The 57,671-nt window shown below is 67.9% G+C and carries 47 protein-coding genes (1 of these 47 running past the window's edge); 24 read left to right on the top strand and 23 right to left on the bottom strand.

What is annotated here, in order from left to right:
- Window positions 1-15: the final stretch of an SPOR domain-containing protein gene (locus tag VHB92_RS04915; RefSeq protein ID WP_325451980.1), read on the top strand. Its footprint begins 174 nt before the window's first position; the window shows 15 of its 189 coding nt (coding positions 175-189); its start codon lies beyond the left edge, outside the window; its stop codon occupies window positions 13-15.
- Between the two features lie 87 nt (window positions 16-102).
- On the opposite strand, the gene panB is transcribed toward VHB92_RS04915, so the two are convergent.
- Window positions 103-975 (bottom strand): 3-methyl-2-oxobutanoate hydroxymethyltransferase, encoded by an 873-nt coding sequence (gene panB, locus VHB92_RS04910; RefSeq protein WP_325451978.1) that lies wholly within the window; start codon window positions 973-975, stop codon window positions 103-105.
- A 121-nt stretch (window positions 976-1,096) separates the two neighbouring features.
- Between panB and glnA (VHB92_RS04905) the strand changes: the two genes are divergently transcribed.
- Entirely contained in the window at window positions 1,097-2,434 is a 1,338-nt protein-coding gene (gene glnA / locus VHB92_RS04905) for a type I glutamate--ammonia ligase (protein WP_325451976.1), read from the top strand.
- 15 nt (window positions 2,435-2,449) lie between these two features.
- On the top strand, window positions 2,450-5,422 hold the full coding sequence (locus VHB92_RS04900; protein WP_325451974.1) for a bifunctional [glutamine synthetase] adenylyltransferase/[glutamine synthetase]-adenylyl-L-tyrosine phosphorylase: 2,973 nt from the start codon (window positions 2,450-2,452) through the stop codon (window positions 5,420-5,422).
- Between the two features lie 66 nt (window positions 5,423-5,488).
- On the opposite strand, the gene glnA (VHB92_RS04895) is transcribed toward VHB92_RS04900, so the two are convergent.
- Window positions 5,489-6,913 (bottom strand): type I glutamate--ammonia ligase, encoded by a 1,425-nt coding sequence (glnA, locus tag VHB92_RS04895; protein WP_325451972.1) that lies wholly within the window; start codon window positions 6,911-6,913, stop codon window positions 5,489-5,491.
- Window positions 6,914-7,049: 136 nt separating this feature from the next.
- Between glnA (VHB92_RS04895) and VHB92_RS04890 the strand changes: the two genes are divergently transcribed.
- On the top strand, window positions 7,050-7,475 hold the full coding sequence (locus VHB92_RS04890) for an RDD family protein (protein ID WP_325451970.1): 426 nt from the start codon (window positions 7,050-7,052) through the stop codon (window positions 7,473-7,475).
- Between the two features lie 180 nt (window positions 7,476-7,655).
- On the opposite strand, the gene VHB92_RS04885 is transcribed toward VHB92_RS04890, so the two are convergent.
- The 3 genes from VHB92_RS04885 to lipB all read right to left on the bottom strand — a co-directional run bounded on the left by VHB92_RS04885 (window position 7,656) and on the right by lipB (window position 10,041).
- Window positions 7,656-8,357, bottom strand: coding sequence for a DUF4191 domain-containing protein (locus VHB92_RS04885; RefSeq protein ID WP_325451968.1), 702 nt, complete (start codon window positions 8,355-8,357; stop codon window positions 7,656-7,658).
- Between the two features lie 62 nt (window positions 8,358-8,419).
- Window positions 8,420-9,409, bottom strand: a complete 990-nt coding sequence (gene lipA, locus VHB92_RS04880; RefSeq protein ID WP_325451966.1) for a lipoyl synthase — start codon at window positions 9,407-9,409, stop codon at window positions 8,420-8,422.
- Window positions 9,406-10,041, bottom strand: a complete 636-nt coding sequence (gene lipB, locus VHB92_RS04875) for a lipoyl(octanoyl) transferase LipB (protein WP_325451964.1) — start codon at window positions 10,039-10,041, stop codon at window positions 9,406-9,408. Before lipB ends, lipA begins: the two co-directional genes overlap by 4 nt.
- A gap of 110 nt (window positions 10,042-10,151) precedes the next feature.
- On the opposite strand from lipB, the gene VHB92_RS04870 reads away from it, so the two are divergent.
- A complete protein-coding gene (locus VHB92_RS04870) occupies window positions 10,152-11,663 on the top strand; it encodes a protein kinase domain-containing protein (RefSeq protein ID WP_325451962.1) in 1,512 nt (503 codons plus the stop codon).
- Between the two features lie 19 nt (window positions 11,664-11,682).
- Here the strand turns inward: VHB92_RS04870 and VHB92_RS04865 are convergent, their stop codons facing one another.
- The 3 genes from VHB92_RS04865 to VHB92_RS04855 form a co-directional block, all read right to left on the bottom strand.
- A complete protein-coding gene (locus tag VHB92_RS04865) occupies window positions 11,683-13,299 on the bottom strand; it encodes a 2-oxo acid dehydrogenase subunit E2 (protein WP_325451960.1) in 1,617 nt (538 codons plus the stop codon).
- Window positions 13,300-13,368: 69 nt separating this feature from the next.
- Window positions 13,369-14,742, bottom strand: coding sequence for a dihydrolipoyl dehydrogenase (gene lpdA / locus VHB92_RS04860; RefSeq protein ID WP_325451958.1), 1,374 nt, complete (start codon window positions 14,740-14,742; stop codon window positions 13,369-13,371).
- A gap of 106 nt (window positions 14,743-14,848) precedes the next feature.
- Window positions 14,849-16,363: a leucyl aminopeptidase gene (locus VHB92_RS04855; protein WP_325451956.1), complete on the bottom strand. Its 1,515-nt coding sequence runs from the start codon at window positions 16,361-16,363 to the stop codon at window positions 14,849-14,851.
- Between the two features lie 93 nt (window positions 16,364-16,456).
- Between VHB92_RS04855 and VHB92_RS04850 the strand changes: the two genes are divergently transcribed.
- The 7 genes from VHB92_RS04850 to VHB92_RS04820 all read left to right on the top strand — a co-directional run bounded on the left by VHB92_RS04850 (window position 16,457) and on the right by VHB92_RS04820 (window position 24,646).
- Entirely contained in the window at window positions 16,457-17,383 is a 927-nt protein-coding gene (locus VHB92_RS04850; RefSeq protein ID WP_325451954.1) for a PAC2 family protein, read from the top strand.
- 110 nt (window positions 17,384-17,493) lie between these two features.
- On the top strand, window positions 17,494-18,807 hold the full coding sequence (locus VHB92_RS04845; protein ID WP_325451952.1) for an MFS transporter: 1,314 nt from the start codon (window positions 17,494-17,496) through the stop codon (window positions 18,805-18,807).
- Between the two features lie 188 nt (window positions 18,808-18,995).
- Window positions 18,996-20,444 carry an RNA polymerase sigma factor gene (locus VHB92_RS04840; RefSeq protein ID WP_325452011.1) on the top strand — a complete coding sequence of 483 codons (1,449 nt, stop codon included), beginning with the start codon at window positions 18,996-18,998 and terminating at the stop codon, window positions 20,442-20,444.
- A gap of 7 nt (window positions 20,445-20,451) precedes the next feature.
- Complete coding sequence (locus VHB92_RS04835) at window positions 20,452-21,726, top strand: MurT ligase domain-containing protein (RefSeq protein ID WP_325451950.1); 1,275 nt, start codon at window positions 20,452-20,454, stop codon at window positions 21,724-21,726.
- Window positions 21,723-22,484 (top strand): hypothetical protein, encoded by a 762-nt coding sequence (locus VHB92_RS04830; protein ID WP_325451948.1) that lies wholly within the window; start codon window positions 21,723-21,725, stop codon window positions 22,482-22,484. Before VHB92_RS04835 ends, VHB92_RS04830 begins: the two co-directional genes overlap by 4 nt.
- A gap of 36 nt (window positions 22,485-22,520) precedes the next feature.
- The gene (locus VHB92_RS04825; RefSeq protein ID WP_325451946.1) at window positions 22,521-23,552 is read left to right on the top strand and encodes an alanine racemase; all 1,032 of its coding nucleotides are present in this window, start codon (window positions 22,521-22,523) and stop codon (window positions 23,550-23,552) included.
- The gene (locus VHB92_RS04820; RefSeq protein WP_325451945.1) at window positions 23,549-24,646 is read left to right on the top strand and encodes an alanine racemase; all 1,098 of its coding nucleotides are present in this window, start codon (window positions 23,549-23,551) and stop codon (window positions 24,644-24,646) included. Before VHB92_RS04825 ends, VHB92_RS04820 begins: the two co-directional genes overlap by 4 nt.
- 132 nt (window positions 24,647-24,778) lie before the next feature.
- Here VHB92_RS04820 and VHB92_RS04815 read toward each other — a convergent pair whose 3' ends face one another.
- A complete protein-coding gene (locus tag VHB92_RS04815; RefSeq protein WP_325451943.1) occupies window positions 24,779-25,021 on the bottom strand; it encodes a DUF7455 domain-containing protein in 243 nt (80 codons plus the stop codon).
- 280 nt (window positions 25,022-25,301) lie between these two features.
- On the opposite strand from VHB92_RS04815, the gene VHB92_RS04810 reads away from it, so the two are divergent.
- The gene (locus VHB92_RS04810) at window positions 25,302-27,386 is read left to right on the top strand and encodes a DNA topoisomerase IV subunit B (protein ID WP_325451941.1); all 2,085 of its coding nucleotides are present in this window, start codon (window positions 25,302-25,304) and stop codon (window positions 27,384-27,386) included.
- A gap of 6 nt (window positions 27,387-27,392) precedes the next feature.
- On the opposite strand, the gene VHB92_RS04805 is transcribed toward VHB92_RS04810, so the two are convergent.
- Window positions 27,393-29,882: a DNA topoisomerase IV subunit A gene (locus VHB92_RS04805; RefSeq protein WP_325451939.1), complete on the bottom strand. Its 2,490-nt coding sequence runs from the start codon at window positions 29,880-29,882 to the stop codon at window positions 27,393-27,395.
- 97 nt (window positions 29,883-29,979) lie between these two features.
- Here VHB92_RS04805 and VHB92_RS04800 point away from each other — a divergent pair, with 97 nt between their 5' ends.
- Window positions 29,980-31,116 carry an alkaline phosphatase family protein gene (locus VHB92_RS04800; protein WP_325452009.1) on the top strand — a complete coding sequence of 379 codons (1,137 nt, stop codon included), beginning with the start codon at window positions 29,980-29,982 and terminating at the stop codon, window positions 31,114-31,116.
- A gap of 73 nt (window positions 31,117-31,189) precedes the next feature.
- Here VHB92_RS04800 and sepH read toward each other — a convergent pair whose 3' ends face one another.
- A complete protein-coding gene (gene sepH, locus VHB92_RS04795) occupies window positions 31,190-32,239 on the bottom strand; it encodes a septation protein SepH (protein ID WP_325451937.1) in 1,050 nt (349 codons plus the stop codon).
- Window positions 32,240-32,450: 211 nt separating this feature from the next.
- Between sepH and VHB92_RS04790 the strand changes: the two genes are divergently transcribed.
- Window positions 32,451-32,744 carry a DUF4193 domain-containing protein gene (locus VHB92_RS04790; protein WP_325452007.1) on the top strand — a complete coding sequence of 98 codons (294 nt, stop codon included), beginning with the start codon at window positions 32,451-32,453 and terminating at the stop codon, window positions 32,742-32,744.
- A gap of 7 nt (window positions 32,745-32,751) precedes the next feature.
- Here the strand turns inward: VHB92_RS04790 and VHB92_RS04785 are convergent, their stop codons facing one another.
- A complete protein-coding gene (locus VHB92_RS04785; protein WP_325451935.1) occupies window positions 32,752-33,219 on the bottom strand; it encodes a DUF3093 domain-containing protein in 468 nt (155 codons plus the stop codon).
- Between the two features lie 38 nt (window positions 33,220-33,257).
- Between VHB92_RS04785 and dut the strand changes: the two genes are divergently transcribed.
- From dut to dxs, 5 genes are all read left to right on the top strand, one after another.
- Window positions 33,258-33,716 (top strand): dUTP diphosphatase, encoded by a 459-nt coding sequence (dut, locus tag VHB92_RS04780; protein WP_325451933.1) that lies wholly within the window; start codon window positions 33,258-33,260, stop codon window positions 33,714-33,716.
- Window positions 33,713-34,315 carry a DUF3710 domain-containing protein gene (locus VHB92_RS04775; RefSeq protein WP_325451931.1) on the top strand — a complete coding sequence of 201 codons (603 nt, stop codon included), beginning with the start codon at window positions 33,713-33,715 and terminating at the stop codon, window positions 34,313-34,315. Before dut ends, VHB92_RS04775 begins: the two co-directional genes overlap by 4 nt.
- A complete protein-coding gene (locus tag VHB92_RS04770; protein ID WP_325451929.1) occupies window positions 34,312-35,112 on the top strand; it encodes a DUF3159 domain-containing protein in 801 nt (266 codons plus the stop codon). Before VHB92_RS04775 ends, VHB92_RS04770 begins: the two co-directional genes overlap by 4 nt.
- 248 nt (window positions 35,113-35,360) lie before the next feature.
- Window positions 35,361-38,270 (top strand): aconitate hydratase, encoded by a 2,910-nt coding sequence (locus tag VHB92_RS04765; protein ID WP_325451927.1) that lies wholly within the window; start codon window positions 35,361-35,363, stop codon window positions 38,268-38,270.
- A 190-nt stretch (window positions 38,271-38,460) separates the two neighbouring features.
- Window positions 38,461-40,407 (top strand): 1-deoxy-D-xylulose-5-phosphate synthase, encoded by a 1,947-nt coding sequence (gene dxs / locus VHB92_RS04760; protein ID WP_325451925.1) that lies wholly within the window; start codon window positions 38,461-38,463, stop codon window positions 40,405-40,407.
- A gap of 127 nt (window positions 40,408-40,534) precedes the next feature.
- Here dxs and VHB92_RS04755 read toward each other — a convergent pair whose 3' ends face one another.
- The 5 genes from VHB92_RS04755 to VHB92_RS04735 form a co-directional block, all read right to left on the bottom strand.
- Window positions 40,535-41,068: a dihydrofolate reductase family protein gene (locus VHB92_RS04755; RefSeq protein ID WP_325451923.1), complete on the bottom strand. Its 534-nt coding sequence runs from the start codon at window positions 41,066-41,068 to the stop codon at window positions 40,535-40,537.
- A 60-nt stretch (window positions 41,069-41,128) separates the two neighbouring features.
- Window positions 41,129-43,270 (bottom strand): 3-hydroxyacyl-CoA dehydrogenase NAD-binding domain-containing protein, encoded by a 2,142-nt coding sequence (locus VHB92_RS04750; RefSeq protein ID WP_325451922.1) that lies wholly within the window; start codon window positions 43,268-43,270, stop codon window positions 41,129-41,131.
- Between the two features lie 8 nt (window positions 43,271-43,278).
- Window positions 43,279-44,478, bottom strand: coding sequence for an acetyl-CoA C-acyltransferase (locus VHB92_RS04745; RefSeq protein ID WP_325451920.1), 1,200 nt, complete (start codon window positions 44,476-44,478; stop codon window positions 43,279-43,281).
- Between the two features lie 74 nt (window positions 44,479-44,552).
- Entirely contained in the window at window positions 44,553-45,749 is a 1,197-nt protein-coding gene (locus VHB92_RS04740; RefSeq protein ID WP_325451918.1) for an HRDC domain-containing protein, read from the bottom strand.
- Window positions 45,742-46,338, bottom strand: coding sequence for a DUF3000 domain-containing protein (locus VHB92_RS04735; protein WP_325451916.1), 597 nt, complete (start codon window positions 46,336-46,338; stop codon window positions 45,742-45,744). The genes VHB92_RS04740 and VHB92_RS04735 overlap by 8 nt, the downstream gene beginning before the upstream one ends.
- An 83-nt stretch (window positions 46,339-46,421) precedes the next feature.
- Between VHB92_RS04735 and VHB92_RS04730 the strand changes: the two genes are divergently transcribed.
- The gene (locus VHB92_RS04730) at window positions 46,422-47,594 is read left to right on the top strand and encodes an alpha/beta hydrolase family protein (protein WP_325451915.1); all 1,173 of its coding nucleotides are present in this window, start codon (window positions 46,422-46,424) and stop codon (window positions 47,592-47,594) included.
- Between the two features lie 59 nt (window positions 47,595-47,653).
- Here VHB92_RS04730 and VHB92_RS04725 read toward each other — a convergent pair whose 3' ends face one another.
- A complete protein-coding gene (locus VHB92_RS04725; RefSeq protein ID WP_325451914.1) occupies window positions 47,654-48,094 on the bottom strand; it encodes a SufE family protein in 441 nt (146 codons plus the stop codon).
- Between the two features lie 102 nt (window positions 48,095-48,196).
- Window positions 48,197-49,096, bottom strand: coding sequence for a sulfurtransferase (locus VHB92_RS04720; RefSeq protein WP_325451912.1), 900 nt, complete (start codon window positions 49,094-49,096; stop codon window positions 48,197-48,199).
- Window positions 49,097-49,239: 143 nt separating this feature from the next.
- On the opposite strand from VHB92_RS04720, the gene zapE reads away from it, so the two are divergent.
- The 3 genes from zapE (at window position 49,240) to VHB92_RS04705 (ending at window position 52,814) form a co-directional block, all read left to right on the top strand.
- On the top strand, window positions 49,240-50,292 hold the full coding sequence (gene zapE / locus VHB92_RS04715; RefSeq protein ID WP_325451910.1) for a cell division protein ZapE: 1,053 nt from the start codon (window positions 49,240-49,242) through the stop codon (window positions 50,290-50,292).
- A gap of 218 nt (window positions 50,293-50,510) precedes the next feature.
- Entirely contained in the window at window positions 50,511-51,785 is a 1,275-nt protein-coding gene (locus VHB92_RS04710; RefSeq protein ID WP_325451908.1) for an ammonium transporter, read from the top strand.
- Window positions 51,786-52,001: 216 nt separating this feature from the next.
- Complete coding sequence (locus VHB92_RS04705) at window positions 52,002-52,814, top strand: LLM class flavin-dependent oxidoreductase (protein ID WP_325451906.1); 813 nt, start codon at window positions 52,002-52,004, stop codon at window positions 52,812-52,814.
- A 10-nt stretch (window positions 52,815-52,824) separates the two neighbouring features.
- Here VHB92_RS04705 and VHB92_RS04700 read toward each other — a convergent pair whose 3' ends face one another.
- From VHB92_RS04700 to VHB92_RS04685, 4 genes are all read right to left on the bottom strand, one after another.
- Window positions 52,825-53,064, bottom strand: a complete 240-nt coding sequence (locus tag VHB92_RS04700; protein ID WP_325451904.1) for a hypothetical protein — start codon at window positions 53,062-53,064, stop codon at window positions 52,825-52,827.
- Window positions 53,065-53,390: 326 nt separating this feature from the next.
- Window positions 53,391-54,455, bottom strand: coding sequence for a DUF3644 domain-containing protein (locus tag VHB92_RS04695; protein WP_325451902.1), 1,065 nt, complete (start codon window positions 54,453-54,455; stop codon window positions 53,391-53,393).
- Window positions 54,456-54,460: 5 nt separating this feature from the next.
- Window positions 54,461-55,852, bottom strand: coding sequence for a Shedu immune nuclease family protein (locus tag VHB92_RS04690; protein WP_325451900.1), 1,392 nt, complete (start codon window positions 55,850-55,852; stop codon window positions 54,461-54,463).
- An 8-nt stretch (window positions 55,853-55,860) separates the two neighbouring features.
- Window positions 55,861-57,671: DUF499 domain-containing protein (locus tag VHB92_RS04685; RefSeq protein WP_325451898.1), on the bottom strand; the 1,811-nt coding region annotated here is incomplete at its 5' end.

The raw sequence follows: 57,671 nt of genomic DNA, 5'->3' as shown, positions 1-57,671 counted from the left end.
GCAGAAGACGACTGAGCCCCGCAGCGTCCGTCAGCAGCGAGCGTCCGTCAGCAGCGAGACTCGGTAGTTGCGCCTCGGTAGCTTTGCCTCAGTAGCTGCGCCTCAGTAGCTGTGTTCCGGCCCCGGGTACTCGCCTTGTTCGACGTCCGCCTTGTAACGCGCGGCGGCGTCGCTCAGCACGCCCTTCAGATCGGCGTACTGGCGCACGAAGCGGGGAACCCGTCCGGTGGTGAACCCGGCCCAGTCGGTCCACACCAGGAGCTGACCGTCGACGTGCGGACCCGCCCCGACTCCGATCGTCGGAATCGAGAGCTCCTTCGTCACCTGTGCGGCGGCATCCGCAGGGACCATCTCCAGCACCACCGCGAATGCGCCCGCCTCCTCGACGGCGTGCGCATCGGCGACGAGGGCCTCGACACCGGTCTCGCCCCTGCCCTGGATGATGTGGCCGCCGAGCTGATGCTCGCTCTGCGGTGTATAGCCGATGTGCGCCATGACCGGGATGCCCGCATCGACGATCCTGCGGATCTGCTTCGCACTGCGCCGCCCGCCTTCGAGCTTCACCGCGTGCGCCCCGGTCTCCTTCATGAATCGCACCGCGGTGTGCAGCGCGTCCTGCACGTCGGTCTCGTAGGAGCCGAAAGGCATGTCGGCCACCACGAAGGCGCGCCTCACCGCATGCGCGACGGCCCTGGTAAGGGGGATGAGGTCGTCGACGCTCACGGGCAGAGTGGTGTCGTACCCGAAGACGTTGTTGCCCGCCGAGTCGCCGACGAGGAGGAAGTCGATGCCTGCCTCGTCGAAGATCTGGGCGCTGAGCATGTCGTAGCTCGTGAGACCCGTGATCTTGATGCCGTTCGCCTTCGCGTTCTGGAAGTGCCTCGTGCGCACGCGCTTGGGGCCGCCGCCGGCAGACCCTCCGTAGGGGCGCTCCTCGCCAGAGGTGGAGGACGGGTCGCTCGCCTGGTCAGCCATGCGCGTCAGTCTATCGACGGGCATCCCCAGCGATCCGCTCAGGAGCCCGGCCAGGGCGGCCCGGCGCGGCATCCGACCCAGTAGCCTTAGTGCCGAGGCGAACCGAGGCGAAAGGGAGCAGATGGACAAGCAGCGCGACTTCGTGCTTCGCACCATCGAGGAACGCGGTGTCAAGTTCATACGTCTGTGGTTCACGGACGTGGTCGGCACCCTGAAGTCCGTGGCGATCGCGCCGGCCGAGGTCGAGGGCGCGTTCACCGAGGGTCTCGGGTTCGACGGGTCGGCCATCGAGGGCCTGACCCGCACGTTCGAGTCCGATCTGCTCGCGCATCCGGATCCCACGACGTTCCAGATCCTTCCCTGGCGGGGCGAGATCGACCCGACGGCACGCATGTTCTGCGACATCACGACGCCGGACGGTGAGCCTGCCGTCGCCGATCCGCGCAACGTGCTCAAGCGCACGCTCGAGAAGGCGGCGGACCGAGGCTTCACGTTCTACACGCATCCCGAGATCGAGTTCTACCTGCTCAAGTCGTCGAAGTTCGGCGAGAACGGGCCGGAACCCGTGGACTCCGCCGGCTACTTCGACAATGTGCCAGGGGGCACGGCCCACGACTTCCGGCGGCGTTCGGTGCGCATGCTGGAGGATCTGGGGATCTCGGTCGAGTTCAGTCACCACGAGGCGGGCCCCGGGCAGAACGAGATCGATCTTCGGTACGCCGACGCACTCACCACGGCGGACAACATCATGACCTTCCGTACGGTCGTGAAGGAGGTCGCGATCGAGCAGGGCGTGTACGCGACGTTCATGCCGAAGCCGCTCACGGGACATCCGGGGAGCGGCATGCATACGCACGTCTCGCTGTTCGAGGGGGACACGAACGCGTTCTTCGAGCCGGGAGCGCAGTACCAGCTCTCCAAGGTGGCCAGGCACTTCATCGCGGGCGTGCTGCAGCACGCGCCGGAGATCACGGCCGTGACCAACCAGTTCGTGAACTCCTACAAGCGACTGTGGGGCGGCGATGAGGCGCCGAGCTACGTGTGCTGGGGCCACAACAACCGGTCGGCGCTGGTCAGGGTGCCGCTGTACAAGCCGAGCAAGGGCCAGAGCGCCAGGGTGGAGTATCGCGGCATCGACTCAGCCGCCAACCCCTATCTGGCCTTCTCGCTGCTGCTCGCCGCCGGTCTGAAGGGCATCGAGCAGGAGTACGAACTGCCCCCTGAGGCCGAGGACGACGTGTGGGCGCTGAGCGATGCCGAGCGTCGGGCGCTCGGCTACAGCCCGCTCCCTGCGAGCCTGGAGCAGGCGGTGCAGCGCATGGAGGAGTCCGAGCTCGTAGCGGAGACCCTGGGGGAGCAGGTCTTCAACTACGCCCTCGCGAACAAGCAGCGCGAATACCGCGAGTACCGCGCTCAGGTGACGCCGTACGAGCTGCGGGCGAACCTCGAGATCCTGTAGCTCACGGCGGAACGCATGGCGCCCATCACGCTGACCGCTCTGGCGCGCGCCGGTTTCGTCGGTCTCTCGGATGCGCGCGCCCGCCTGGACGAACTGGCCGGTCTCGGTGGACCGTCCCCCGAGACGGCGCTGGAGCTCATCGTCGACGTCGCTGACCCGGACGCCGCTCTGGAGCGGATGCTCGAGCTGTTGCGACGGCGGCCGGACGAGACGGCGGCGCTGTTCTCCGACGCCGACGCCGTGCACCGCCTGCTGCTCGTGCTCGGCGCATCGAGCGGGCTCGCGGAATTCCTGGCGCGTCGGCCGGAGGCCCTGGCCCTGTTCACGGTGCCGCAGCTCGCGCTTCCCGACGAGGCCGAGCTGCGATCGGACCTGCTGGATGCCGTGGGCGCCCGCGACGGCGTCGCGTCGGTCGCCGGCGAGGACGCCTGGATCGCCCTTCGCGTCAGGTACCGCACGCGGTTGACGCAGATCGCCGCATTCGACCTCCAGCAGCAGGACCCCGTCGGAGGCCTGCACGCGGTGGCGGCATCGCTCGCGGCCCTGGCCGGGGCGGCGCTGGACGCATCGCTCACTGTCGCCAGGGCCACGGCATCCGGAACCGGACCGGGAACCTTTCCTGTTGGCGATATCGCCGGAACGAAGCTGGCCGTGATCGGCATGGGCAAGACCGGAGCCGAGGAGCTGAACTACCTGAGCGACGTCGACGTGATCTTCGTCGTCGAGGGCGACGAGGATGCCGGCGTCTCGGCGGGAAGGGCCGTCGACGTCGGAACGAGGCTCGCCACGCTGACCATGCGAGGCATCGACGCGTTCGCCGTCGAGCCCCCGCTCTGGGAGGTGGATGCCAATCTGCGGCCCGAGGGCAAGGACGGCGCGCTCGTGCGCACGCTCGACTCCCACCTCGCCTACTACGATCGCTGGGCGCAGGGCTGGGAGTTCCAGGCGCTTCTGAAGGCGAGGCCGATCGCGGGCGACGTCGGCCTCGGCCGGCGGTACGCGCAGGCGATCGCCCCCTACGTGTGGGCCAGCGCAGGCAGGGCGAACTTCGTCGAGTCCGTGCAGCGGATGCGCGAGCGGGTGACGGAGAACATCCCCACCGACGAGGTGGACCGCCAGCTCAAGCTCGGGCCCGGTGGTCTGCGCGACATCGAGTTCACGGTGCAGCTCCTGCAGCTCGTGCACGGCCACAACGACGAGGCGGTGCGCGTCGCGGGAACGCTTCCCGCGCTGGCGGCGCTGGCGGCCGCGGGATACATCGGACGTCCGGAGGCGGCGGAGTTCGCGCGCGACTACCGCGTCCTGCGCCTGCTCGAGCACCGCATCCAGTTGTCGGAGCTTCGGCGCACGCACCTGATGCCGCGCGACGAGCAGCAGCTTCGGGTGCTCGCCAGGGCGACCGGCCTCGCGAACAGCGCGAAGGAACTGACGGATGCCTGGGCGCAGGTCAAACGCCGTGTGCGCGGCCTGCACGAACGCCTCTTCTACCGGCCGCTGCTGGCCGCGGTCGCCGCACTGCCGGGCGACGGGGGCGCCCTGACCGGCGAGCAGGCAGAGGCCCGCCTGGCCGCGATCGGCTTCGTCGACCCGCACGGAGCGCTTCAGCACATCGCTGCCCTCACCTCAGGAGTCTCACGCCGTGCGGCCATCCAGCGCACTCTGCTGCCCGTCATGCTGCAGTGGTTCGCCGACGGCGCCGACCCGGACTACGGCCTTCTCACGTTCCGGCGGCTCAGTGAGGATCTGGGCAGCACGCACTGGTTCCTGCGCATGCTGCGCGATTCCTCAGGGGCGGCCGAGCGTCTCACCCGGGTGCTGTCCGGTTCGCGATTCGCCGGGGAGCTGCTCGGACTCATCCCGGAGAGCGTCGCGTGGCTCGACGACGACGCGGAGTTGCATGCGCGACCGCGTGTCGCCCTCGACGACGAGGTGAACGCCATCCTGGACAGGCACGAGAGCCCGGAGGCGGCTGCGCGCGCCATCCGCGCCGTCCGGCGGCGCGAGGTGCTCAGGCTGGCGTTTGCCGGCATCCTCGGCGTAGCGGGGGTCGCCGAGCTCGCGGTCGGCCTGACCGACATCACCGAAGCCACGATCGCCGGCATCCTGTCCGCTGTTCGCGCCCAGAGGCCAGCACCTTTCGAGTTCGCGGTGATCGGGATGGGCCGGTTCGGGGGTCGCGAGCTCGGATTCGGCTCTGATGCCGACGTCGTCTACGTGTTCCGGCCGCATCCCGGCGTCGAGGCCGAGTCCGTCCATCGTGCGGCGCTGTCGATCGTCGCCGACCTGAACCGGCTCACGGACGATGCGAGGCTGCCGCTCGACCTCGACATGGATCTGCGGCCAGAGGGCAAGAACGGAACGCCGGCCCGGTCGCTCGACTCGTACCGAGCGTATTACGAGCGATGGTCGCTGACGTGGGAGGCGCAGGCGTTGCTGCGTGCTCGCGGCGTGGCGGGGGATGCCTCCCTGATCGAGGACTTCGAGCGCCTCGCCGATTCCGTGCGGTACCCAGCTTCGATCTCCGACCGCGACGTGCGGGAGGTGAAGCGCATCAAGGCGCGCGTCGAGAACGAGCGTCTTCCCCAGGGTGCTGAGCCGGCGCGTCATCTGAAGCTCGGCCGGGGATCCCTCAGCGACGTGGAATGGCTCGTCCAGCTGCAGCAGCTGCGGCACGCCGCGCAGTCCCCGGCGTTGCGCACCACCTCCACGCTTGAGGCCCTCGCGGCGTGCGTCGAGCTGGGTCTGCTGGATGCCACGGACGGCGAACGGCTGCGCGAGGCGTGGATCCTGGCGTCACGAGCGCGAAGCGCCGTCACGCTCTGGCTGAACAAGACGTCGGATCTCCTCCCGTCAGAGCGCAAGGCGCTGGACGGCGTTGCCAGGCTGCTCGGCTACCCGCGAGGATCGGCCAGCCAGCTCGAGGAGGAGTACCTGGCCGTGACGCGGCGCGCCCGGGCCGTGTTCGAGCGCAACTTCTACGACTCCTGATGCTCCCAGCACGAGAAAGCGGGCCGCCCGTGAAGGGCGACCCGCTTCGCTGTGCGCTGCCGGCGATCAGACGCCGTAATACAGCTCGAACTCGAACGGGTGCGGACGCTGCGCGAGCGGCTTGATCTCCTTCTCGCGCTTGTAGTCGATCCACGTCTCGATGAGCTCGGGCGTGAAGACGTTGCCTGCGGTGAGGAAGTCGTGGTCGGCCTCGAGGGCGTCGAGCACGGCATCCAGCGTCCCGGGCACCTGCGGAATGGACTTCGCCTCCTCCGGGGGAAGCTCGTAGAGGTCCTTGTCGACGGGCTCGTGCGGCTCGATGCGGTTGCGGATGCCGTCGATGCCGGCCATCAGCTGCGCGGCGAACGCGAGGTACGGGTTGCCCGAGGCATCCGGCGCGCGGAACTCGATGCGCTTGGCCTTCGGGTTCGTCCCGGTGATCGGGATGCGGATCGCGGCGGAACGGTTGCCGGCCGAGTACACCAGGTTGACGGGCGCTTCGAAGCCGGGCACGAGACGGTGGTACGAGTTCACGGTGGGGTTCGTGAACGCCAGCACACTCGCCGCGTGCTTGAGCAGACCGCCGATGTACCAGCGGGCGATGTCGGAGAGGCCGCCGTAGCCCGCCTCGTCGTAGAACAGCGGCTTGCCGTCGTTCCACAGCGACTGGTGCGTGTGCATGCCCGAGCCGTTGTCGCCGAACAGGGGCTTCGGCATGAACGTGGCCGTCTTGCCCCACTGCTCGGCCGTGTTCTTCACGATGTACTTGAACTTCAGGATGTCATCGGCCGCGTGCACCATGGTGTCGAAGCGGTAGTTGATCTCCGCCTGACCGCCGGTGCCCACCTCGTGGTGAGCGCGCTCGAGGATCAGACCCGCGTCGATGAGCTTCAGCGAGATGTCGTCGCGAAGGTCCGCCTGCTTGTCGACGGGGGAGACCGGGAAGTAGCCGCCCTTGTAGGGCGTCTTGTTCGCCAGGTTGCCGCCGTCCTCGGCGCGGCCGGAGTTCCATGCCGCCTCTTCGGAGTCGACGAAGTGGTACGCCGTGTTCTGCTTCACCTCGTAACGCACGTCGTCGAAGATGTAGAACTCGGCCTCGGGAGCAAAGAACGCCGTGTCGGCGATGCCCGTCGACGCCAGGTACTTCTCGGCCTTCTTGGCGACCTGCCGCGGGTCCTTGCCGTACACCTCCCCGTTGCGCGGGTTGAAGATGTCGAACACCATCACCAGCGTGCGCTCCGCCCGGAACGGGTCGATGTACGCGGTGGACACGTCGGGGATGAGCTGCATGTCCGACTCGTGGATCGACGCGAAGCCGCGGATCGAGGAGCCGTCGAACAGCTGACCGACGGAGAAGAACTCCTCGTCGACCGTGGAGGCGGGGATGTTGAAGTGCTGCTGCACACCGGGAAGATCGGTGAACCGGATGTCCAGGAACTTGACATCGGTGTCCTTGATGAACGCGAGCACCTCGGAAGAATCACTGAACATGTGGTTTCTCCAAGCGAGTGACGGGGGTCGATGGGACTGCGCGGGCAGCCGGTGAAAGGCTAGGGGTCCGCGGTTTCCCTACCGTATCGTCATTGTTTCGGGGATGTTACGCAGATGGCGTCGATAGACTCGGGCGGTGTCCAGCCCCACCGCCCCCCGCCGCTTCGGAGACCTCGCACCCAGTCGGTACCCAGGGGAGCGGCTCGGCGCACCGGAGAGCGGACCGGGTTCCGTCGGGAGGCCGGGGCGGCGCATCCTCGCCCTGCTCATCGACTGGGCGATCGCCAGCCTGCTCTCGTTCGCGTTCTTCCGGTACGACAGCTGGGCCACCCTGGGCATCTTCGCGGTGCTGCAGTACCTCTTCATCCCCACGATCGGCGGCAGCATCGGACACCGCATCGTCGGTCTCCGGCTCGTCGCGCTGAACGGGGCCTGGGTCGGTCTGTGGCGACCGCTGGTTCGCACCGCGCTGCTGTGCATCGTCATCCCCGCCATCGTGTGGGATTCGGATCAGCGGGGCTTTCACGACAAGGTGGCCGGAACGGTGCTTCTCCGCTCATGATGACCTCCCGCGCGGGCGTAGCCCGCGTGGTCCGCTGGCGTCGCGGTGACGGTCCACTGGACCGTCACTTCAGCTCCAGCGCGCACGACAAGGTGGCCGGAACGGTGCTTCTCCGCTCATGATGACCTCCCGCGCGGGCGTAGCCCGCCTGGTCCGCTGGCGTCGCGGTGAACCGACGGGTCAGCGAGCGCGCTGAGGCCGTACCTTCATCGGGTCGACGCCCTTCGGGATCGGCACCTGAGTGCCGAGCGAGCCGAGCCGGTTGTCGACGGCGAGCACCTCGGGCTTCGTCAGCGCGACCTTGATCTTCGCCATGCGTCCGGCGAGCTTGTGGAGCGGAACGGCGTCGGGATCCGGCCCGACATGGAAGACGTTGATCGGCACGTTCGGCACGATGCGAGCGATCTTGCGTCGCTCGTCCTCGACCATCTTGCGCGTGCGGGACTCGGGCCCTTCCCCGATGAGGACGACGCCACCGCGGCCGACGGCGCGGTAGACGGCATCCCGCGTGCGTCCGTTCACGGCTATGGGCATCTCGCTGCCTCGCCAGGAGCGCTTGAGCGAGCTGCGCAGCACGGCGCCGACGGCGCCCGGCTGGCCCTCGATCTGCGAGTACGCCGCCCGTTCGGCACGCCTGCCGAGCACGATGATGGCGCCCAGCGCGCCGGCGAGCACGCCCGCCACGATCCAGAGCACCATCGAGAAGACGTTGCCGCCGGTGATCGTGAGGGCGAGCACGACGCCGATGACGGCACCGAGCAAGAGCGTGCCGAGCATGTACCAGGACGCCCTGGAGTCGTAGCGGCGGGTCATCTGGAACACCTGCCACATCTGCTTGATGCGGCCGGGTTCCTTCGTCGCTGCGGGGTCCTTGCGTGCCATGGTCACCAGGATACCGGCTCAGCGCACCCCTGACCGCGGCGCACGGCCGCAGGGTTGGCGCGTCAGCCTACGGCCTGCGCGAAGCCGAGCGAGGCATCCGCGAGAGCACTGAGGTGCTCGGGAATCGGACGCCCCTTGGCGGTCATCGACTGAGCCCACAGCCGCCCGGCACGGTACGAGGAGCGCACCAGTGGTCCGGAGAGCACGCCGAGGAATCCGACCGCTTCGGCTTCTGCCTTCAGCTTGACGAACTCCTCAGGCTTCACCCACCTCTCCACCGGGAGGTGACGCGGGCTCGGCCTCAGATACTGCGTGATGGTGAGGATGTCGGTGCCTGCATCGTGCAGGTCGCGGAGCGCTTCGCTCACCTCCTGCCGCTGCTCGCCCATGCCCAGGATGAGGTTGGACTTCGTGATCATTCCGGCGTCGCGCGCCTGGGTGAGCACATCCAGCGACCGCTCGTATTTGAACGCAGGGCGGATGCGCTTGAACAGCCGCGGAACCGTCTCCACGTTGTGCGCGAACACCTCGGGTCGGGCGTCGAACACGCGGCGCAGGTGTTCGGGGCGACCCGAGAAGTCGGGGACGAGGATCTCGACGCCCGTTCCCGGAGACTGCCGGTGGATCTCGCGGATGGTCTCCGCATACAGCCACGATCCCTCGTCGTCGAGATCGTCCCTGGCCACACCGGTGACGGTCGCGTAGCGCAGTCCCATCCTCGCGACGGTCTCGCCCACCCTGCGCGGCTCATCCGCGTCGAAATCCGCCGGCTTTCCCGTGTCGATCTGACAGAAGTCGCACCGTCGGGTGCACTGGCTGCCGCCGATGAGGAACGTCGCCTCCCTGTCCTCCCAGCATTCGTAGATGTTGGGGCAGCCGGCCTCCTGGCACACCGTGTGCAGGCCCTCGGACTTCACGAGGCTCTGGAGTTGTGTGTACTCGGGCCCCATGCGCGCGCGGGTCTTGATCCATTCCGGCTTGCGTTCGATGGGCGTCTGGGCGTTGCGGGCTTCCAGGCGCAGCATCTTGCGGCCCTCGGGCGCGGCGGTCATGCCGGCATCCCCATGACCGCGCCGAAGTGGGCGGACACGAGCGGCGCCACGTCGTGCGGTGTGACGGTGCGACCGAGCTCGTTCGAGATGGTGGTGACTCCCGCGTCTCGGATGCCGCACGCGACGATCCGGTCGTACGGTGCGAGATCGTTGCTGCAATTCAGGGCGAAGCCGTGCATCGTCACTCCGGAAGCGACCCGGATGCCGATGGCCGCGATCTTCACATCGGGCCCGGATGTCGACACCCAGACCCCGCTGCGTCCCTCGACCCGATGACCTTCGACGCCGACCTCCGCCAGCACATCGATGAGCATGGATTCGAGCCGTCGCACGTAGCCCACCACGTCGATCGGCTCAGGCAACCGGAGTATGGGATACCCGACAAGCTGACCCGGTCCATGCCAGGTGATCTTGCCTCCACGGTCGACGTCGATCACCGGCGCGCCGTCGGTGGGCCGTTCGTCGGGTTCTGTGCGTTTGCCGGCGGTGTACACCGGTTCGTGCTCGAGGAGGATGACGGTGTCTGGCGCCCGCCCTGCGACCACGGCGGCGTGCGTGGCACGCTGCTGCTCCAGGGCGTCGAGATACGGCACGGAGTTGGCGCTTAGCCCCGTGACGACGTAGTCGATCACCCGGCAAGCCTACCCAGTTCTGCCCCTCCACAAGGCGGCCCGGCAGCCGGCGCCGCACATCCGGGAAGAGTCCGACATAGGGATGCCCGTGCACCCGGCACGCTGAATCCATGGCGGGCAGAAGGCACAGAGGCAAGCGCGGGCAGGCAGAGGGAGAGGCGGAGCGGGATGCCGCCGCTGTGCCGGTCTGGAACGCGCTGGGCGGGTACCGGCTGCTGCGCACGATAGGACGAGGGAGCGACGGCGTGGCTTACCTGGCGACGGGCGACGGTGCCCAGGCCGTCGTCAAGGCATACGACGACGGCGTCGAGCGTGACCGGATCGCGAACGAGATCGGGGCGCTCTGCGCCGTCGACTCTCCTCATGTCGTCGCGGTCATCGATGTATCGACGACACAGCGTGAGCCCGTCGCGCTCGTTCTGGAGCGTCTGTCCAGTCGCACGCTTGCCGACTGGCTCCGAGAGCGCACCGTCCTCGACACCGGTGAGGTGGTCACCGCGGCGGTCTCCGTCGTGCGTGCGGTGCGCGGCGTGCACGAGTGCGGGTTCGTGCACGGCAGGGTCTCCGGTGCACGCATCCGTTTCGACGACTCGGGCTGTCCTGTGCTCCTCGGCTTCGGAGGCGCGAGACCAGCCACGCCTGCGGGTCTGGTGGACGACTGGGAGAGATGCGTGGCGCTTGTCGAAAGCATCCTCGCCCGAGCGGAGGTCATCGAACCCGACGAGGCGAGCCGCGTCCTGGCTGTCGTGCGCGGGCTGAGCGAGCCGGTCGACAGCGGAGAGGCGGCTCTCGTCGACGCCGTCGAAAGCGCACTGTTCGATCTCGGACCCCCTGCGCCGCTTCTGATGACCATCGAGCGGGGCGGCGCTTCGGTCGGCCCGACATCGACGGCTCCGGCACTGGAGCGGGCGTTCGCCGGAACCGAAACGGGGGAGACGACAACGGCGCAGACGACAACGGCGCAGGGCCCATCCCGCGCAAGCCGCCGCCGCGGCGGGCTTCTCGCAGGGTTCGCCGCTGTCGCCGCGGGAGCGATGGAACACGGCGTCGGCCCCGTCATCGCCGGGCGCGTGCGGGGCTTGGTCTCAGGCCGCAGACGGACCATCGTGGTGGGAGCGTCGATCGCCGCCGGTCTGACGCTGGTCGCGCTGCTCACCATGCCGAGCCCTCCGGCAGGCCATGCGGAAAGTCCCTCTCCGAGCGCGACGCCCCGTGCCACCGCCGAACGCGACGCAGGCGGCGCGGCGACGTCGACGCCGTCGCCCGCCTCGATCTCTGCCACAGCGCGTCCCGCCGCGACGGAGACGCCCGATGCGGAGGATCCGGTTCACGCCGCGTTCCGTCTGCTGCACGACAGACGCTCGTGCCTCGAGCATGGCGACGAAGGATGTCTTGCGGCCATCGACCAGGCGGACTCGCCGCTGTTCGCGGCAGACAGCGCTCTGCTGAGCGCAGGCCAGGGCACGAAGGTCTCGCCTGAGTTGTCGCAGCTCTCGCTGACCGAGACGGTCGGCGACGCCGTCGTCATCTCGATCGGGGCGTCGGAGACGACGAAACCGGCCTCCGTCCTGGTGATCAAGACCGAGGCCGGCTGGCGTCTGCGCGCCCTCTTCGAGAACTAGGAAGCGCTGTGCTGCGGAATCAGATGCCGAGATCGGAGTCGAACGCGCCCTCTTCGAGACGGTTCTTGACGGCCACGAGGAATCGAGCCGCGTCCGCGCCGTCGACGATGCGGTGGTCGTACGACAGAGCGAGGTACACCGTGGAGCGGATCGCGATCGAGTCGCCGCCGTCGGCCTGCACCACGACCAGCTTCTTGGACACGATGCCGGTGCCGAGGATGGCGACCTGCGGCAGGAACACGAGAGGCGTGTCGAAGAGAGCCCCTCGCGAACCCGTGTTGGTAACCGTGAACGTGCCGCCGGCGAGCTCGTCGGGCTTCAGCTTGTTGTCGCGCGTGCGCTGCGCGAGGTCGGCGATCTGCTGCGACAGCTGGGCGATGTTCAGTTCGCTCGCCGAACGCACCACCGGGGTGAGCAGGCCGCGCTCCGTGTCCACCGCGATGGAGATGTTCTCGTGGTCCGGGTAGACGATGTTCTCACCGTCGACGGTCGCGTTGATGACCGGATAGGCCTTCAGCGCTTCGGCGGCAGCGAGCGTGAAGAACGGCAGGAACGACAGTTTCGTTCCCGTCGCCTTCTCGAAGTCCGCCTTCACGCGGTTGCGCAGAGCCGCCACCTTCGTGACGTCCACCTCGACCACGGTCGTCAGCTGGGCCGAGTTCTGCATCGACACGACCGCGCGGTCGGCGACGACCTTGCGGAGGCGCGACATGGGCTGCACGGTGCCCCGAAGCGGAGAGGTCTCGAGCTTGGTGCTGGCCGCGGCAGCGGGAGCCGCCGACGTTCCGGCGCCCGCGCTGAGCACGTCCTCCTTGCGGATGCGGCCGCCGACGCCCGTGCCCCTGACGGTCGAGAGGTCGACACCCTGCTCGTTCGCGAGCTTGCGGACGATGGGTGTCACATATCCCGATCCCGCGTGCGACCCGGTCGTCTGCGGGGCCGCGGGCGCCGCCGGCGTGGTGCCGCCCTGCGTGCTTGCGGGCGCCGATGCTGCCGGGACGGGTGCGGGTGCAGGCGCGGCCTGTGCCGACGCGACCTGGGCGGGTGCTGCTTGCGCGGGTGCTGCTTGCGCAGGTGCGGCCTGGGCAGGTGCCTGAGCGGGCGCGGGAGCCTGCTCGGGCGCCGGCTGCTGCGGCTGTTGCGCCGCGGGCGGCTGGTCGACCGGGGCGGCAGGCGCGGGAGCTTCGGCAGGAGTCTCGGCGGCGTTGGAGGGGACCTCGGCCTGTGCGGATGCCTGCGGCTGCTGAGCAGGCTCCGGTGCCGGCTGCTGCTGTGCCGGCTGCTCGGCGTGTGCCTGCTGAGCGTGCTGCTGCTCGGCGGGGGCGGGCTGCTCGGTCGGCGCGGGCTCGGCCGTCTCCTGCGGTGCGGCAGGAGCGTCGCTGCCGGCCCCTGCGCCCGACCCGTCTCCGATGGTCACGAGCGCGGTGCCGACCTCGACCGTTTCATCCTCCTGCACGAGGATCTGCTCCACGACGCCGGCCACCGGCGACGGGATCTCCGTGTCGACCTTGTCGGTCGATACTTCGAGCAGAGGCTCGTCGACCTCGACGCGGTCGCCCACCTGCTTCAGCCAGCGGGTTACCGTGCCTTCCGTGACACTCTCGCCGAGTGCCGGGAGGCTGACGGATTCGCTCATGACTCTGTCTCCTTCAAGAATGCGATTCGTTACGAAAGCTTATTGCAGTGCCTCGGCGGTGCCGGGGTATCACAACGTGTGCAGCGGCTTGCCCGCGAGGTAGAGGAACGCTTCGCCGAGCGCCTCGTTCTGCGTCGGGTGAGCGTGGATGAACGGCGCGATGTCCTCGGGGTAGGCCTCCCAGTTCACGGCGAGCTGTGCCTCTCCGATCAGCTCTCCCACCCGATCGCCGATCATGTGCACCCCGACGACGGGGCCGTCCTTGACCCGCACGACCTTCACGGAGCCGGTCGTGCCGATGATCTCGCTCTTGCCGTTGCCCGCCAGGCTGTAGTCGTACGACGAGACGTTCTCCTTGCCGTACTGGGCTTCTGCCTTGGCCTGGCTGAGCCCGATCGAAGCGACCTCCGGCTCGCAGTACGTCACCTTCGGGATGTTCACGTCTTCGACGACGATGGGGTTCAGACCCGCGATCTCCTCCGCGACGAAGATCCCCTGCTGGAATCCGCGGTGCGCGAGCTGCAGCCCGGGAACGATGTCGCCGACGGCGTACACGCCGTCCACGCTGGTGCGGAGCCGCTCGTCGGTGATCACGAAGCCGCGATCCACCGTCACACCGGCCTCCTCGTAGCCGAGACCGGCCGTCGCGGGGCCGCGGCCGACGGCGACCAGCAGCAGCTCGGCATCCACCGTGTCACCGTTCTCGAGCGTGATGGCCACGCCCTCGTCGTTCTGCGTGACGCCCTGGAACCGCACGCCGAGCCGGAAGTCGATGCCGCGCCTGCGGAACGCACGTTCCAGCGACTTGCTGATGGACTCGTCTTCATTGGGAACGAGGTGGGGGAGCGCCTCGATGATCGTGACCTCGGCGCCGAACGACTTCCACACGCTCGCGAACTCGACGCCGATGACTCCGCCGCCGAGCACAGCGACCTTGCGGGGCACGAAATCCAGCTGGAGCGCCTCCTCGCTCGTGATCACGCGGCCGCCGATCTCGAGTCCCGGAAGCGAGCGCGCGTACGAGCCCGTGGCCAGCACCACGTTCTTGCCGACGTAGTCGACGTCACCGACGCGCACGGTCTTGGCCGCGACCAGGCGGCCCTCTCCCTCGACGGTCGTGATCCCGCGAGCCTTGACCAGCCCTTGGAGTCCCTTGTACTTCTTGGCGACGACGCCCTCGCGGTATGCCGTCACGGCCTCGATGTCGACGCCTTCGAACACGGCGGAGATGCCGTACTTGGCGGCCTCGCGTGCGGAGTCGGCGACCTCGGCGGAGTGCAGGAGCGCCTTCGTGGGGATGCATCCCCTGTGCAGGCAGGTCCCTCCGACCTTGTCCTTTTCGATCAGGGCGACGGAGAAGCCGAGTTCGCTCGCGCGCAAAGCCGCCGCGTAGCCTCCGCTCCCGCCTCCCAGAACAACGATGTCGAAGTTCTGCTCAGACACCCATTCACTCCTCGGGTCGGGATGGTGGGACGTCACCGCCTGCGAGTGTGTGTGTGCGATTGCAGGTGGCCGTCGTTGGGCAGGCGTTCCTGCCCATACGACCCTACTACTGCGCTCCGAAGTCCTCCGTCACGGCCACGAGCGTGCGCACGAGCACGCCCGTCGCACCCTTTGCCGTGTACCCGTAGGCGCCCCCGTCGTTCTGCGCGGAGCCGGCGATGTCGAGGTGCGCCCACGGCACGGCCGGGGCGTCCGCCTCCTCGGATGCCTTCCCGACGAACTCCCGGAGGAAGACACCGGCGAGCAGCATGCCGGCCGCCGTGTTCCCCGGGGTGGCGTTCGTGAGATCGGCGACCTCCGATCGCAGCCGCGCGCGAAGCTCCGACGGCAAAGGCATCGGCCACACCAGCTCACCCGAACGCTCGGCGGCATCCTTCACGCGCCGCACCAGCGCATCGTCGCCCATCGCGGCGGAGTAGCGCGTGCCGAGCGCCACCACCTCCGCGCCGGTGAGCGTCGCGATGTCGATGACGGCATCCGGATGCTCCTCTGTCGCCGCCCGCAGACCGTCCGCGAGGACGAGTCGTCCTTCCGCGTCGGTGTTGAGCACCTCGACGCGGGTTCCGCCTCTGATCGTTAGAACGTCGTTCGGACGCATGGCCGAGCCGGACGGCAGATTCTCCGCGATGCACATCCAGCCCGTCACCCGAACCGGAACTCCGAGCCGCGCGGCGGCGACGACGACCGCGAGCACGGATGCCGCTCCGGCCATGTCGTACTTCATGCCCACCATCCCGGCCGGCGGCTTCAGCGACAGTCCTCCGGAGTCGAACGTGATGCCCTTGCCGACGAACGCGAGATGCACGCCTGCGCCTTCCGGTGCGTAGTCGAGTCGCACGAGGCGTGGCGGCCGGGTCGAGCCCTTCCCGACGCCGAGGATGCCGCCGAACCCGTCCTCGGCGAGCGCGGCCTCGTTCCACACGCGCACCTCGATCGGCAGGCCGGACGCACACTCCACTGCGGCGTCCGCCAGCTCGGCCGGGCTCTGCTCCGACGGCGGTGTGTTCACGAGGTCTCGCGTGAGCAGCACGGCCTCGGCGAGCACGGTCGCCCTGTGCTCCAGGCCGGCGGCGGTGTCGGACGACGCGAGAACGACGATCTCCGGGACCGGGGATCGGTCGGAGTCGCTACGCGGCTTTCCCGCGTAGACGTAGCCGCCCAGAGCCGCGCCCTCCAGCAGCGCGGACACCTGTGAGTCGGACGACGGGGAAGCGTCCATGATGAGCCTGCCGTCCCCGGCCGCGGCACGCGCGGCGACGCCTGCCGCTGCGCGAAGCGCGGATTCCGTCACGTCCGAGCCGACGCCGACGAGCATCGTGGGCAGCTCGTCGAGCACCCCGGCCGGCACCCGCGACACCTCGTCTGCACCGCCCGTCGCTCTGAGCTGGGCCAGCAGCTCGGATGCGGCCTCGCGGCCGAGCACGACGGGCGATCCCTTGCTGGTGCGCACGAAGAGCGCGAGCACGTCGCCGGGGCGGACGTCGGGCCGTGCCCCTGTGACGACGAGGCGCGGGGCGGAGGTGCGCCGAGGTGCGGGGGAGACGGGGCTGGAGGCAGACATGAAAGGAATCGTACGGGCCAGGCGCCGCGGTGTTCGCTGAGGGCTTGCACGACGGGCGGGGTGGCGCGGGGGCGGCTGGCTAGCATGGATTCCATGCAGGATCCGCGCGAGCTCTACGACGTCCGAACGGCGTTCGACACCGTGCCGACCGGGCTCTATCTGGTCGCCGCGCTCACCGGGTTCGCCGATGCCGGAAGCGCCGTCTCTCAGCTGAACTCGTATCTGCTGAGCACGCTCGAGGCGCAGGAGATCGCGCGTTTCGACTCGGATGCGCTGCTGGACTATCGCGCCAGGCGGCCGATCATCACGTTCGATCAGGACCACATCACCGACTATCGTCCGGCGCAGCTCAGCCTCTACCTGATGCGCGACGAACTGGGGCAGCAGTTCCTGCTGCTCACCGGGTACGAGCCGGACTTCCAGTGGGAGCGTTTCAGCAGCGCGGTGCTCGACCTCGTGTCCCTGCTGCGCGTGCGCTCGACGATCTGGGTGCACTCCATCCCGATGCCGGTACCGCACACCCGGCCGATCGGCGTCACGGTGAGCGGCAACAGGGAGGGCCTGGCGGATGCCATGTCCGTCTGGCGACCCACCACCCAGGCGCCGGCCACGGCCATGCACCTCATCGAGTACCGCTTGCAGGAGGTCGGGGCATCCACGATCGGTTTCGTGCTGCTCGTTCCGCACTACCTGGGCGACACCGAGTATCCGGCGGCGGCCATCGCGGGTTTGGAGAGCATCAGCTCCGCCACGGGCCTCATCTTCCCGACGGACAAGCTGAGAGAAGAGGACCGCGAGTTCGTCGCCAACATCGACGAGCAGGTCGCGGGCAACGCCGAGCTGGAACGCCTCGTCGGCGCCCTGGAGCAGCGGCACGACGCCTACATGCAGGACAGCCCGCTCAAGTCGCCTCTGACGCATCTGGATGGCGCCCTTCCGTCCGCGGACGAGATCGCGACGGAGCTGGAGAACTTCCTCGCCTACCGCCGACGGGGCGACGAGGACACGCCCGGTCGCTGACGGCGAGTCCGCTGCGCGACCCGCTCCGCCGTGCGACGCCATCGCGCGTTCCGCCGCGTGAGCGTCGCCGCCCGATGGGAGGCGGCCGTGATGCCGCGTAACGTAGTGGGGTGAATTCGGCGCGCTCGTGGCTCATCTTCGCCGTGGGCGTCTTCGGATACCTCGTGGCCGTGATGCAGCGCACCACGATCGGCGTCGCGGGCGTCGCCGCGACCGACCGATTCCACTCCACCGCATCCCTGCTGTCCACACTCGCCGTTCTGCAGCTCATCGTCTACGCGGGAATGCAGATCCCGATCGGCGTGCTCATCGACCGGGTGGGTCCACGCGCCCTCATGCTCACGGGCACGGCGCTGATGGCGGCCGGCCAGGTGACCGTGGCCTTCTCCGGCCTCATCGGCATCGCCGTGGCCGGCAGAGTGCTCGTCGGCGCCGGCGACGCCATGATCTTCACGTCGCTCATCCGTCTCGTGAACTCGTGGTTCACCGGGCGCATGGTGCCGCAGCTGTCGCAATGGGTGGGCAACATCGGCCAGCTCGGACAGGTGCTCTCCGCCGTGCCCTTCGCGTTGCTGCTGCACGAGTCCGGTTGGACCGCGGCATTCGTCTCGGCAGCGGGCGTCGCACTCGTCGCCTTCGTCGGAATCCTGCTCACGGTACGAAATCGGCCGGCCGGCGCCGAGGAGGGCCAGCGGCCCCCGAACTGGCGGCAGTCCCTGCGGCAGCTGGGCATCGCCATCGCCCGGCCCGGCACGCAGCTCGGGTTCTGGTCCCACTTCGTGACCCAGTCCTCCGGCACGGTGTTCGCGCTCATGTGGGGCCTGCCCTTCATGGTGTACGCGCTGGGCTATACGCCGGACGAGGCGTCCTGGATGCTCACCGTCATCGTCGGCGCAGCGCTCGTGGTCGGGCCGCTGCTCGGCATCCTCACCGCTCGTTTCCCGCTTCGCAGAAGCAACATCGTGATCACGATCGTGATCGCCATGGCGGTCGTCTGGACAGCGCTCTTGCTCTGGCCGGGTTCACCGCCGGTCTGGCTGGTCGTGGTGCTCCTCGCCGTCATCGGGGCCGGCGGTCCCGGCTCGCTCATCGGCTTCGACTTCGCGCGCACCTCCAATCCGATGCACGCGCTCGGGTCCGCGAACGGATTCGTCAACGTCGGCGGTTTCGCGGCGAGCTTCGTCATGATCTACCTCATGGGCGTGCTGCTCGACTGGTGGGCCCGGCTCACGGGCTCCGGTGCGTACACGGTCGACGGATTCCGGATCGCCTTCGCGATCCAATACGTCGTGGTGGGGGTCGGGATGGCGTTCCTCGTCAATGCCAGGCGCCGAACTCGCAGGCGTCTTCTCGACGATGAGGGAATAGAGGTGGGGCCCTTGTGGGTTGCACTTGTGGCACGGTGGAACAGGAATCGCCGCTGAGCGATGAGCGAGCGGCGATGCGCGGCAGCGGTCCCAATTCGTGCAATAATCGATGATTGGACCCGTTCATCTTCGGACAGCACCCAACGCGCGCTCGGCCAGTGGCCGACGGCGGAAGTGCGATCAGATTCCGGACTTGACATGGGTCCTCATAGTGTCCGCAAGCGACCCGAACCCCCTCGAACAGCATCGCTGCGCGTGCCGCACGAGAGGGCTGGAAGGTGAACTCCATGGCAACCAAAACCGCTGAAGCCCCCACGGTAGAGGAGCCCACAACTACAACCGCCGCCAAGTCTTCGGCGCGCGCCGCGTCGAAGACGACAGCGGCCAAGGCGACCCCGAAAACGTCGGCGAAGCCGGCGACGAAGAGCACGGCCAAGTCCACTGCGGGCAAGCCCGCGGCCAAGAGCAAGGCATCCACGGCGAAGGCGTCCAGCAAGGCTTCGCCCACGAAGGCGGCAGACGAGGACGAGCTGGACGAGGTCGAGCCCGATGACGTCGAGCCCACCGAGCTCGACGACACCGAGGTGGTCGACGAGGCCGACGTCGAGGTGACGGAAGAGGTGACCGAGGCGGCGGATTCCGCCGACGACGACGCCAAGCCCGCCGCGACCACCGAGGCGGCCGACGACGCTCCGGAGGCGCTTCCCACGGGAGCTATCGTGCTGCGCGCGGCGGACGAGGAAGACGACGTACCCGTCTACTCCGCCCAGATCACGGGCGCTACCGCCGACCCGGTGAAGGACTACCTCAAGCAGATCGGCAAGGTGGCGCTGCTGAACGCGGCCGAAGAGGTCGAGCTGGCGATGCGTATCGAGGCCGGCCTGTTCGCCGAGGAGAAACTCGGCCAGATGAGCGACCAGGAGAAGCGGTCGCAGCTCGGTCGTGACCTCGCGTGGGTCGCCCGTGACGGTCAGCGCGCGAAGAGCCACCTGCTGGGAGCGAACCTCCGTCTCGTGGTGTCGCTGGCCAAGCGCTACACCGGCCGTGGCATGCAGTTCCTGGATCTGATCCAGGAAGGCAACCTGGGTCTCATCCGTGCCGTCGAGAAGTTCGACTACACGAAGGGCTTCAAGTTCTCCACGTACGCGACCTGGTGGATCCGTCAGGCGATCACGCGCGCCATGGCCGACCAGGTCCGCACCATCCGAATCCCCGTGCACATGGTCGAGGTCATCAACAAGCTGGCGCGTGTTCAGCGCCAGATGCTGCAGGACCTCGGCAGGGAGCCCACTCCGGAAGAGCTGTCCAAGGAGCTCGACATGACCCCGGAGAAGGTCGTCGAGGTGCAGAAGTACGGTCGCGAGCCGATCTCGCTGCACACGCCTCTCGGCGAGGACGGCGACAGCGAATTCGGCGACCTGATCGAGGACACCGAGGCTGTCGTCCCGGCGGATGCGGTCGGCTTCACCATGCTGCAGAAGCAGCTGGAGAGCCTGCTGGACTCGCTCTCGGAGCGCGAGGCCGGAGTCATCCGCATGCGGTTCGGACTCGGCGACGGGATGCCGAAGACGCTGGACCAGATCGGAGACACGTTCGGTGTGACGCGCGAGCGCATCCGCCAGATCGAGTCGAAGACGATGGCCAAGCTGCGGCACCCTTCGCGGTCCCAGTCGCTGCGCGACTACCTCGAGTAGGCCGCGCGTGAGGCGATTCTTCGCGATCCTGCTCGGCCGCCTCGCGCGGTTCGCCACACGCTTGAGGGGAGGCGGCTCCGCCTTCCCCGGGTACCTGGTGCGCAGAGTCTGGCCCCGGTTCATCGAGGACGTTTCCGCCCAGTGGGGGCACGGTGTCGTTTTCGTGCTGGGCTCCAACGGCAAGTCGACGACCACGCACATGGTGTCGGAAGTGCTCAGGGCCCACGGGCTGAGGGTGTTCACCAACCCCACGGGCGCGAACCTTCCGCAGGGCATCGCCTCGGCGATGCTCTCGGAGGTCTCGCTGTCCGGCAGGCTGCCTGCCGACGTCGCGGTGCTGGAGGTGGATGAGGCGTTCGCCGTCGATCTCGCGCGGCTGCTCAGCCCTCGAACGGTGCTGATGCTGAACTGCCAGGTGGACCAGCTGTACCGCTTCTACGAGACGGAGCGCGTCGCCGACATGATGCTGGACGCCTCGGTGCTCGCCGGCCAGCACATCGTGACGAACCGTGAGGATCCGCTGCTCAGCCAGGTGCGGAGCCGGCTCGGCTCGCGATCGGTTCCGGACGTGACGTTCTTCGGCGCATCCGAGGCGGTTCTCGCCACCAGCAAGCACGGCCTCCTGAACGCGCCCGACTTCAGGGCGGGGTCCGCGGATGCCCGGCCGAACCCGCTCGCCGAGGTGCGCTCGTTCGGCGGCAGAGAGGCGACCCTCGCGCTCGGTGAAGAGGCGGTGGAGGTCGAGCTTCCGGCGCGCGGTCTGCACTATGCAATGGATGCGGCCGCGGCATCCGCGACGGCGAGGCTGGTGATGGGCGACGCGTTCGACTCCGCGCTGCTGACCAGGGCGTTCGCCGCGATGCGGCCCGCGTACGGACGGGGCGAGGTCATCCCGTTCGGCGAGGAGTCGGTCGAGTTCATCATGTTCAAGAACGGCCCGAGTCTGCAGCTCAACCTCGACTCGCTGAGCACGCCGCCCGAGCAGGTGATGTTCGCGCTCGACGAGGGCACACCCGACATCTCGTGGATCTACGACGTCGATTTCGACGCGCTCGACCACGTCGACGTCGTCACAGGTGAGAAGGCATGGCAGGTCGCGCTTCGGCTGGCCTACGCCGGAGTTCCCGTCGGCACCGTCGAGCCTGACCTGGAGAAGGCGATCGCCATCATGCGCGAACTGCCCGCCCCGACTCAGGACCGCAAGCTGTGGTTCGTGAACTACGAGCAGATGATGCTGGCACGCAAGCATCTCGGATTCCCCGACCTGGAGACCCGCCTGTGACCGACACCGGCGCCACGGTGCGCATTCTGCAGCTGTACCCCGACGAGCTCGGCGTCACGGGCGACGCCGGCAACGTGGCCGTGTTGCGCACACGGCTCGAGAGATCGGGAATCCACGTGAGCGTCGAGACGCATCGTCCCGGTGATGCGCTGGACGGTGAGCCGGACATCGTCGTCATCGGAAACGGCCCGCTGTCGGCCATCCGGCGCGTCCACGCCGATGCGGTGGCGAACAGGGCCACGTTGACGGACTGGGCGCAGCGCGTGCCGTTCTTCGCCGTCGGCGCGGGACTCGAGCTGCTCTGCTCGCGCATCGAAGACGCCTCTGGGCAGTGGGAAGGGCTCGGACTCGTCTCCGCCGTCGCGCATCGTGGTCGCCCACGTCGCGTCGGCTACGTGATCGCTGACGCATCGCCGACGAGCGGAGCTGCCGGGTCCCGTCGGATCACCGGGTTCGAGGACCAGGCCACCGAGCTCACCGGAGTGCAGACGCCGTTCGCCACGATCGTGCGCGATGTCACGGGCAGCGTCTCCCGAGGCGACGGCGTGCGCACAGCCACCATCACGGGAACCCTGCTGCAGGGCCCGCTCCTTCCGCTGAATCCGTGGCTCGCCGACGAGCTGGCGGATGCCGCGGCGACGCACGCCGGCGCCCATTACGAACCGGATGCCTCGCTCGCCGAACTGGATCGCCTCGCCGACCGCGCGGCCGAGCGCATGCGAGCACACGTCTCCTCGGTGTTCACGACGATTCAGTGACGTCCAACGCGCTGTGACCAGGAGGACCGTGCTGCCGTGACCGCCGATTCCCGCACGTTGACGGTGCGGCTGGATGCCCTCGAAGCGAACGTGCGCCGCTACAACGCGTCCGCCGCCGGCCTCATCGCGCGCGTCGACCACGACGGCTTCGGACACGGGCTGGTGCCGGTCGCCCGCGCGGCCGTCGAGGCGGGCGCGGCTCAGCTGGCGGTTGCGGATTTCGACGAGGCCATCGTGCTGCGCGATGCGGGGATTACGGCACCGCTCCTGGCTTTGCGACCGATCGGCCCCGACGTGGCGGGCCTTGAGGTGCACGCTGCGGTCTCGACGCCCGAGGAGGCGCGCACAGCGGCCGGGCACGGCGCGTCGGGAGCGCACGTCGTGATCGACTGCGGGTCGGCGCGCCGCGGCATCAGCCCCGACGACCGGGTTTCGTTCGACGCCGTCGCGGACGCGGTGCCGGTGACCGGGATCATGGGCGTCGCCGGAGCCGGAACCGCTCACGACGAGGCATCGGCGGCGCTGGAGGCGAGTCGCGCGTTGGCGCCGTCGGCCCCTGCGCACCTGCACGGCACGCGCGGCGTTCTCGCGGGTTTCGGTCACGGCGACGACTACGTGCGCGTTGGACGCGGACTGTACGGTATCCCGCTGCCGGACGGCACGGCCACCGGGACGCCTGTCGCACGTCTCACCGGGCGGGTGGTCACCGTCAAGGCCATCCGCGCGGGGGAGGGCGTCTCGTACGGATACATCTACCGCGCTCCGTCCGACGGCAGGATCGCCCTGGTCACCGGCGGCTACGCCGACGGGGTGCCGAGGAGCGTCGGAAACCACGCCTTCGTGCTGGTCGATGGCACTCTCGCTCGGATGATCGGACGCGTGGCCATGGATGTCGTCGTGATCGACCTCGGACAGGCACGTGCGCGCGCAGGCGACGAGGTGGTCTTCCTCGGCGACCCGGCGAAGGGCGAGCCCGGCGTGACCGACTGGGCGCAGGTCGCGAAGTATGACCCCGTCGACATCGCGGCGTCCATCGGCCCCCGAGTGGCGCGGAGCTACACCCGATGAGCGCCGCAGACCCGCTGACGCACGTGAGAGTCGACCTGGGCCGGTTCGACGCCAATCTGCGCGCGGTACGCAGCCGCGTCGCGCCGGCCGAGACGATGTTCGTCGTCAAGAACGACGCGTACGGCCACGGAGCAGACATGCTCGTGCCCCGCGCCATCGCAGGCGGTGTGCGCTGGATCGGCGCTCTCGAGCTCGAGACCGCTCTGCGGATGCGCGGCCTCGTCGGCGACGCGGCTCGCGTGTTCGCGTGGCTGCTCAGCCCCCAGGACGAATTCGCGGCCGCCGCCCGGGCAGGTATCGACCTCGGTGTCGGAGACCGCGAGGTGCTCGAGGCTGTCGCCTCGGCCGGGAACGGACGACCCGTTCGCGTGCACCTCAAGGTCGACACGGGCCTTAATCGCAACGGCGTTCGCGTGGAGGACTGGCCTGCGTTCGTCTCCAGGGCCGCGCAGCTGGAGGAGCAAGGACGGATCGTCGTCACGGGCCTGTGGAGCCACATCTCCGAGGCATCCGACGAAGACGACGACGAGGCGCGTGGGAGGTTCGAGGTCGCGATCGCGTCGGCCCGCGCCGCAGGCCTGGCACCGACGGTCCGCCACCTCGCTGCGAGCGCGGCCGCTTTCCTGCGGCCCGAGTTCCGATACGACCTGGTGCGGATCGGGGCCTTCATCTACGGCATCTCGCCTGCGGGCGGCCCGCACGAGGGCGCCCTCGGGATCAGCCCCGTCATGTCGCTGCGCACGCGTGTCGTCGAGGTGCGCGACGGCGAGGCGGTGCTCCCGCTCGGCGCCTGGCACGGGGTTCCACGCTCCGTCTCCTCCGGCGACACGAGGTGGCGGAGCGAGGACCCGGGCCGTGTCGGCGTCGGCATCGGCGGACGAAGGCATCCCGTGCTGCACGTCGACCGCGACTGGATGACGGTGGCGGCCCTCGACGCCACGACGGACGACGAGGCGGTGCTGTTCGGACCAGGAGACGACGGCGAGCAGACGGCGACGGAGTGGGCGGAGGCGATCGACACGATCGGCGAGGAGATCGTGCTCAAAGTGGACAGGCGCATCCCGCGTGTCTATCGAGACGCCGGAGCGCGCTGACACCGTCACGTCGATCTCTGAAACGGACCGCGCCGGCACCGGCACGCGCTCTTGGCACGTCACTCCGGTAAACGGAACGAGGGCCTCACCGCCGAAGCGATGAGGCCCTCATCGAGTGCTGGACCTGGGCCGTCAGGCGCGCTGGTCCTCGAAGAGCTTGGCCCTCTCGTCGTGCCAGCTGGTGGCGATGCTGGAGAGCTTCTCCTGGTGCTTCTTGGCGTGGTGGGCGCAGAACAGCAGTTCGCTGCCGTTCACTGTCGCACGCACATACGCCTGGGCGCCGCACGCATCGCAGCGGTCCGCAGCCGTCAGCGCCGGGCCCGTGGGGAGCTCGTCGGCACCGGGGGTGGCGACGTGGCCTGCGTAGTTCGACATGCTGAGCTCCTTTCTGGAAAACCCGGATCGTTCGCGAGTACCTGCCATCAATACAAGCACGTCGGTCCCGAGCGCATGCGCTGGAGCCGCCCATTTCGCTGTGCGCGTATGCGTGTGCTCGCCGGGGTTGCGCCATCGGGTGTCGGTGACAGGGCCGGTGCCCGACGCTCGATAGTCTGGAGGGCGGCCCGATCCGCTCCGCAGGAGACACGTCGACCGACGGCATCCGATGTCTGTGCTGTGACGAGCGGCGGACCGAACCCGGACGACAGGAGCACCCGTGGCGACGAACGACTACTCCGCCAGACACCTTTCCGTGCTGGAAGGACTGGAGGCCGTGCGCAAGCGCCCCGGCATGTATATCGGCTCGACGGACGCCCGCGGCCTCATGCACTGCCTCTGGGAGATCATCGACAACTCGGTCGACGAGGCCCTCGCGGGTTTCGGCTCCGACATCGAGGTCATCCTGCACCCCGACGAGAGCGTGGAGGTGCGCGACAAGGCCCGCGGAATCCCCGTGGACATCGAGCCCAAGACCGGTCTCTCCGGCGTCGAGGTCGTCTTCACCAAGCTGCACGCCGGCGGCAAGTTCGGCTCAGGCTCGTACTCCTCGTCGGGAGGACTGCACGGTGTCGGCGCCTCTGTCGTGAACGCGTTGTCGGAACGCCTCGATGTGGAGGTCGACCGCAACGGCAAGACCTGGGCGATGTCGTTCCACAGGGGAGAGCCCGGCGTCTTCGCCGACTCGGGCGAGCCCAGCCCGCTCTCCCCGTTCACTCCGTTCGAGGCGAAGAGCGAGTTGCGCGTCGTCGGCAAGGTCGCGAAGGGCGTCACAGGCACGCGCATCAGGTACTGGGCGGATCGCCAGATCTTCGGCAAGAACGCCGAGTTCAGCGTCGATGACCTCGTCGGCCGCGCGCGTCAGACGGCCTTCCTCGTTCCCGGCATCACGATCGGCATCACGGATGCCCGCTCCGGCATCGCCGAGCGCACCGACTTCCTCTACGAGGGCGGCATCAGCGAATTCGCCGACTACCTCGCGCCGGACACCGCCATCACCGACACATGGCGCCTCTCCGGCTCGGGGACCTTCACCGAGACGATCCCCGTGCTGAACGAGCGCGGTGCGATGGTTCCGACCGAGGTGCAGCGGGAGTGCGAGGTCGACATCGCGCTGCGCTGGGGCACCGGATACGACACGGTCTTCCGCACGTTCGTCAACATCATCGCCACTCCCAAGGGCGGAAGCCACCAGGCCGGGTTCGACCAGGGCCTGATGAAGTTCTTCCGCCAGCAGGTCGAGCAGAACGCCAGAAGGCTCAAGGTGACGGCCAACGAGAAGCTGGAGAAGGACGACATCCTCGCCGGCCTCACCGGTGTGCTCACCGTCCGGCTTCCTGAGCCGCAGTTCGAGGGCCAGACGAAGGAGGTGCTCGGCACTCCTGCGGTGCGGGGCATCGTGGCCAAGGTCGTCAGCGACGGTCTCGCCGCCCGCTTCGCCTCGCCGAAGCGCGATGACAAGGCGCAGTCCGCCGGTCTGCTCGACAAGGTCGTCTCGGAGATGAAGTCGCGCATCTCCGCGAGGGCCCACAAGGAGACGCAGCGGCGCAAGAACGCGCTCGAGACGTCGTCCCTGCCGTCGAAGCTGGTCGACTGCCGCTCAACGGATGTCGCGACCACCGAGCTGTTCATCGTCGAGGGCGATTCGGCGCTCGGCACCGCGAGGCGAGCGCGAGACAGCGAGCATCAGGCGCTGCTGCCGATCAGGGGGAAGATCCTGAACGTGCAGAAGGCGTCGATCTCCGACATGCTCTCGAATCAGGAGTGCGCGTCGATCATCCAGGTCATCGGCGCGGGGTCGGGGCGCACGTTCGATCTCGACGCTGCCAGGTACGGCAAGGTCATCATCATGAGCGATGCGGATGTCGACGGCGCGCACATCCGCACCCTGCTGCTCACGCTGTTCTTCAGGTACATGCGGCCGATGATCGAGGCGGGCAGGGTGTTCGCCGCCGTGCCGCCGCTGCACCGCGTGATCGTGATGAACCCGGGATCGAAGCCGAACGAGACCGTCTACACGTACTCGGATCAGGAACTGCACGCCGTGCTGGGCAATCTCAAGAAGGCCGGCAAGCGCTGGCAGGAGCCGCCGCAGCGCTACAAGGGCCTCGGAGAGATGGACGCCGACCAGCTCGCCACCACGACCATGGACAGGACGCACCGGCTGCTGCGCCGGGTCCGGCTGGATGACGCGGAGCGGGCGGCCGACGTGTTCGAGATGCTGATGGGCAATGACGTCGCGCCCCGCAAGGAGTTCATCATCTCCGGCGGCGACCAGCTCGACAGGGAGCGCATCGACGCCTGAACCGGCTCAGCGCACCGCTGTACCCACGGCGGCGATGACGGCGTCGAGCTGAGTGCCGGAGGCGTCGCGTTTGGCGCCGCCTTCCGGGAGCGTTCTCGGCGTGCCGTCGGCGGAGACCGCGAGCGCGGGCGCCTCGCCCACCCAGGCGACCGACAGCTGGTCCTCTCCCTTCAGGAAGCGCTGGGCACGCACACCGCCGGTCGCCCTGCCCTTGGCAGGGAACTCCGCGAAGGGCGAGACCTTTCCGCTTCCCGGGTTGGTTCCTGGCAGAGTGCTCGCGCTGGTGGCGATCGTGACGACCACCGCGTCTGTCGCGCTCTGGGGGACGACGCCGAACGAGAGCGCTGCGGCACCGGACGCCAGCTTCACGCCCGCCATGCCTCCAGCCCCACGACCCTGGGGCCGCACCGACGAAGCGGGGAACCGCAGCAGCTGGGCGTCCGTCGTGACGAACACGAGCTCGTCGGAGTCGGATGCCTCGCCCGCGCCGAGCACACTGTCGCCCGGCTTCAGAGCGATCACCTCGAACTCCGGCTTGTTGGCCCAGTCGCCGGGGGTCAGCCGCTTGACGACGCCTTGGGCCGTGCCCACCGCCAGCGGCACCTCCGAGTCCGGGGACACGAGCGCGAGCACCCGCTCGCCCTTGTCCGTCAGCCCGATGTAGTCCGAGGCCCGCACACCGGCTCCGAACTGCACCGAGTTGGCGGGGACGCCCGGAAGGTCGACCGGCACGAATCGCACGATCCGTCCGGCGCTCGTCACCGCGCCGATCTCCGTCCGGCTCGTCGTCGAGATGGACGAGAGCACGGCGTCATGCTTGCTGCGCCGCGTCGGCGGCGTGATGCGCGGGGGAGTGCCGTCGGCATCCGGCTGGAGGTCTACGCGCACGAGACGGCCGGTCGACGAGAGGAACACCCGGCACGGGGCGTCCGCGACCTCCAGCACGGCCTGCGCCTTCGAGCCGTTCACGGCCTTCGACGGCGCGGCCGAGGTCAGCATGGTGCGACGCGGCGTTCCGTACTTCTCGGCCACGTCCGAGAGCTCCTGGGAGACGACGTCCTTGATGCGCTCTTCGCTGGCGAGGATGTCCTCGAGCTCGGCGATCTCCGCGATGAGGTTGTCCCGCTCGGTCTCCAGCTCGATGCGCGAGAACTTGGTCAGCCTGCGAAGCCTGAGCTCGAGGATGTACTCGGACTGCACCTGGCTCAGATCGAACACCTGCATGAGGCGCGTGCGTGCCTGCTCGCTGTCGTCGCTGGTGCGGATGACCTGGATGACCTCGTCGATGTCGAGGATTGCGATCAGCAGGCCCTCGACGAGGTGCAGGCGTTCACGCTTGCGCGCCAGGCGGTAGCGGGAGCGCCGCGTCACGACCTCGATGCGGTGGTCGAGGTAGACCTGCAGCAGCTCCCGCAGCCCCAGGGTGCGCGGGCTGCCCTCGACGAGCGCGACATTGTTGATCGCGAAGCCGTCTTCCAGGGGGGTGTAGCGGTAGAGCTGCTCGAGCACGGCCTGCGGGCTGAACCCGGTCTTGATGCCGATCACGAGGTGAAGCCCCCGACTGCGGTCGCTGAGATCCGTGACGTCGGAGATGCCGGCGAGCTTCTTCGCGTTGACGCCGTCCTTGATCTTCTCGATCACCTTCTCGGGGCCCACGAGGTACGGCAGCTCCGTGACGACGAGTCCCGTCTTGCGCGCCGTGATCGGCTCGACCGAGACCTTGGCCCGGGTGCGGAACGTGCCTCGTCCCGTCGCGTAGGCATCCTTGACGCCCTCCAGGCCCACGATGATGCCGCCGCCTGGCAGATCCGGTCCCGGAACGAACTCCATCAGCTCGTCGAGCGTGGCGTGCGGATGGGCGAGCAGGTGGCGGGCCGCGCCGACGACCTCGATGAGGTTGTGGGGAGCCATGTTCGTCGCCATGCCGACCGCGATGCCGCTCGCGCCGTTCACGAGGAGGTTCGGGATCGCGGACGGCAGCACGTCCGGCTGGGTCAGCTGGTTGTCGTAGTTGGGGACGAAGTCGACTTCGTCCTCGTCGATGCCGTCCGTCATCGTGAGCGCTGCCGCGGCGAGACGCACCTCGGTGTACCTGGCGGCGGCCGGGCCGTCGTCGAGGGAGCCGAAGTTGCCGTGGCCGTCGATCAGCGGCAGCCGCAGCGTGAAGTCCTGCGCCATGCGCACGAGAGCGTCGTAGATGGCGGAGTCGCCGTGCGGGTGCAGCTTGCCCATGACCTCGCCTGTGACGCGGGCCGACTTCACATGTGCGCGCTCTGGCCGTAGGCCCATCTCGCTCATCTGGTAGAGGATGCGCCGCTGCACGGGCTTGAGACCGTCCCTGGCATCGGGAAGAGCGCGCGAGTAGATGACCGAGTACGCGTACTCGAGGTAGGAGCTCTGCATCTCCGTCGAGACGTCGATGTCTTCGATGCGCTCGGGGGTGGTGCTCTCCGCTGCTGCGGTGCGAGGTGATCTGCGGTTGTCTGCTGCGCTCATTCGTGCAATCTCGTGCCGGCGGAAGTGGGTGCTCGCACCTCGCCTGCTGGACGGATGCCAGCCCATTCGGGTGTGTCAGACTGGCCGAGTGGGGACAATGCTACCGGCCGGTTTCCCGTCGACGACGAGCCTGGCCGACGTTCTGACGAGTTGCGTCTCCGCCATGTCTGGCGAGCAGCCGACCATCGGGATCCCCGAGGTCTCCAGGGCGGTCTTGGTGGTGGCCGATGGCCTCGGCGCGCACGCGCTGCGTGCCCGCACCGGCCACGCGCGCTTCATGGGACCGCGTCTGACGCGGGCGACCACGATCGACAGCGGCTCCCCGACGACGACGGCGGCCGCCATCGCCACGCTGTGCACGGGCCGCGCTCCCGGTGAGCACGGCATCGTCGGCTACCGCGGTTACGACCCGGCATCCGGAACCACGTTCAACCACCTCAGCGGCTGGACCGGTGAGCCGGCGCCCGAGCGGTGGCAGCGGTGTGAGAGCGTGTTCGAGACCGCGGCTCGCCGTGGCATCCCCTCGTATGCCGTCGGGCCAGAACGCTACCGCGGCTCGTCGTACACCGCTGCCGCGCTGCGCGGCGCCGAGTACGTGGGTGCCGCGAGCATGCAGCGGCGGGTCGAGCTCGTTCGCGAGCTCTTCGACCGCGGAGGCAGGCGACTCGTCTACCTCTACGTGCCGGAACTGGATGTCGCGGCGCACGCCGCCGGCTGGGAATCGGATGCCTGGCTCATCGCTCTCGAAGAGCTCGACTCGGCGATCTCCGGCCTGGCCAGATCGCTGCGGGCAGGGGAGGGGGCGTTCGTCACGGCCGATCACGGCATCCTCGACGTGCCTGCCGGCTCTCATGTGCTGTACGACACGGTGCCCGCGCTGACAGAGGGCGTCGAGCACGTGGGCGGCGATCCCCGGATGCTGCAGCTGTATCTGCGCACGGGTGCGACGGAGTCCGACGAAAGCGCGCTGGCCGCTGCTTGGCGCGACGCGGAAGGCCACCGATCGTGGATCGCCACGAGATCCGAGGCGATCGAGGCCGGATGGTTCGGCCCTACCGTCGACGCGGAGGTGGCTCCGCGCATCGGAAACGTGCTCGTCGCGGCGCGCGCGAGGATCGCGTACTACGACTCCACGCCGGAGGGCGCGAGGTCCAGGCAGATGGTGGGCCAGCACGGATCGTTCACCCCGGAGGAGCAGAAGGTTCCGCTGCTTCGCCTCGGCGCGTTCGAGTAGCCGGTCGAAACGCCAGTGCCGGCCGAGGCGCCAGTGCGGGTCGAGGCGCAGGCGCGCGAGACGTACGGCCCGATCAGGCCAGGTCGTCGTCGGTGCGTGCGCCGAACACGATCTCGTCCCAGCTCGGCATGGACTTGCGTCCGCGCTTCGCGCCGCGCACCGGACCCGTTCCCTGCGTGCCGGCGCGATCAGCGGGGGGCGGCACGGCGGGTGAGTCCTGCTGAGCAGGAGCATCCGCGACGTCGAACGGGTCGAGCGGCACATCCACGGCCTGCGGTTGCGAATCCCGCATGCCAGCCGCCTCCCGCTCCCCGCGGCGCTTGCGCAGCGCCTCGAGCAGGTCTGCGGTCTGGTGCACGTCACGCGGCTCGTCGTCGTCCGCGCGCTTGATGGCCTGCACGGTCACCGCATTGTTCACGTTCTGCGGGGTGCGTCCGAACGACTCCGCTCGTGCCGGAGCACCCGACGTGTCGTCGAACGTGAAGGCTCCGCTGTCGAACCGGGACTCCTCGGGAACGGGGACGACGGGGGAGACCGCGCGAAGGCGCGGGATCAGCCCGGTCTGCAGTTCGCCCTGCTGCGAGAGAGTGTGAGCGTCGGCGTTCGAGGGCGCAAGGGCCATCTTGCGCGGCTCGAACGCCCATCGAGCATCGTGATCCACGTCGTCAGCCGTGAAGGTCAGCTTGACCACCCAGCCGCTCTCCGGCTCCTTCCAGCTCGTCCACCGTTCGCCGGTCGCTCCGAGCGAGGCCAGCCGATCGCGGATGACGGCGCCGAACGTGTCCCCTTCGCTGAGCGGGTCGATGTCGGCGCCCGTGCGCACGGGAACGGCCAGCGCCGACGCGACGATGTGCTCGCGCTCGGCCACGATGGGGCCTTCGAAACGCTCCACGTATCCGATGGCCGCCCCGGTGAGCGACGCGACCTCCTCGGCCGAGAGGCCGGAGCGGATGTGCGCCTGGATCTCGCGGGGCGACACCTTCGGACCGGTCGCCGGGTCGGGCTTGAGCTGACGCAGTCGTGACTGCAGCATCTCGTCGATGGCGATGCGGAAGCGCTCACCGCTGTCGCTGGCGGCGAGCAGCGCGCCGTTCTCGACGCCGATGACCTTCAATTCCTGCATGCGAAACGCCTCTTTCGACCTCGTTGCGTTCGTCCCCACCCTGCCATGACGGGTCCCCATTTCCCGGGAATAACCGGGGCGCGCCGCGAGTTGATCGGAGCGCAACACACAAGGCCGAAGAAGCCGACGTGGCTTGTTTGCTATTCCAGGCCCACTGATGCAAACTATGCCCGCCGAATTCTTCGGACAGCACTACGAGAAGTGGATGGGAATGGCAACCGATTACGACGCGCCGCGGAAGACCGACGACGACTCAGAGTCGATCGAGGCCCTCAAAGAGCGGGTCCCCGACAAGATGTCCGGGGTGGTCGACGTCGATGATGCCGACAACCCGGGCGGCTTCGAACTGCCCGGAGCTGACCTCTCCGACATCGATCTCGACGTCGTCGTCCTGCCTCCGCAGGCCGACGAGTTCACGTGCGTGAACTGCTTCCTCGTGAAGCACCGCTCGCAGATCGATCACGAGACGAAGCTGGGGCCGATCTGCGTGGAGTGCGCGGCCTGACGCGTTCTCAAGAAAGTGGAGCCGGCGGCAGAGTGTCGCCGGCTCTGTCATTGAGAGCCCGCGCGAGCTCGGCAGGGCGACGGCTGGAGAGGAGCCAGTACGGCGCCGGATCGTCGTCGTCGAGGATGGGGATGCGCACGACGCCGCTGACCCAGCCCCTGATGAGCAGCCAGGCACGGGCATCCAGAAGCCTGCCGCGCTGCAGCGTGGCCTCGCTGCCGTCGAAGCTCTCTGCAGCCCCGAGGTAGCGCCGTTCGATGTGCGCGCGTCCCGCCGTCAGCTCGCCGGTCGTGACCTCGATGGTCGGTGACCCGGCGATCAGGCCGACGACGCATCCCGCGTACAGCACGATGGCGCAGACGACGCCGATGATCATGTTGATCGGTGCGAACACGATGATGCTGGCGGGGATCACGAGCGCCGTCGCGACGAAAAGCCAGGGGGCGGCCCACAGCCGCTCTCGGTACACGGTCATGGGTCTATTCGACCAGAGTTCTGCACTACCCTCGACACGTGATCGAATCCGCCGACGTGCTGACCACCGCGCTGGAGCCCCCGCGGTATGCGCACCACGACGATGCGGGCGCCGATCTGTGCGCCGCCGAGGCCGTCGTGCTCGCACCCGGCGAACGGGCGACAGTCGGCACGGGAGTGGCGATCGCGTTGCCAGAGGGCTACGCCGGGTTCGTGGTGCCGAGGAGCGGTCTCGCCGCCAGGCACGGGATCACCATCGTCAACGCGCCGGGAACGGTGGATGCCGGCTACCGCGGAGAGATCCGTGTGACGCTGCTCAACACCGATGCGGCGACGCCGTACGCGGTCTCGGTCGGCGATCGCATCGCCCAGCTCATCGTGGTGCCGGTGACCAGAGCCCGGTTCGTGAAGGTCGACGAGCTGCCGGACAGCGCTCGGGGAGCGAACGGATTCGGTTCGACGGGATACACGTCGGTTCAATCAGGAGGGAACGCGTGAGCGACACAGGCGACATCGCACCCGACGAATGGGAGAAGTCGGCACCGGCCGACCGTGAGACGGAAGGCCCGTTCGACGACAGCGAGGCCAATCCGGTCCGGCCGTACATCGACCTCGGCGGAGTCAAGGTCCTGCCTAGGGAGGGCCTGCAGCTGCGGCTGGAGGTCGAAGAGGAGACGAACCGCGTCGTGGCCGTCGGGCTCGACTACTCCGGCTCGACGCTCCAGATCCAGCCGTTCGCGGCTCCCCGCTCGTCGGGGCTGTGGCACGAGATCCGCGCGCAGATCGCGGATCAGATCCAGCGTCAGGGTGGACGCACGAGCGAACGGGACGGCGTCTTCGGGCCGGAGCTGGTCGCCGAGATCCCGGTCGCTCAGCCTGGGGTGCCGGGGGAGACCCGCATCGCGCGCTTCATCGGCGTCGACGGCCCGCGCTGGTTCCTGCGCGGAGTGATCGCGGGGGATGCCGCCATCGATCCGGGTGCTGCCGCCGAGATCGAAGACCTGTTCCGCAGTGTCGTCGTCGTGCGCGGCAACCAGCCCATGCCGCCACGAGATCTGATCCCGCTTCGCATGCCCGCCACGCCGAGCGACACGTGACCGAGCCGCACCGACCGGGAGACCCGGAGGCCACGGCCGACGCTCGTGCGGGTGAGCCCACCGGGAACACGGATGCGCCCACCCTGGGCAGAGCGTTCGCCCAGGCCGCGAGCGGTTCCGGTCTGCGCGCCATCGGCGGCGCGGACGCGCCGACCGGACGGGCGCTGTTCGAGGCCATGGGCGGCATCCGCGGGCTGTGCGAGACCATCCTTCCCGGCCTGGTGTTCCTGATCCCGTACACGATCCTCACGAGCATCCAGGAGCCGTGGGCGCAGCAATGGGCCATGCCGGTCTCCCTCGGCGCATCCGTGCTCGTCGCTCTCGTGTTCACGCTCGTCAGGGTCGTGACCAAGACGCAGGTGACGCAGGCCGTCGCAGGGCTCATCGGTGTCGCCGCGTCGGCGATCCTCGCGCTCATCACGGGGAATGCCGCGAACAACTTCGTTCTCGGGTTCGTCATCGATGCGGCATACGCGGCCGCGATGCTCGTCTCGTTGCTCGTTCGATGGCCGCTGCTCGGGCTCGTGATCGGATACCTCATGGGCGACGGCGTCGCATGGCGCGCGAGTACGGCGAAGCGGCGCGCCATGCAGGTGCTGACGCTGTGCTGGTTCGCCCTGTTCGCGGTGCGCCTCGCCGTGCAGCTGCCGCTCTACTTCGCCGGGCTCACGGTCGCTCTCGGCTTCACGAAGCTGCTCATGGGCGTTCCGCTCTACGCCACTCTGGTGCTGGTGTCGTGGCTCGTCGCCCGCGCGGTGTATCCGCAGGGACAGCGCGAGCACTCATCCGAGGACTGATCGCGTTCGTCTCCCCTGACTTGCGGCCCGATCGCCGACGCTGCGGGTTCCCGGTACTGATCGTGCCTGCCGGTCGAGCTGCCGTGCACGAGCGCTGAAGCATCCGCGCGCGTCCTGGCAAGGGGTTGGACGAGCGACTGCTGGTGTTAGAGTTATCTCGATATCAAGATAAATTCGCGTGATCGCGATGCCACGAAGGCGTTCGATCAGACGGCCCCGCCGGAGCAGGGACGGGGCGGGTCAGCAGAATGGTTTCACACGGGGCGGTCGCTCCCGGTGCCGACGAAGGAGAGGGCAGCGTGTCTGCGGACAGAGTTCCCACAGTGAACAGCTTTGGAGCACGAGACACCATCACGGTGGGGTCGACGGACTACGAGATCTTCAAGATCGACGCGGTTCCCGGCTACGAGAAGCTTCCGTACAGCCTCAAGGTTCTGCTCGAGAACCTGCTGCGCACCGAAGACGGCGCGAACATCACCAAGAGCCAGATCGAGGCGCTGGGCAACTGGCAGCCGCAGGCCGAGCCGAGCACGGAGATCCAGTTCACGCCGGCCCGCGTGGTGATGCAGGACTTCACGGGCGTGCCGTGCATCGTCGACCTGGCCACCATGCGCGAGGCCGTCGAGGCTCTCGGCGGCGACCCGAAGAAGATCAACCCGCTAGCGCCCGCAGAGCTCGTCATCGACCACTCCGTGATCGCCGACGTGTTCGGCACGCTCGACTCCTTCGAGCGCAATGTGGAGCTCGAGTACGAGCGCAACGGCGAGAGGTACCAGTTCCTGCGCTGGGGCCAGACGGCGTTCGACGACTTCAAGGTTGTTCCGCCCGGCACCGGCATCGTGCACCAGGTGAACATCGAGCACCTCGCCCGCGTGACGTTCACCCGTGAAGTGGGTGGCAGGCTGCAGGCATACCCCGACACGCTCGTGGGCACCGACTCGCACACCACCATGGTCAACGGCCTCGGCGTGCTCGGCTGGGGCGTCGGCGGCATCGAGGCCGAGGCCGCGATGCTGGGCCAGCCCGTTTCGATGCTCATTCCGAAGGTCGTCGGCTTCAAGCTCACCGGCTCCATCCCCGCGGGAGTGACGGCGACGGATGTCGTGCTCACCATCACCCAGATGCTGCGCAGACACGGCGTGGTCGGCAAGTTCGTCGAGTTCTACGGTGCGGGCGTCTCTCAGGTGCCGCTCGCGAACCGCGCCACCATCGGCAACATGAGCCCGGAGTTCGGCTCCACGGCCGCGATCTTCCCCGTGGACGACGTGACGCTGGAGTACCTGCGGCTCACCGGACGCTCCGAGGAGCAGGTGCGCCTCGTCGAGGAGTACTCGAAGGCTCAGCACCTATGGCACGAGCCGGCGAACGAGGCGACCTACAGCGAATACCTGGAGCTCGACCTCGGAAGCGTTGTTCCGTCCATCGCCGGCCCCCGCCGTCCGCAGGACCGCATCGAGCTGAGTGCCGCGAAGGCGCAGTTCGAGCACGACCTCAACGACTACGTCGACCCTGGCGTGTCGCTCGTCGATGAGGCGGTGGAAGGCACGTTCCCGGCATCCGACCCGCTCGGCTTCACCTCGCAGGACGAGGAGACCGCCCACCGCAAGGTCGACGGCGCCAGCCACCAGCACGAGTTCGACACCACGCTGGCGAGCCACGCGCCGTCCACGGTCTCGCAGCCCACCAAGGTGAAGCAGGACGGTGCCGAGTTCACGATCGATCACGGCGCGGTCGCCATCGCCGCCATCACATCGTGCACGAACACCTCGAACCCCGAGGTGATGCTCGCCGCCGGTCTGCTGGCACGCAACGCCTCGCGCAAGGGCCTCAAGGCGAAGCCGTGGGTGAAGACCACGCTCGCGCCGGGATCGAAGGTCGTCACGGAGTACTACGAGAAGGCGGGCCTCACGGGCTACCTGGAAGACCTCGGGTTCTATCTCGTCGGCTACGGCTGCACCACCTGCATCGGCAACTCGGGCCCGCTGCCCGAGGAGATCTCAGCCGCGGTGAACGGGAACGACCTCGCTGTCACGGCGGTGCTGTCCGGAAACCGCAACTTCGAGGGTCGCATCAACCCCGATGTGAAGATGAACTACCTGGCCAGCCCGCCGCTCGTCATCGCGTACGCCCTCGCCGGTTCGATGAACTTCGACTTCGACACGGATGCCCTGGGCACCGACCAGGACGGCAACCAGGTCTTCCTCAAGGACATCTGGCCGGACGCCACCGAGGTGCAGCAGACCATCGACGAGTCCATCAACCAGGACATGTTCACGCGCGAGTACGCCAGTGTGTTCGACGGCGACGAGCGGTGGCGTTCGCTGCCCACGCCGACCGGCTCCACGTTCGAGTGGAACGCCAAGTCGACGTACGTGCGCAAGCCGCCGTACTTCGAGGGCATGACGATCGAGACGAGTCCCGTCGTCGACATCGCCGGTGCCCGCGTGCTGGCCAAGCTGGGCGATTCGGTCACCACCGACCACATCAGCCCGGCCGGCTCGATCAAGGCGGACAGCCCTGCCGGCCGCTACCTGACCGAGCACGGTGTCGAGCGCAAGGACTTCAACTCCTACGGATCCCGGCGCGGCAACCACGAGGTGATGATCCGCGGAACGTTCGCGAACATCCGACTGAAGAACCAGCTGCTCGACGGCGTCGAAGGCGGGTACACCAGGGACTTCACCCAGCCGGATGCGCCGCAGTCGTTCATCTACGACGCGTCCGTGAACTACCAGAACGCGGGCATCCCGCTCGTGATCCTGGCGGGCAAGGAGTACGGGTCGGGATCCTCGCGAGACTGGGCCGCGAAGGGCACGACGCTGCTCGGCGTGCGGGCCGTCATCGCGGAGAGCTTCGAGCGCATCCACCGTTCCAATCTCATCGGAATGGGTGTGGTTCCGCTCCAGTTCCCGGCAGGCGAGTCGGCGAACAGCCTCGGGCTGGACGGCACGGAGGAGATCGCCATCACGGGTCTCACCCAGCTCAACGACGGCGTGACGCCGAAGACCGTTCACGTGACCGCGACGCCCACCGCACAATCCGCTGCGGGCAGAGAGCCGGTCGAGTTCGACGCGGACGTGCGCATCGACACGCCGGGTGAGGCCGACTACTACCGCAACGGCGGCATCCTGCAGTACGTCCTTCGCAGCCTGGTGTGACCTCGTATCCGCCCCGCCACGGCGAGCGGGGCGGACCGGTCTCCCTGCGTCGTCTCCATCACGGGGCCGGAACCTGCTGTTCCCGGCCCCGTGAGGCGTCTTCTGAGCGACCCGTCAAGGGTCGGGCCGGATCGGTCTGATGGGAGGGCGGGTTGCGTAGACTCGTGGCGCAGGAACGAAAGGCGGCGGCATGACCCTTCTCGAGACGATCCGGAGTCCGCGCGACCTCGACGCTCTCTCGAAGGACCAGCTGGAACAACTGGCTGCCGAGGTGCGCGAGTTCCTGGTGGCCAACGTGGCGAAGACGGGCGGCCACCTCGGCCCGAACTTGGGCGTCGTCGAGCTCACGATCGCGCTGCACAGGGTGTTCGATTCGCCCAGGGATGCCATCGTGTTCGACACCGGCCACCAGGCGTACGTGCACAAGCTGCTCACGGGCAGGCAGGACTTCTCCACCCTTCGCCAGACCGGAGGCCTCGCCGGCTATCCGCAGCGCGCGGAGTCGGAGCACGATATCGTCGAGTCTTCTCACGCCTCCAGCTCGCTGTCGTGGGCCGACGGCATCTCACGCGCCTTCACCATGACGGGCCAGCGGGACAGGTACGTGATCGCGGTCGTCGGCGACGGCGCCCTCACCGGCGGCATGACGTGGGAGGCGCTGAACAACATCAGCGACGACAACGACCGGCGCCTCATCATCGTCGTGAACGACAACGGCCGTTCGTACGCTCCGACCATCGGCGGCATGGCGCGCTTCCTCAACTCGGTGCGCACGCGACGCGGATACAAGAGCCTCTATCTCACGAGCCGAGCGGCATTCGACAAGCTGGGTGCACCGGGGCGAGCGGTCTACCGCGGCGTCCGTGGCGGCGTGCATGGGTTCCTGTCCCGGTTCATCAACAACGAGGCGCTGTACTCCAACCTGGACATCAAATACATCGGTCCCGTACAGGGTCACGACATCGACGCCCTCCGCGAGGCGCTCGAACAGGCCAAGGAGTACGACGCCCCGGTCATCGTGCACGCCATCACCGAGAAGGGCCGCGGATACGAGCCCGCGCTGCGCGACGTCGCCGACCAGTTCCACAGCGTCGCGCCGATCGATCCGGAGACGGGCGAGCCGATCGAGCAGAGCAACGGCGTCTCCTGGCCCGCCGTCTTCGCCGACGAGATCGTGCGGCTGGGCGAGAGGGATCCGCGCCTCGTCGGCATCACGGCAGCCATGCTCCGGCCTGTGGGTCTGCACCACTTCGCCGAACGTTTCCCCGGCCGCGTCATCGACGTCGGCATCGCCGAGCAGCACGCCGCGACGAGCGCAGCGGGCATGGCATTCGGTGGTCTGCATCCGGTCGTCGCGCTCTATGCCACGTTCATGAACCGGGCATTCGACCAGGTACTCATGGATGTCGGACTGCACAAGGCAGGCGTCACGTTCGTGCTGAGCAGCGCAGGAGTGACCGGACCTGATGGCCCGAGCCATCACGGCATCTGGGATCTGGCCACGCTGCAGGTCGTGCCAGGGATCAGGATCGCGGCGCCCCGCGACGGCGAACGACTGCGCGAAGAGCTGGGGGAGGCCGTCGCCGTGCAGGACGGACCGACCGTCGTGCGATACCCGAAGGGGTCGGTGCCCGCGCCCATCGATGCGGTGCGGCGCACGCCGGACGGCGTCGACGTGCTGCGCGATGACGAGGGCCGCGATGTGCTCATCGTCGCGGTCGGAGCCATGGCCTCGACCGGTCTTGCCGTCGCCGAGCGGCTCGCCGCACAGGGCATCGGCTGCTCGGTCATCGACCCTCGCTGGGTGGTGCCTGTTCCGGCCAGCGTGATCGAGTTCTCGGCGCAGCATCGGCTCGTGGTGTGCGTGGAGGACGGCATCCGAGTCGGGGGCATCGGAACCCGCATCCGCCAGGACCTTCGCGAGGCCGGAGTGGACACCGCGGTCACGGAGGTCGGGCTGCCCGACGAGTTCCTCGAGCACGGCGCGCGCGCCGACATCCTGGAACGGGCCGGCATGACGCCTCAGCACATCGCGCACGACGTCATGGGCATGGTGCTCGGTTCGAAGCTGCCGTATGCGCGAGGCGTCAGCGGCGACACCGGCGCCCAGCCGATCGTGGCCCGCGCGGAGGACTGAGCCCGGTCCGGCACGACCATCGCCCGTGGCCGTCGTCTGCAGCCATTGTCCGTGGCCGTCGCCCGTGGCAGTCAGCCCGGCGCGGTCGGCCCGGAGCGGTCAGCCTGTAGCGGTCGGCGCGGAACGGTCAACGCACGACGTCGTACCGGAGGCCCACCGCACCGCTCGGGAAGACGCTGTGCTCGGTCAGCCGCAGGTCGAGCTTCGTCTCGGCGGGAAGAAGGGGTGCGCCGCCGCCGAGAACGACCGGCATCACCGTCACGATGAGCTCATCGAGCCTGCCGAGGCGGGTGAACTGCGCGACGACGTCACCGCCGCCGACGAGCCAGATGTCGCGGGATCCGGCGGTCGCGACGAGCTCGTCGACCAGGTCGTCCACATTCCCGGCATGGAAGCGGATGTCCTTTCCCGGCACCGCGGGAAGTTCCCGGTGGGTGAGCACCCAGGCAGGCACGTCGTACGAGTACGCGTCGACGCCTTCGCCGAGGATGAACTCGTATGTGGAAGCGCCCATCACGATGGCGCCCACGTCGCCGATGAAGCGCTCGTAGTCGGCGGTGAACTCCTCGAACCCGAACGCGGTCAGCCAGTCGATCGCGTTCTGGCGGTCGGCGATGAAGCCGTCGAGACTGGAGGCGACGTAGTAGCGGAATCGAGTCATCCGAGCACCGTAATGCGGGCCTCCGACACCGGCCGGAGACCCGCACGACGGGTGGTGCGACTAGGCGCCGACGCCCTCGATGACCGGGTGGTGGAACGTGTCGCCGAACACCCTGTCGCTCGCGCCGACACGATCCAGGTAGGGCGTGATCCCGCCCATCTGGAACGGGAACCCGGCGCCGAGGATCATGCACAGGTCGATGTCGTCCGGCGCGGTCACGACGTGGTCGTCGGCGAGCATCCGGTGGATCTCGTCGGCCAGGCCGTCCTGGAGCCTGGTGAGGATCTGCTCCTCGGTGAGCGGGCTCTTTCCGACCGTGATGACCTTGAGCGCGCCCTTGTCGACGCCCTTCACGTTCCCCTTGGAGTCCTTCTCGAGCAGCTTTCCGTAGTCCGCCAGCCTGTGCAGGTTCTCGCTGCGGTAGAACCGGTCGGGGAATGCGGCGTGGTGCGTGTCGAGCACGTGAGCACCCACCTTGAGGCCGACGAGGTCGAGGAGCACCGACGGTGCCATCGGCAGGCCGAGCGGCGCGATCGCCTTGTCGACGGTCTCGAACGGCGTGCCGTTGTCGACGGCATACATCGCCTCGCCGAGCAGCTTGGCCAGAACCCGGTTCACGACGAATCCGGGTGTGTCCGCCGTGATGACGGCGTTCTTCCTCAGCTTCGCCGCAGTGACCATCGCCGTGGACAGCGTGGCATCGTCGGTCTTCGGGGCCTTGACGACCTCGATCAGCGGCATCACCGCGACGGGCGTGAAGAAGTGGAACCCGACGAGGCGCTCCGGGTGCGCCAGCTTGGCTCCGATCCGGTCGACGGAGAGGCTGGACGTGTTGGTCGCCAGCACGGCGTCGGGGGAGACGATCTGCTCGATCTCAGCGAAGACATCCTGCTTGACCGAGAGCTCTTCGAACACCGCCTCGATGACCCAGTCGCAGTCGGCGAACTCGTTCTTGTCCGTCGTGCCGTGGATGAGCGCGCGCAGCCGGTTCGCCTCGTCGGAGTCGATGCGCCCCTTGGCGAGCAGTTTGCCGATCTCGTCCACGATGGAGGAGACGCCCTTGTCGACGCGCTCCTGGTCGATGTCGGTGATGACGACGGGCACCTGCAGCCGGCGAAGGAAGAGCAGCGCGAACTGGTTCGCCATGTAACCGGCGCCCAGCACGCCGACCTTCGTGACCTTCTTCGCCAGCGCCTTGTCCGGGGCGCCTGCCGGATGCTTGGCGCGCTTCTGCACCAGGTTGAAGGCGTAGATGGATGCCTGCAACTGGTCGCCGGCGATCAGGTCGGCCAGCGCGTCGTCCTCCAGCGCGAAGCAGGCCTCCTTGTCGCCGCTCTTGGCCGCCTTGAGCAGATCGAGCGCCTTGAACGGCGAGAGCGGCACGGTTCCCAGCTTGGATGACACGGAGTCGCGGGCGATTTTGATCGCGATGTCCCACTTCGCCATCCGCTCCAGCCGGCCAGGGCTGTTCTTGCGCTCGATCTTCTCGGTTCCCGACAGCACTCCGTCGACGAACCGGATCGAGTCCTCGAGGAAGTTCACCGGTGTGAAGATGCGGTCGGCGATCCCGAGCTGGTAGGCATCCTGCGCCTTCAGCATGCGGTTCTGTCTGAGGGGGTTCTCGATCACCACCTTCAGCGCGTTCTCGATGCCGATGAGGTTCGGCAGCAGGAAGGTGCCGCCCCAGCCGGGCACGAGACCGAGGAACACCTCGGGCAGCCCGATGGCAGCGGCGGACGCGTCGATGGTGCGGTAATCGGCGTTGAGCGGCAGCTCGAGGCCGCCGCCGAGCGCGAGACCGTTGATGAAGACGAAGCTCGGGACACCGAATGTCGCCTGCTTGCTGAGCACGAAATGGCCGAGCTGGGCCAGCTTCTTCGCGATGTCGCGGCTGGGCACGTCGGCGACCTTCGACAGGTCGGCGCCCGCCGCGAGGATGAACGGCTTGCCCGTCGTGGCGACCGCGTGGATCTCGCCGCGTGCCGCGCGTTGTGTGAGGTTGTCGAACGTGGCTCCGAGCTCGAGGAGCCCGGCCGGCCCGAACGTGTTCGGTCGCGTGTGGTCGCGCCCGTTGTCGAGCGTGACGAGGGCGAGCACCTTGCCCGAGCGCAGGCGCACGTCGCGCACGAAGTTGTGCGTGACGACCTCGTCGTCGGCGAACGCCAGCAGGTCGGAGAAGTCGATCTTCGAATAGTCGGTCACGCCGATGCTCACTTTCCGTACTTCGAGTGGTGGGGGTTCTCCCAGACGACCGAGCCGCCCTGACCGAGACCGACGCACATGGCGGTGAGCCCGTAACGCACCTCGGGGTGCTGCTCGAACTGCCTGGCCAGCTGGATCATGAGCCGCACACCGCTGGCGGCGAGCGGGTGCCCGATCGCGATGGCGCCGCCCCACGGGTTCACGCGCGGGTCGTCGTCGTCGATGCCGAAGTGGTCGAGGAAGGTCAGCACCTGAACGGCGAATGCCTCGTTGAGCTCGAACAAGCCGATGTCGTCGATCGACAACCCGGCGTTCTTCAACGCGCGCTCGGTGGAGGGGATGGGGCCGATGCCCATCACCTCCGGCTCGACACCGGCGAAACCGAAGGACACCATCCGCATCTTCGGCGTGAGGCCGAACTCTTTTGCGGCCCGGGACGAGGTGAGGAGCGCTGCGGTCGCGCCATCCGTGAGCGGGGAGGCGTTGCCCGCCGTCACGCGACCGTGGGGCCGGAACGGCGTCTTCAGCGCAGCGAGGCCTTCCATCGTGGTGTCCGGGCGCATGCCCTGGTCTTCCGTCGCAAGCCCCCAGCCCTGCTCCGAGCGGTAGGAGACCGGGATGAGGTCGGGCTGGATGTCGCCAGACGCGTATGCCGCGGCGACCTTCTGCTGGCTGCGCATGCCGTACCGATCGGAGCGCTCCTTGGTCAGGCCGGGGAACCGGTCGTGCAGACGCTCTGCGGTGTTGCCCATGTTGAGCGCGGCGGGGTCGACGAGCTTCTCGGCCACGAATCGAGGGTTCGGGTCGACCCCCTGACCCATCGGGTGATGCCCCATGTGCTCGACACCGCCGGCGAGCACGACGTCGTACTGTCCGAAGGCGATGCCCGATCCCGTCGTGGTGACGGCGGTCATGGCGCCGGCGCACATCCTGTCGATGGCGAAACCGGGAACCGTCGAGGGCAGCCCGGCGAGGATGGCGGCCGAGCGGCCGAGCGTGAGACCCTGGTCGCCCTGCTGCGTGGTCGCGGCGATGGCCACGTCGTCCACCCTGTCCTTGGGCAGTCCCGGGTTGCGCTCGAGCAGCCCGACGATCGACTTCACCGCCAGGTCGTCGGCTCGGGTGTTCCAGTAGATGCCCTTGTCACCCGCTCTCCCGAAGGGGGTGCGCACCCCATCGACGAACAGAACGTCAGCTCTTTCGGCCACTTCGCCTCCCAGTTCAGGTGTTACGCGAAGATCCTAGGAACCCGGCCCGGGCGCGAAGAATCGATTGGGCGATCCTACGAAGCCGGTTCGGACGGCGTGATCGGGGATTGGGCCGCTTCCACAAAGGCGCCGGCCACGGTCGCGGCTGTCGCTTCGACCTGCCACGGACGCGCCTCCGCCTCGGTCATGGCCGCAGCGATCGACCTCTCGTCGACGTGTTCCGGAGGGGACCAGGCCAGCCGGCGCAGGGTGTCGGGAGCGAGCAGGTTCTCGGTCGGCATCCGCAGCTCGTCGGCCAGCTCGCCCACGGCGGCGCGGGCGGCCTTCAGCCGCTCGTTCGCCTCCGGATTGCGGTCGGCCCAGACGCGGGGCGGCGGGATGCTCTCACCTGTGGCGCGGAGCACCGGCAGGTCGGTCGTCGTGCGGCCGCGGCTGACGGCATCCCACCAGCGGTCGATCTCGGTGCGGCTCGCTCGTCCGGTGAACTCGCGAAGTGCGGCCAGATCTCGTTTGCTCGCCGGCATCGCCTTCGCGACCGCGGTGATCGACGCATCCGGAAGCAGCCGGCCCGGTGCCACGTCCCTCGTGCGCGCCAGCTCGTCTCTGGCCGTCCACAGCTCCCTGGCCACGGCGAGATTGCGCAGCCCGCGGATCGAGTGCACACCCGACAGCCTGCGCCACGGCTCGCTGCGCGGCGGCTTGGGCTGGCGTGCGAGTGCGAACGCGAACTCCTGAGCGGCGATCTGCTCTTTGCCGGCGTCGGCCAGGAGGACCTGCTCGGCCTCCATGAGGTCGACCAGAAGTTCGACGTCGAGTGCCGCGTAGGTCAGCCACGGCGCGGGCAGCGGCCGCGTCGACCAGTCGGCTGCCGAATGCTCCTTGGCGAGATGGACGCCGAGGAGCTCCTCGACGATGGTGGCCAGTCCGACGCGCGGGAATCCGAGCAGGCGGGCGCCGAGTTCGGTGTCGAAGATCGTGGACGGGTTCAGCCCCACTTCGCGCAGGCAGGCGAGATCCTGGCTTGCGGCATGGAGGATCCAGGGCACGGAGCCGACGGCGTCCTGAAGGGCGCTGAGATCGCCGAGCGCAGGAGGATCGAAGAGGAAGACGCCGGCGTCGCGGCGGAACATCTGAATCAGGTAGGCGCGCTGCGAGTAGCGGAATCCCGACGCCCGCTCAGCATCCACCCCGATCGGGCCCGTGCCCGATCGCAGCGCGTCGACGGCCTGCTGATATGCGGAGGGGGAGTCGACGACGTCGTATTCAGCCACGCGACCCTCTTCGCTGACTGAGCAGCCGCACGCCGTCTGGCAGAGGGGGGATCCCAGCGAGCATGCAGAGCAGATCGCCCCACGCCTCCACGTGGGCGCGCATGTCCGGCCCGGCGGGCGTCCACGAAGCGCGCAGCTCGATCTGCGCGCCGTCGCCTTGCCTGGCGAGCTCGCCGAATCCGGTCGAGATGATCTTCGTCGCGGTGCCGGATGCCGCCGTGTACGCCGCCCCGCGCTGATCGAGCGCGTCCACCAGCCACGACCAGGTCACATCGGCCAGGAACGGGTCGAGCCCGATGTCGGTCTCCAGCGGCGCCTGCGCGAAGCACACCACGCGGAAGGTGCCGCCCCATTCCTCAGGGGCAGCGGGGTCGTGCAACAGGACGAAGCGTCCTGTGCCGAGATCGGAGTCGCGGCCGTTGCGCACGGGGGCGATGTCGGCAGAGAGGGCGACGGCGTGGGGAGCGAGCCCGGTTGGCGCCGGAATCTCCGCGACGCTCAGCTCCTGGCGCATGTCGAATCGGCGAACGGAGTCCGCAGCCGCCGCGAACTCCGCGGGGACGCCGGGGGCCGCGGGTGAAGGGGACACGTTGGCAGACTAGAGTTTCGGCTCGGGAGTTCACCGAAGGCACGCCGCACCGCCGGCTCGCCTTCGTGCCGAGGGGAGTTGCCGTGGGCCGACTGGCCAAGGTTCTGGTTCCGCTCGCGGTCGTCGGGGGACTGGGGGCCGCTGCAGCGGCCGGCTACGTCGCCACGGCGATGACGGTCGCCAGGATGGTGGTCACGCCGAGCAGGCGCACGAGGCAGGATGTCGTCATCCGCTCCGTCGCGCCCGACCTGTCGGCCGTCACCCTGGCGGGAACGGGCGACGCTCTTCGCGTTCCCGGTCGCTACGGCCTCTGGTTCTCACAGGACCGCGGGTATGCGCGGATCGGCGACATCCTCAGCCTCGCCGAGGACGGCTCGGTGACCCGCGCCGTGGAGTCCGTCGTGTGGGGAGACCTGGCGTCGGCGACCCGCGGACGGCTGAGCGGCTGGTACTTCACCTCGCCAGGTGAGCTGGGCCTGCCCGTGCGGAGCGTCGAGGTTCCGGTCGACGACGGCACCGCCCCTGCCTGGCTGTTCCCCGCAACCGAGCCGTCGGACAGGTGGGCGATCCACGTGCACGGTAGGGGAACGCAGCGTCAGGAGACGCTGCGCGGCATCCCCGTGTTCCACGAGAAGGGCTACACGAGTCTCGCCGTCAGCTACCGCAACGACGGCGACGCGGCCGGGAGCGAAGACGGGCGATACGGCCTCGGATCCACCGAATGGCGCGACGTCGACGCCGCGATCGCGTATGCGATCGACCACGGCGCTCGCCACGTGGTGCTCTTCGGGTGGTCGATGGGCGGCGCGATCGTGCTGCAGGCATCCGTGCGGTCGCCCCACGCCGATCGGATAGCCGGGATCGTTCTCGATTCTCCTGTCATCGACTGGGTGGAGACGCTCGACTACCAGGCGGAGCTGTTGAAGCTTCCCCGGCCCGTGACCCAGGGCGCGCTCATTCTTCTCGACTCGTCGTGGGCGACCGGGCTGGTTGGACAGGACGCCGCTGTCGGTCTGGCAGGCCTCGACTTCACGCTGCGCGCTCACGAGCTGAGCGTTCCCGTTCTACTCATGCACAGCGACGACGACGGCTACGTGCCTGCCGGGGCGTCGCACCGGCTCGCCGACCGGCGACCGGATCTCGTCACGTTCGTGCCGTTCTCGGAGGCGAAGCACACCAAGCTGTGGAACGTCGAGCCCGAGCGATGGACGGCAGCGATCGCAGGCTGGCTCGATCGGCTCGACTCGCGCTCCTGACGTCGGCGGCGCTCCTGAAGTTGGCGGCGCTCCTGAAGTCGGCAGAGCGTGCGCGGACGTCAGCCCTTGCGCTTCAGCATGACCTGATGCTTCGTGCGACCCAGCAGCGCCGTCATCCCGCGAACCCGCAACGGCGAGACCGCTTCGCTGAGCCCAAGCTCCTGCGGATAGTCGTCAGGAACCGCCAGCACCTCATCGGCGGTGAGCCCCGCGAGACCCTGGGCCAGGATGGAGGCGAACCCGCGCGTGGTGGGGGATTCGCGCGGCGCAGTCGCGTAGAGATGCACGATCTGGTCGTCATCCACCTCGACGAAGATGAACACCGGCGACTGGCACTCGATCACGCGTTCGAAGAGATCGGGATGATCCCGGTACCGCTCAGGCAGCTCGGGCAGCTCGTTGGAGAACTCGAGCAGGAGCTGCAGGCGGTCCCGCAGCTCGAGAGCGAGGAACTCTTCCTTGATCTCCTGCAGGGTGGCGGGAAGCGTGGGGGTGGTCATCAGGCCTCCAGTTTCTCATGCGTGCCGTGAGCCGGCGGGCGCCGCGGAACAGCACGGGAGGCCACGACGCGAGGCGTCGCGGCCTCCCGAACCGGATGATGCCTAGACGGCGACGTCGCCGCGCTCGGTGCCCTTGACGATCGGAACGCGCACTGCGCTGCCCCACTCCGTCCACGACCCGTCGTAGTTGCGCACGTCGGAGAACCCGAGAAGGTGCGTCAGCACGAACCAGGTGTGGCTCGAACGCTCGCCGATGCGGCAGTACGCGATCACCTCGTCGCCGTCCTGCAGCCCCGCTTCGCCCTTGTAGATGGCCTCGAGCTCCTCGCGGTTCTTGAACGTGGCATCCGGTGCGGCCGCACGCGCCCAGGGAACCGAAGCGGCCGACGGGATGTGCCCTGGACGGAGCGCGCTCTCGGTCGGGTAGCCGGGGATCTCGGTACGCTCACCGCTGTACTCCTCTGGCGAGCGCACATCGATGAGCGGACCTTGTCCGAGGTGCGCGAGGACGTCCTCCTTGAAGGCGCGCACCTTCGAGTCGTCGCGTTCGACCACGGGATACTCGGCCGCGGCGGGCTGGGGAACGTCGGTGGTGAGTTCGCGGCCTTCGGCGATCCACTTGTCGCGGCCGCCGTCGAGCAGCCTCACGTCCTCGTGGCCGAACAGCGTGAACACCCACAGCGCGTACGCCGCCCACCAGTTGTTCTTGTCGCCGTAGATGACGACGGTCGTGTCTCGCGAGATGCCCTTGTCGCCGAGGAGCTGCGCGAAGCGCTCACCCGAGACGAAGTCGCGCAGAACGGGATCGTTCAGATCCGTATGCCAGTCGATCTTCACGGCCGTCGGGATGTGTCCGGTCTCGTAGAGCAGAACGTCTTCGTCGGATTCCACCACCGCCAGTCCTTCGTCGCCCAGGTGTTCGGCGAGCCACTGCGTGCTCACCAGCTTCTCGGGATGTGCGTACTCGGCGAACTTCGCGGAATCGTCGAATCCCACGGTCATGGTTTCCTCCTCGGAGTGGGTACTGCTCGATGGTCGGGGCGGGTGACCTCCGGGCTAGGCTTGACGCCTGTCCCTCACGCGAACTTACGCACGGCCGCCTGGCAACCACAGGGGCACGGTAAGACTTCGACACAAAGGAACACATGACCGCGCACGCGCTTCCTACAGCCGATCGCCTCACCGAGGTGACGCCATCGATCACAGGTCGCGAGATCGCGGCCGAGCTGGTCCCGCCGCCTCAGTTCCACACTGCCACGTTCGACTCGTATCGTCCGGATCGGGACTTCCCGTCTCAGGCATCCGCCGTGCAGACGTTGCGGTCGTTCGCCGCCGCATGGGAGCCGCCGCAGCCCGGCGGGTTCTTCGGCTGGGGCCGGAAGAAGCAGGTCGAGCACAAGCCGGGCGTGTATCTCGACGGCGGGTTCGGCGTCGGCAAGACCCACCTGCTCGCCGCGCTCTGGCACGTCGCTCCGGCTCCGAAGTACTTCGGCACCTTCATCGAGTACACGGCGCTCGTCGGAGCGCTCGGATTCCAGCCCACCATCGACCTCCTGCGCGGCTCGAAGCTCATCTGCATCGACGAGTTCGAGCTCGACGATCCGGGCGACACCATGATGATGACGCGGCTCCTGGGTGCGCTCGTCGAGAGCGGCACCAGGGTCGCGGCGACCTCCAACACGCCCCCGCAAGCGCTCGGCGAGGGCCGCTTCGCGGCCTCCGACTTCCTGCGGGAGATCCAGTCGCTGTCGTCGCATTTCGAGACCGTGCGCATCGACGGGCTCGACTACCGCAGGCGCGACGTCTCTGGCGATGCCGCGACCGTGGACGAGGAGACGCTGGTACGCGTCGTCGAGGCGATCAGGGCACGCGGTGAGCACGTCACCGCCGACCGCTTCCGCGACGTCGTCGACCATCTGGCGACCGTGCATCCTTCGAAGTACATCAAGCTGATCTCCGGCGTCGACGTGATCGCGCTCACCGACGTGGAGCAACTGCACGACCAGATGGAGGCGCTGCGCTTCGTGGCGTTCGTCGACCGGGTCTACGACGCCGAGATCCCGATCGTGGCGACCGGCGTGCCGCTGAACGACGTCTTCGACGCCGAGATGCTGCAGGGCGGCTACCGCAAGAAGTATCTGCGTGCCGTCTCGCGGCTCATCGCGCTGACGTCGGGGGAGCTGCCGCCGCCCGCGTGAAGCGCGGCGTCGCGGCATCCTCGCTGCTGATGCACGGCAGCCGCCTGGCGCTTTCGAAACATGCTGTTTACATCGGAAGGAACGCTGTAACCACCGCGAAACACGCGAACCTTCCTCACGAAATCTCCCCGCAGCAGACTGACGGCACCTCACCTGGATACCCGGCACCCGAGGCCGGCGGTGATGGCGACACCGGCACTCGTTGAGAGGGAGACCCTATGTTCTTGCATGCAGCGGCCGCCTACGACGCACAGAGCAGCGTGAACTCGCTGTGGCTGCTCGTGGCTGCGGCACTCGTTCTGCTGATGACACCCGGCGTGGCGTTCTTCTACGGCGGCATGGTCAAGGCGAAGAGCGTGATCAGCATGATGATGATGAGCTTCGGCGCGATCGCCATCGTGGGGGTGCTGTGGGTTCTGTACGGCTACGGGCTCGCGTTCGGAAAGCCGCTGATCCCCGGCTGGCTCGGAACGCCGGACTGGGGCCTGTCGAGCCTGCTTGGCAAGGACGGCGCCACGCCTGACATGAACGGCCTCGCGTTCGCGGGCTTCCAGGCCACGTTCGCCATCATCACGGTCGCGCTGATCTCCGGCGCGATCGCCGACCGCGCGCGGTTCGGATCGTGGATGGTGTTCGCGGGCATCTGGGTCACACTGGTGTACTTCCCCGTCGCGTTCTGGGTGTTCAACCTCGGCAACGGCTGGATCGCACACACCCTGCACGTCAACGACTTCGCGGGCGGCACGGCGGTGCACATCAACGCGGGAGCTGCCGGACTCGCCCTCGCGCTCGTGCTCGGAAAACGAGTCGGGTTCCAGAAGGGCATGAGCAAGCCGCACAACGTGCCGCTCACGCTGCTGGGCGCCGCACTCCTGTGGTTCGGCTGGTTCGGATTCAACGCCGGCTCGGAGGCGGCCGTCGACGGCGTCGCAGCGATCGCGTGGATCAACACGCTCGCGGCACCGGCGGCGGCGACCATCGGATGGCTCGTGGTCGAGCGGATCAAGGACGGCAAGCCGACCTCCATCGGCGCGGCATCCGGAGCGGTGGCGGGCCTGGTGGCCATCACGCCCGCCTGTAACGCGCTCACCCCGTTCTGGGCGATCGTGCTCGGTCTCATCGTGGGAGCCGTCTGCGCCGTCGCGATCGACCTGAAGTTCAAGTTCGGGTTCGACGACTCGCTCGACGTGGTGGGCATCCACCTCATCGGCGGCCTCATCGGAACGCTCTACATCGGCTTCTTCGGCCTCACCCACATCGACGGCGACGCGAGCAAGCCGTACTCGAGCCTGCTCTACGGAGGCAGCTTCCAGCAGCTCGGAGCACAGGCCATCGGCGCGTTCAGCGTGATGATCTACTCGTTCGTGCTGGCGTACGCCATCGGCTGGGTCATCCAGAAGACCATGGGATTCCGGGTCAAGACGGAGGACGAGATCGCCGGCGTCGACACGATCGTGCACGGCGAAGAGGGCTACGTGCTCGAGAACGCCTGATCACCGGCAACTCGCGAGGGGGCGTCGCTGCGGCGGCGCCCCCTCGATGTTTCCGTCCACCGGCCTGGACGGCGTCGAGTGCGTGAGGTCGGATGCCTGAGGCCCGGTGCCTGAGTAGGCTCGACGCGTGCCCCGTGCGGCGATCGCCGCGACCCGGCGGGATGCCAGGGATTCCGGTGGACGATCGGCCCTTCCGGTCGAGAGAGCGAGGGCGAGATGACGCGGCCGTTCCGGTTCGGGCTCGTGGCCCCGATCATGACGGACCTGCCGACCTGGCGGGACCGGGTACGGCGGATCGCCGACCTCGGTTACTCGACACTGCTGATGCCCGACGTGCCGGGGATGCAGCCATCGCCCGGCCCGACGCTCGCCACCGCTGCCGCCATCGCCGATATCCGGGTCGGCAGCTGGGTCTACGCCGCCGCACTCCGGCAGCCGTGGAGCACGGCCTGGGAGGCGCACTCGCTGACCACGCTCACCGAGGGCCGATTCGAGCTAGGCATCGGACTGGGCCGCACCGGCATCGAGACGGAGCAGGGACTGCCGAAGGTTCCAGGCGCCGAGCGGCTCGCCCGCGTGCGCGAGACCGTGACCGCGCTGCGGGAAATCGAGGAGCCTGACCGCCACACCCCGGTCATCATGGCCGTCCGCGGTCCGAGATCGCTGGCGCTCGCTGCCGAGCTCGCCGACTCCGCCACCTTCGTCCTGAACGCCTCGGATGAACGCGCGCGGATCACGCACGCGGTACGAGAGTTCGCCGCCTCCGTCGATGCCTCGGGAAGGATCATGGAGCTCTCACAGCACGTCGGCATGGTCGGCGACGTGCCCGCACCGTTCATGGGGCCTCCTGGCATCGATCCGGAGGCGCTCAGGGCGATGGACTCCCTCTTCTCCCTGCCTGACGATCCCGCGGCCGTCATCGACGAGCTGTTGCGACGGCGCGAGGAGATCGGCTTCAGCTACTTCGTGTTCGGCGCTGGATTCGCGGAACGGTTCGCTCCCGTCGTCGCGCGGCTCTCGGGCGCCTGACCCCGTTCGCTCAGACGTGACCCGGGTGTGCGGCATCCGACTCGTTGTCGTGTGCGGCCGCAGCGGATGCCGGCTGCCCGGAGAGAGGCCGGTCGAAGAGCGCGCCGCAGTCGTGGCATCCGTAACGGCGCGGGTCCTCTGGGCCAATCACGCATCCGGCGTAGAACACGTCTCCCGGCTGCTCCAGCGAGCCGTAGACGGCGCGCCCTATGCACACAGAGCCGCACGAGGGGCAGCGGCGACGGTTCATGTGGTGGACGCAATGGAGCACTACGGGAACAGGCGACCACGTGTCGAGAGGCTTGTTTCCGCATGGGATCGAGGCGTCGGTAGGGATGCCGAGCCCAAGGGCGAGGTCGACGACCCGCTGATCGACGCGTCGGCGGAACCAAAGAAACGACCTCGAACACGCCTCACCGACACCGAAGTAGACGCTATGCGAACAGCCCGCGCGCAGGGCGTGAGCGTGAACGCACTGGCCCGCCGGTTCGGAGTTCACCGGGGCACGGTGTGGGCGAAGACGCGGGCTACGAAAGACTGACGAAAGCCCCACACACGAAATCACCGTTGCAGTCCTCACGTCTGCGCCGGCAGTTTCACGGTAGGCGGACGGCCCAGCAGAGCTTGGTACTTCTCTGCGGTATCCACCGCATCGGCCATCCGCTCCACAAGCTTTGGCCGATAGACGAACTGCTTGAAGGCAGGTGAGTAGAGGCAGTAGCCGTCCGATTTTGGCAACTGTTCCTTGTCGCCACTCTTGGCTGGCCCGATCTGCCACTCCTTGCGGATACGCGTGAAGTTGTTGACGCTGAACTTGAAGGCGATGCGCTCCTCTACCGCGGCGGCGGCGGCCTTGGGCAGCATCTCATCGCCGTGGATCGCCTCACGGTACTTCTCCGCGACGATGACGCTGCCTTCCTGGCCGAGAAGAGCTTGAAGCTCCTCCTCGCTGAGTTCATCTTGCCGTACGAAGTTCAGAGCGAGGTCTGCTTCCGTCTTGGGCCCCTTCATCGGAAGCAACAAGAGCCGGTAGGCATAGCGCTCATCGCTTCGCACGTCATCTGGTAAGCCGCCCTGGAACTCAGTGATGAACGTGGAGACGCTAGTTGGCAGACCTCGACGGAGATCGCGTTGTTCCTCGTATCTCGACGGGCTGAGGGACTGCACGAAGACCGGGAACTTCAGCTCTGAACCCAGAGTCTCGCTTATGCCGAACCTCCGGATCAGTTCTGCCTCGAAGTTGATGATGCATGCGTGCGCCTCTGCAGCTGTTGCTACCAGGACTGAGTCTTGGAAGCGGTGTTCGACGTGGTTTCGCAGTCCGACAAAGAACTCGACGTTTGCTCTGATCGGGTCGTTGTCCTTGAACTCGTGCTTCAGGCACTGGCTCAGGTCCCAGGTCTTCTTGGAGCCATCCGGGTTTCGCTTGAAGATGCGCCGACCGCCCGATTCGCGGTAGAAAATCTCGGCCTTGCGGCGCATGCGGTCAGCGTGAAGTAGGTTCTGCCACGCGAGGTGGATGTGGACGATGAAGTCACTGAAGCTGCGTCGATCACCGGGACGGTTGTAGAAGTCGATCGCGACGAGCGCCTGTCGCCGGGCCTCGTCAAGCGTGTGCCTCCAAGCAGGTGGGCGTGCCATCTCGATCAGACCTCCTCGGCCGTGGGCGAGGCCGGCGTAAGGAAGTCGCGAAGCAGTCTCAGTCGTTCAAGAATCTCGTCGTAGGTCACGATCGTCACGCTGCGGGAGTTCGCGCGATACAACTCGAACGACTTCTGTCTTGCAGGGTCGCTGGCCGATGGTGTCCGTCCGGCAACCACGAAGCAGGAGACCGCGTAGGACTCCAAGTCCCATTGACGCGAGCTTTCCTTCAGGCCGGTGAGGTTCTTCGTCAGGTTGTACGCCTGATCGAGTACCTGGGAGACTGCGCCGTTGAGCTCCTTCGATGGACCGAATACACCCTGCCGGTACTCACGAGCTTCCAGCAGCTGCGTGGCCGGCTTCTTGATCTCCACCAGAGCAACGTTGTTCGTGAGCGAGTTCTTGAACAGGTAGTCAGCGATCTTGTCGCCGCTTCCAGAGAGTCTCCGACCGCCTACGTTCGCTCCAGAACGCACGCTTACCATCGGGGCCCCGAAGACCTGTTGCAGCGCAAAGGCGTTGTCATCGAAGAAGGCTTGCCAGTAGGGCTCGGCCTTGCCTTGTTCCAGTGCCTCTGCGTACGCCTCGATGAGGCGATCAAGGCTGACGAGCTCGATGTCTCGCTTGAGCTGCTGAAACTTCTGGGGTGATCCAGCTGCTATCGCTGCCGATTCGGACGCAACCGCTTCGACCAAAGCATCACGTTCAACGCTACTGAGTTCTTCAATCCCGTCGGCGGCCTTCGCGATCACGCGCGAGTCCGGGTGCCGCCCAAGCGAGAAGTCCGCGCTGGCGAGACCAAGTGTCGCAGCGAGGTTGTTGTGTACGAATACGTCCTTCACTCGACCCGCCGCACGATTTCCCCGGTCATTGATCCGGCCGATCTCGGCCCAGATCGCGGCGAACCGCGATAGGCCGAGGTGGAACCCTGTCCCGTTGATTGAGGCATTGTTGCCATCAGTGAAGATGATCTCTGTGCAGGGAGTGTTGGTCTCGATCAACCGAATCAGCCGGTTGCAGTCCTTGAGCAACCCGAGCCCGTAGGCGAAGTCCTTGACGAATCCGGGCGGTAGCGTCTCAAGGATTGACTCCAGGTCGGAGCCCTCGAAATATTCATCCAGCAACGACGTTTCCAGGGAAAGCGTCTGCACCTGCTCGTACTTCGGGCCAAGGTACCCGCTGTGGTTTGAGAGGGTGTTGATGGGGTGAATCTTCAGGATGCCGGTCTCGGAGTTGAACTCCACGAGCTTCACACCTTCAGCCAAGCGCCGGTGTGCGGACGACTCTTCATGTGGTAGCTCGGTTGGAACGAAGAAGGCCTCAACTCGACCACCTTCGTCCACCGTGCGGACATCGAGGCGACCGATGTTCGTCTGATCGTTTCCGAATCGCGCCACCGCTAACCTCAGCTCTTCTCGAAGCCGGAGCTGGGGTCGAACTTGAGGACACGGGCGTTCTCGCTGATGGTGCGGACCTCGAACTCGTCGAAGCCCCCTGGCTTGGTGGCCTGGATGTCGATGGTGATGTCGAGCCGCGCGCCTGCCCCAGCAAGGCGGTCGATCACCTCGCGGGTCACGTTGCCGATGTCGCGGGCGTAACGGTCGGAGTCGATCTTCACCGATCCGAAGAACCGGGAAAGGACTGCCTCCAGTGCAGACTCGGCCTCGGACGGCTCATCGCCCTCGGCGCACGAGCTGCCCGTCCACACGAAGTCAACCGGCCCGACGGGAGCGGAGTCGCCGTCAGTTGTGGAGGCGTTCATCGCAGCCTCACGTATAGCTGCGATCCGGTCAGTCTCGGCCTGCTTCTGGGCGCGCTCGGTTTCGATGAGCAGGGTGCTGTCGGTGACCTGAATCCGTGAGTTCGGGTTCGGTGCCACGAGCAGGCTACGGTAGCGACCGGTCTCGGCGTCCTTGCCTGATGCGATAGCGAACCGTTCGTTGTCGACGAGCACTGCTGAGAGCGACTGCTCGATGGCACTGTCGAGCACCTCGCGTCGAACGAGACGCGGCATGTAGATGTATCGGGTGAAATAGCCCCACAACTCGCCAACCGTAATCTCGCCGACGTCACGCCACAGCGCACCGAGTTCGTTGTGCAGCGTTGAGCCGAGGATGGGCGCACCGAAGTCGGTGACGAGCTGGTCCTCACGCCCAAGCTTGGCGCTGACACGCTCGGCCAGCGAGCGCCCGCCGGAGTCGGGCACGCGGTCGGCGACCAGTTCGAACGGCTTGGTCGGGTCGAACTGCTCGGGGTAGACCGCCCACACGAAGGTGTCGCGTATGCGGTCGGAGACGGTCTGGTCGAGGCGGGATACCCAGTCGTCGGTCTGCTTGCGCTGCTGCGCGGACAGGTTGAGGCTGTCGCTAGTGCCCTGGACGCGTTTCCAGCCGAGGTAGCTGCGGGTGGCGGCTTCAAGGCTTTCCAGCTCGCTCTTGTCGGCGAGCAGGAAGATCAGCGTGTTGCGGTGGATGCGCTGGCTCGCGCCCTTGCTCTCGATAGCGTCGCGAACCCAGGCGTGCGCAGCCGAGTCGGCGCCGTCCTGCTTGCGGCGTGCGTGTCGAGGGTGGGCGATCACCAGGCGCGTGTCCTCAAGGTCCGGGATGTCGGCGGACAAGGATGGCGCGATGTGGACCCGATCGAACACACCGCGCACGCGCTCTTCGCCTTGGAGGCGGCGAGTGATCTCGTTCCAGACCGTCTCGACATCCTCGCGGAGCCGCTCGGCGTAGTCGTTCGCGGTCTTGGTGACCGAGGGCTGGGTGTCGAACCAGTAGTGCCCCTGTTCTTCGTAGAAGTAGGTGGAGCGTTGAGCAAGTAGTTCAACGGCGCTGCCGAAGTTACCGAGCGTGTCACCGGGAACTGCGGTGCCGAGCCAGAGGTACTGCTTGTCGAGCCCTTTGCGGGTGCTCTTGATCCTGGGGGCCGCGCCCATGAAGATCGTGCGTGCGATGCGCTGGGTGATGAACCGCTGGCCGAGATTCGGGCGGTCGAGGTCGATCTGCTGCGCGGTCGATCCAGGGCCGTCAATGTCAGAGTCGATGATCGGCTTCCACTGATCTTCGAGGTACTGCGTCAGGTCCGTGTTCACGGTCGTCGCATCCAGCGGCACGTTGCCCGGCAGGATCAGCGGCGAAGCGTCGTTCGATGCCCACAGCTCGTGCACGATCGACGAAACGAGCTTCAACACGCCACGGGTGCGCTGGAACCGCTCCA

Source organism: Humibacter sp. (assembly GCF_035547335.1).
Taxonomy (GTDB): Bacteria; Actinomycetota; Actinomycetes; order Actinomycetales; family Microbacteriaceae; genus Humibacter.
Note: the sequence above shows the minus strand (reverse complement) of the source record. Positions and strands in the feature narration are given on the sequence as shown.

What these genes read in the sequence shown, in the direction of transcription:
- lipA (WP_325451966.1), bottom strand. Translation starts at nt 9,409, where the DNA reads ATGACCGCCGCGCCCGAGGGCCGCAAGATGCTGCGCCTGGAAGCCCGC.
- VHB92_RS04705 (WP_325451906.1), top strand. Translation starts at nt 52,002, where the DNA reads ATGACGCGGCCGTTCCGGTTCGGGCTCGTGGCCCCGATCATGACGGAC.
- VHB92_RS04720 (WP_325451912.1), bottom strand. Translation starts at nt 49,096, where the DNA reads ATGACCGTGGGATTCGACGATTCCGCGAAGTTCGCCGAGTACGCACAT.
- VHB92_RS04855 (WP_325451956.1), bottom strand. Translation starts at nt 16,363, where the DNA reads ATGTCTGCCTCCAGCCCCGTCTCCCCCGCACCTCGGCGCACCTCCGCC.
- VHB92_RS04805 (WP_325451939.1), bottom strand. Translation starts at nt 29,882, where the DNA reads ATGAGCGCAGCAGACAACCGCAGATCACCTCGCACCGCAGCAGCGGAG.
- VHB92_RS04850 (WP_325451954.1), top strand. Translation starts at nt 16,457, where the DNA reads ATGCAGGATCCGCGCGAGCTCTACGACGTCCGAACGGCGTTCGACACC.
- VHB92_RS04900 (WP_325451974.1), top strand. Translation starts at nt 2,450, where the DNA reads ATGGCGCCCATCACGCTGACCGCTCTGGCGCGCGCCGGTTTCGTCGGT.
- glnA (WP_325451976.1), top strand. Translation starts at nt 1,097, where the DNA reads ATGGACAAGCAGCGCGACTTCGTGCTTCGCACCATCGAGGAACGCGGT.
- VHB92_RS04790 (WP_325452007.1), top strand. Translation starts at nt 32,451, where the DNA reads ATGGCAACCGATTACGACGCGCCGCGGAAGACCGACGACGACTCAGAG.
- VHB92_RS04865 (WP_325451960.1), bottom strand. Translation starts at nt 13,299, where the DNA reads ATGAGCGAATCCGTCAGCCTCCCGGCACTCGGCGAGAGTGTCACGGAA.
- glnA (WP_325451972.1), bottom strand. Translation starts at nt 6,913, where the DNA reads ATGTTCAGTGATTCTTCCGAGGTGCTCGCGTTCATCAAGGACACCGAT.
- VHB92_RS04815 (WP_325451943.1), bottom strand. Translation starts at nt 25,021, where the DNA reads ATGTCGAACTACGCAGGCCACGTCGCCACCCCCGGTGCCGACGAGCTC.
- zapE (WP_325451910.1), top strand. Translation starts at nt 49,240, where the DNA reads ATGACCGCGCACGCGCTTCCTACAGCCGATCGCCTCACCGAGGTGACG.
- VHB92_RS04695 (WP_325451902.1), bottom strand. Translation starts at nt 54,455, where the DNA reads ATGGCACGCCCACCTGCTTGGAGGCACACGCTTGACGAGGCCCGGCGA.
- VHB92_RS04710 (WP_325451908.1), top strand. Translation starts at nt 50,511, where the DNA reads ATGTTCTTGCATGCAGCGGCCGCCTACGACGCACAGAGCAGCGTGAAC.
- panB (WP_325451978.1), bottom strand. Translation starts at nt 975, where the DNA reads ATGGCTGACCAGGCGAGCGACCCGTCCTCCACCTCTGGCGAGGAGCGC.
- sepH (WP_325451937.1), bottom strand. Translation starts at nt 32,239, where the DNA reads ATGCAGGAATTGAAGGTCATCGGCGTCGAGAACGGCGCGCTGCTCGCC.
- VHB92_RS04885 (WP_325451968.1), bottom strand. Translation starts at nt 8,357, where the DNA reads ATGGCACGCAAGGACCCCGCAGCGACGAAGGAACCCGGCCGCATCAAG.
- VHB92_RS04870 (WP_325451962.1), top strand. Translation starts at nt 10,152, where the DNA reads ATGGCGGGCAGAAGGCACAGAGGCAAGCGCGGGCAGGCAGAGGGAGAG.
- VHB92_RS04800 (WP_325452009.1), top strand. Translation starts at nt 29,980, where the DNA reads ATGCTACCGGCCGGTTTCCCGTCGACGACGAGCCTGGCCGACGTTCTG.
- VHB92_RS04765 (WP_325451927.1), top strand. Translation starts at nt 35,361, where the DNA reads ATGGTTTCACACGGGGCGGTCGCTCCCGGTGCCGACGAAGGAGAGGGC.
- VHB92_RS04755 (WP_325451923.1), bottom strand. Translation starts at nt 41,068, where the DNA reads ATGACTCGATTCCGCTACTACGTCGCCTCCAGTCTCGACGGCTTCATC.
- VHB92_RS04725 (WP_325451914.1), bottom strand. Translation starts at nt 48,094, where the DNA reads ATGACCACCCCCACGCTTCCCGCCACCCTGCAGGAGATCAAGGAAGAG.
- VHB92_RS04700 (WP_325451904.1), bottom strand. Translation starts at nt 53,064, where the DNA reads ATGAACCGTCGCCGCTGCCCCTCGTGCGGCTCTGTGTGCATAGGGCGC.
- dxs (WP_325451925.1), top strand. Translation starts at nt 38,461, where the DNA reads ATGACCCTTCTCGAGACGATCCGGAGTCCGCGCGACCTCGACGCTCTC.
- VHB92_RS04785 (WP_325451935.1), bottom strand. Translation starts at nt 33,219, where the DNA reads ATGACCGTGTACCGAGAGCGGCTGTGGGCCGCCCCCTGGCTTTTCGTC.
- VHB92_RS04820 (WP_325451945.1), top strand. Translation starts at nt 23,549, where the DNA reads ATGAGCGCCGCAGACCCGCTGACGCACGTGAGAGTCGACCTGGGCCGG.